At 47.5% G+C, this 57,671-nt stretch carries 53 protein-coding genes, 1 riboswitch and 3 other annotated features (1 of these 57 running past the window's edge); of the genes, 44 read left to right on the plus strand and 9 right to left on the minus strand.

All coding sequences use genetic code 11. The features are described 5' to 3' along the window. The first annotated feature begins 370 nt into the window (after window positions 1-370). From citZ to rplT, 17 genes are all read left to right on the plus strand, one after another. Window positions 371-1,486: a citrate synthase gene (gene citZ, locus NFR98_RS03260; RefSeq protein WP_014097751.1), complete on the plus strand. Its 1,116-nt coding sequence runs from the start codon at window positions 371-373 to the stop codon at window positions 1,484-1,486. 197 nt (window positions 1,487-1,683) lie between these two features. Next, entirely contained in the window at window positions 1,684-2,958 is a 1,275-nt protein-coding gene (gene icd / locus NFR98_RS03265) for an NADP-dependent isocitrate dehydrogenase (RefSeq protein ID WP_014097752.1), read from the plus strand. Between the two features lie 71 nt (window positions 2,959-3,029). Next, window positions 3,030-3,965, plus strand: a complete 936-nt coding sequence (gene mdh / locus NFR98_RS03270) for a malate dehydrogenase (protein ID WP_014097753.1) — start codon at window positions 3,030-3,032, stop codon at window positions 3,963-3,965. A 181-nt stretch (window positions 3,966-4,146) separates the two neighbouring features. After that, a complete protein-coding gene (gene polA, locus NFR98_RS03275; RefSeq protein ID WP_052123268.1) occupies window positions 4,147-6,813 on the plus strand; it encodes a DNA polymerase I in 2,667 nt (888 codons plus the stop codon). A 35-nt stretch (window positions 6,814-6,848) separates the two neighbouring features. Then, window positions 6,849-7,682, plus strand: a complete 834-nt coding sequence (mutM, locus tag NFR98_RS03280) for a DNA-formamidopyrimidine glycosylase (protein WP_014097755.1) — start codon at window positions 6,849-6,851, stop codon at window positions 7,680-7,682. 64 nt (window positions 7,683-7,746) lie between these two features. Beyond that, window positions 7,747-8,385, plus strand: a complete 639-nt coding sequence (gene ytaF, locus NFR98_RS03285; RefSeq protein ID WP_014097756.1) for a sporulation membrane protein YtaF — start codon at window positions 7,747-7,749, stop codon at window positions 8,383-8,385. Window positions 8,386-8,401: 16 nt separating this feature from the next. Beyond that, window positions 8,402-9,004, plus strand: a complete 603-nt coding sequence (coaE, locus tag NFR98_RS03290; RefSeq protein WP_014097757.1) for a dephospho-CoA kinase — start codon at window positions 8,402-8,404, stop codon at window positions 9,002-9,004. Between the two features lie 131 nt (window positions 9,005-9,135). Further along, on the plus strand, window positions 9,136-10,170 hold the full coding sequence (locus NFR98_RS03295) for a glyceraldehyde-3-phosphate dehydrogenase (protein WP_035188398.1): 1,035 nt from the start codon (window positions 9,136-9,138) through the stop codon (window positions 10,168-10,170). Between the two features lie 284 nt (window positions 10,171-10,454). Further along, the gene (gene nrdR, locus NFR98_RS03300) at window positions 10,455-10,913 is read left to right on the plus strand and encodes a transcriptional regulator NrdR (RefSeq protein ID WP_013859905.1); all 459 of its coding nucleotides are present in this window, start codon (window positions 10,455-10,457) and stop codon (window positions 10,911-10,913) included. Between the two features lie 14 nt (window positions 10,914-10,927). Continuing rightward, window positions 10,928-12,325: a replication initiation and membrane attachment family protein gene (locus tag NFR98_RS03305; protein WP_251459687.1), complete on the plus strand. Its 1,398-nt coding sequence runs from the start codon at window positions 10,928-10,930 to the stop codon at window positions 12,323-12,325. A 5-nt stretch (window positions 12,326-12,330) separates the two neighbouring features. Further along, the gene (gene dnaI / locus NFR98_RS03310) at window positions 12,331-13,266 is read left to right on the plus strand and encodes a primosomal protein DnaI (RefSeq protein WP_035188395.1); all 936 of its coding nucleotides are present in this window, start codon (window positions 12,331-12,333) and stop codon (window positions 13,264-13,266) included. 125 nt (window positions 13,267-13,391) lie between these two features. After that, window positions 13,392-14,228: a putative sporulation protein YtxC gene (locus tag NFR98_RS03315; RefSeq protein WP_035188393.1), complete on the plus strand. Its 837-nt coding sequence runs from the start codon at window positions 13,392-13,394 to the stop codon at window positions 14,226-14,228. 115 nt (window positions 14,229-14,343) lie between these two features. Continuing rightward, window positions 14,344-14,566 (plus strand) — a binding site (T-box leader). 123 nt (window positions 14,567-14,689) lie between these two features. Beyond that, on the plus strand, window positions 14,690-16,612 hold the full coding sequence (gene thrS / locus NFR98_RS03320; RefSeq protein WP_046721129.1) for a threonine--tRNA ligase: 1,923 nt from the start codon (window positions 14,690-14,692) through the stop codon (window positions 16,610-16,612). A gap of 111 nt (window positions 16,613-16,723) precedes the next feature. Further along, window positions 16,724-17,977, plus strand: coding sequence for an MFS transporter (locus NFR98_RS03325; protein WP_251459689.1), 1,254 nt, complete (start codon window positions 16,724-16,726; stop codon window positions 17,975-17,977). Window positions 17,978-18,376: 399 nt separating this feature from the next. Continuing rightward, window positions 18,377-18,492 (plus strand) — a sequence feature (ribosomal protein L20 leader region). A gap of 71 nt (window positions 18,493-18,563) precedes the next feature. Then, entirely contained in the window at window positions 18,564-19,085 is a 522-nt protein-coding gene (infC, locus tag NFR98_RS03330) for a translation initiation factor IF-3 (protein ID WP_162096694.1), read from the plus strand. 23 nt (window positions 19,086-19,108) lie between these two features. Then, window positions 19,109-19,306, plus strand: a complete 198-nt coding sequence (rpmI, locus tag NFR98_RS03335) for a 50S ribosomal protein L35 (RefSeq protein ID WP_013859898.1) — start codon at window positions 19,109-19,111, stop codon at window positions 19,304-19,306. 33 nt (window positions 19,307-19,339) lie between these two features. Further along, window positions 19,340-19,693 carry a 50S ribosomal protein L20 gene (gene rplT, locus NFR98_RS03340; RefSeq protein WP_013859897.1) on the plus strand — a complete coding sequence of 118 codons (354 nt, stop codon included), beginning with the start codon at window positions 19,340-19,342 and terminating at the stop codon, window positions 19,691-19,693. A 53-nt stretch (window positions 19,694-19,746) separates the two neighbouring features. Here the strand turns inward: rplT and NFR98_RS03345 are convergent, their stop codons facing one another. Next, window positions 19,747-19,920, minus strand: coding sequence for a hypothetical protein (locus tag NFR98_RS03345; protein ID WP_168986088.1), 174 nt, complete (start codon window positions 19,918-19,920; stop codon window positions 19,747-19,749). 104 nt (window positions 19,921-20,024) lie between these two features. On the opposite strand from NFR98_RS03345, the gene dut reads away from it, so the two are divergent. The 4 genes from dut (at window position 20,025) to NFR98_RS03365 (ending at window position 23,900) form a co-directional block, all read left to right on the plus strand. After that, a complete protein-coding gene (gene dut, locus NFR98_RS03350) occupies window positions 20,025-20,477 on the plus strand; it encodes a dUTP diphosphatase (protein WP_035188387.1) in 453 nt (150 codons plus the stop codon). Window positions 20,478-20,568: 91 nt separating this feature from the next. Continuing rightward, window positions 20,569-21,981 carry an O-antigen ligase family protein gene (locus NFR98_RS03355; RefSeq protein ID WP_251459691.1) on the plus strand — a complete coding sequence of 471 codons (1,413 nt, stop codon included), beginning with the start codon at window positions 20,569-20,571 and terminating at the stop codon, window positions 21,979-21,981. A 426-nt stretch (window positions 21,982-22,407) separates the two neighbouring features. Beyond that, complete coding sequence (locus NFR98_RS03360) at window positions 22,408-22,899, plus strand: lactoylglutathione lyase family protein (RefSeq protein ID WP_014097780.1); 492 nt, start codon at window positions 22,408-22,410, stop codon at window positions 22,897-22,899. 14 nt (window positions 22,900-22,913) lie between these two features. Next, window positions 22,914-23,900 carry a zinc-binding dehydrogenase gene (locus tag NFR98_RS03365; protein ID WP_014097781.1) on the plus strand — a complete coding sequence of 329 codons (987 nt, stop codon included), beginning with the start codon at window positions 22,914-22,916 and terminating at the stop codon, window positions 23,898-23,900. A 150-nt stretch (window positions 23,901-24,050) separates the two neighbouring features. Here NFR98_RS03365 and NFR98_RS03370 read toward each other — a convergent pair whose 3' ends face one another. The 4 genes from NFR98_RS03370 to queC all read right to left on the minus strand — a co-directional run bounded on the left by NFR98_RS03370 (window position 24,051) and on the right by queC (window position 28,958). Then, on the minus strand, window positions 24,051-25,379 hold the full coding sequence (locus NFR98_RS03370) for a methyl-accepting chemotaxis protein (RefSeq protein ID WP_211062032.1): 1,329 nt from the start codon (window positions 25,377-25,379) through the stop codon (window positions 24,051-24,053). Between the two features lie 248 nt (window positions 25,380-25,627). Further along, window positions 25,628-26,182, minus strand: coding sequence for an NADPH-dependent FMN reductase (locus tag NFR98_RS03375; RefSeq protein ID WP_014097783.1), 555 nt, complete (start codon window positions 26,180-26,182; stop codon window positions 25,628-25,630). Between the two features lie 1,111 nt (window positions 26,183-27,293). Beyond that, a complete protein-coding gene (locus tag NFR98_RS03380) occupies window positions 27,294-28,226 on the minus strand; it encodes a ketopantoate reductase family protein (RefSeq protein WP_046721366.1) in 933 nt (310 codons plus the stop codon). A gap of 48 nt (window positions 28,227-28,274) precedes the next feature. Then, on the minus strand, window positions 28,275-28,958 hold the full coding sequence (gene queC, locus NFR98_RS03385; protein ID WP_225620899.1) for a 7-cyano-7-deazaguanine synthase QueC: 684 nt from the start codon (window positions 28,956-28,958) through the stop codon (window positions 28,275-28,277). A 267-nt stretch (window positions 28,959-29,225) separates the two neighbouring features. Here queC and NFR98_RS03390 point away from each other — a divergent pair, with 267 nt between their 5' ends. The 5 genes from NFR98_RS03390 to NFR98_RS03410 all read left to right on the plus strand — a co-directional run bounded on the left by NFR98_RS03390 (window position 29,226) and on the right by NFR98_RS03410 (window position 31,619). Further along, a complete protein-coding gene (locus NFR98_RS03390) occupies window positions 29,226-29,423 on the plus strand; it encodes a hypothetical protein (protein ID WP_013859890.1) in 198 nt (65 codons plus the stop codon). A 125-nt stretch (window positions 29,424-29,548) separates the two neighbouring features. Continuing rightward, window positions 29,549-29,884: a PadR family transcriptional regulator gene (locus NFR98_RS03395; protein ID WP_035184415.1), complete on the plus strand. Its 336-nt coding sequence runs from the start codon at window positions 29,549-29,551 to the stop codon at window positions 29,882-29,884. After that, the gene (locus NFR98_RS03400; RefSeq protein ID WP_046721367.1) at window positions 29,877-30,572 is read left to right on the plus strand and encodes a DUF1129 family protein; all 696 of its coding nucleotides are present in this window, start codon (window positions 29,877-29,879) and stop codon (window positions 30,570-30,572) included. Before NFR98_RS03395 ends, NFR98_RS03400 begins: the two co-directional genes overlap by 8 nt. Window positions 30,573-30,860: 288 nt before the next feature. Then, complete coding sequence (locus NFR98_RS03405; RefSeq protein ID WP_268808086.1) at window positions 30,861-31,172, plus strand: DUF5085 family protein; 312 nt, start codon at window positions 30,861-30,863, stop codon at window positions 31,170-31,172. A gap of 18 nt (window positions 31,173-31,190) precedes the next feature. Then, window positions 31,191-31,619 (plus strand): hypothetical protein, encoded by a 429-nt coding sequence (locus NFR98_RS03410; RefSeq protein WP_046721369.1) that lies wholly within the window; start codon window positions 31,191-31,193, stop codon window positions 31,617-31,619. Between the two features lie 26 nt (window positions 31,620-31,645). Here NFR98_RS03410 and sspI read toward each other — a convergent pair whose 3' ends face one another. Further along, a complete protein-coding gene (sspI, locus tag NFR98_RS03415) occupies window positions 31,646-31,858 on the minus strand; it encodes a small acid-soluble spore protein SspI (protein WP_014097794.1) in 213 nt (70 codons plus the stop codon). 104 nt (window positions 31,859-31,962) lie between these two features. Here sspI and NFR98_RS03420 point away from each other — a divergent pair, with 104 nt between their 5' ends. The 3 genes from NFR98_RS03420 to pheT all read left to right on the plus strand — a co-directional run bounded on the left by NFR98_RS03420 (window position 31,963) and on the right by pheT (window position 36,859). Further along, window positions 31,963-32,718 (plus strand): TrmH family RNA methyltransferase, encoded by a 756-nt coding sequence (locus NFR98_RS03420; RefSeq protein ID WP_046721370.1) that lies wholly within the window; start codon window positions 31,963-31,965, stop codon window positions 32,716-32,718. Between the two features lie 394 nt (window positions 32,719-33,112). Continuing rightward, window positions 33,113-33,346 (plus strand) — a binding site (T-box leader). Between the two features lie 48 nt (window positions 33,347-33,394). Beyond that, window positions 33,395-34,432, plus strand: coding sequence for a phenylalanine--tRNA ligase subunit alpha (gene pheS / locus NFR98_RS03425; RefSeq protein ID WP_251459693.1), 1,038 nt, complete (start codon window positions 33,395-33,397; stop codon window positions 34,430-34,432). Window positions 34,433-34,444: 12 nt separating this feature from the next. After that, window positions 34,445-36,859 (plus strand): phenylalanine--tRNA ligase subunit beta, encoded by a 2,415-nt coding sequence (pheT, locus tag NFR98_RS03430; protein WP_251459695.1) that lies wholly within the window; start codon window positions 34,445-34,447, stop codon window positions 36,857-36,859. 51 nt (window positions 36,860-36,910) lie between these two features. Here pheT and NFR98_RS03435 read toward each other — a convergent pair whose 3' ends face one another. Then, entirely contained in the window at window positions 36,911-38,248 is a 1,338-nt protein-coding gene (locus NFR98_RS03435) for an MATE family efflux transporter (RefSeq protein WP_251459697.1), read from the minus strand. 73 nt (window positions 38,249-38,321) lie between these two features. Here NFR98_RS03435 and NFR98_RS03440 point away from each other — a divergent pair, with 73 nt between their 5' ends. Continuing rightward, complete coding sequence (locus NFR98_RS03440) at window positions 38,322-39,071, plus strand: MerR family transcriptional regulator (RefSeq protein WP_179234500.1); 750 nt, start codon at window positions 38,322-38,324, stop codon at window positions 39,069-39,071. 59 nt (window positions 39,072-39,130) lie between these two features. Here NFR98_RS03440 and rnhC read toward each other — a convergent pair whose 3' ends face one another. Further along, a complete protein-coding gene (gene rnhC / locus NFR98_RS03445) occupies window positions 39,131-40,066 on the minus strand; it encodes a ribonuclease HIII (protein WP_251459699.1) in 936 nt (311 codons plus the stop codon). 100 nt (window positions 40,067-40,166) lie between these two features. On the opposite strand from rnhC, the gene zapA reads away from it, so the two are divergent. The 12 genes from zapA (at window position 40,167) to NFR98_RS03505 (ending at window position 54,753) form a co-directional block, all read left to right on the plus strand. Continuing rightward, on the plus strand, window positions 40,167-40,457 hold the full coding sequence (gene zapA, locus NFR98_RS03450; RefSeq protein WP_013859878.1) for a cell division protein ZapA: 291 nt from the start codon (window positions 40,167-40,169) through the stop codon (window positions 40,455-40,457). Next, window positions 40,444-40,980 (plus strand): CvpA family protein, encoded by a 537-nt coding sequence (locus tag NFR98_RS03455; protein ID WP_014097800.1) that lies wholly within the window; start codon window positions 40,444-40,446, stop codon window positions 40,978-40,980. The genes zapA and NFR98_RS03455 overlap by 14 nt, the downstream gene beginning before the upstream one ends. A 278-nt stretch (window positions 40,981-41,258) precedes the next feature. Further along, window positions 41,259-42,977 carry a DNA polymerase/3'-5' exonuclease PolX gene (gene polX / locus NFR98_RS03460; protein WP_251459701.1) on the plus strand — a complete coding sequence of 573 codons (1,719 nt, stop codon included), beginning with the start codon at window positions 41,259-41,261 and terminating at the stop codon, window positions 42,975-42,977. 75 nt (window positions 42,978-43,052) lie between these two features. Further along, window positions 43,053-45,407 (plus strand): endonuclease MutS2, encoded by a 2,355-nt coding sequence (locus NFR98_RS03465; protein WP_014097802.1) that lies wholly within the window; start codon window positions 43,053-43,055, stop codon window positions 45,405-45,407. Window positions 45,408-45,643: 236 nt separating this feature from the next. Beyond that, entirely contained in the window at window positions 45,644-47,341 is a 1,698-nt protein-coding gene (locus tag NFR98_RS03470; RefSeq protein ID WP_017551107.1) for an AMP-binding protein, read from the plus strand. A gap of 142 nt (window positions 47,342-47,483) precedes the next feature. Further along, window positions 47,484-48,077: a fatty acid metabolism transcriptional regulator FadR gene (gene fadR, locus NFR98_RS03475; RefSeq protein WP_014097804.1), complete on the plus strand. Its 594-nt coding sequence runs from the start codon at window positions 47,484-47,486 to the stop codon at window positions 48,075-48,077. A 33-nt stretch (window positions 48,078-48,110) separates the two neighbouring features. Next, window positions 48,111-48,884 (plus strand): enoyl-CoA hydratase, encoded by a 774-nt coding sequence (locus NFR98_RS03480; RefSeq protein WP_017551106.1) that lies wholly within the window; start codon window positions 48,111-48,113, stop codon window positions 48,882-48,884. A 62-nt stretch (window positions 48,885-48,946) separates the two neighbouring features. Then, window positions 48,947-49,720 (plus strand): electron transfer flavoprotein subunit beta/FixA family protein, encoded by a 774-nt coding sequence (locus NFR98_RS03485; RefSeq protein WP_061565141.1) that lies wholly within the window; start codon window positions 48,947-48,949, stop codon window positions 49,718-49,720. A 30-nt stretch (window positions 49,721-49,750) separates the two neighbouring features. Further along, on the plus strand, window positions 49,751-50,731 hold the full coding sequence (locus tag NFR98_RS03490) for an electron transfer flavoprotein subunit alpha/FixB family protein (RefSeq protein ID WP_035184453.1): 981 nt from the start codon (window positions 49,751-49,753) through the stop codon (window positions 50,729-50,731). Between the two features lie 185 nt (window positions 50,732-50,916). Continuing rightward, window positions 50,917-51,231 (plus strand): thioredoxin, encoded by a 315-nt coding sequence (trxA, locus tag NFR98_RS03495; RefSeq protein ID WP_014097808.1) that lies wholly within the window; start codon window positions 50,917-50,919, stop codon window positions 51,229-51,231. 105 nt (window positions 51,232-51,336) lie between these two features. Beyond that, window positions 51,337-53,109, plus strand: coding sequence for an excinuclease ABC subunit UvrC (gene uvrC / locus NFR98_RS03500; RefSeq protein WP_061565140.1), 1,773 nt, complete (start codon window positions 51,337-51,339; stop codon window positions 53,107-53,109). A 101-nt stretch (window positions 53,110-53,210) separates the two neighbouring features. Continuing rightward, window positions 53,211-53,388, plus strand: a riboswitch (Lysine riboswitch). A 135-nt stretch (window positions 53,389-53,523) separates the two neighbouring features. Further along, complete coding sequence (locus NFR98_RS03505; RefSeq protein WP_251459703.1) at window positions 53,524-54,753, plus strand: aspartate kinase; 1,230 nt, start codon at window positions 53,524-53,526, stop codon at window positions 54,751-54,753. A gap of 39 nt (window positions 54,754-54,792) precedes the next feature. Here the strand turns inward: NFR98_RS03505 and NFR98_RS03510 are convergent, their stop codons facing one another. Further along, window positions 54,793-55,251 carry a YslB family protein gene (locus tag NFR98_RS03510; protein ID WP_017553824.1) on the minus strand — a complete coding sequence of 153 codons (459 nt, stop codon included), beginning with the start codon at window positions 55,249-55,251 and terminating at the stop codon, window positions 54,793-54,795. Window positions 55,252-55,678: 427 nt separating this feature from the next. On the opposite strand from NFR98_RS03510, the gene NFR98_RS03515 reads away from it, so the two are divergent. Together NFR98_RS03515 and sdhA are read left to right on the plus strand one after the other, a co-directional pair. Then, a complete protein-coding gene (locus tag NFR98_RS03515; protein ID WP_017553822.1) occupies window positions 55,679-56,287 on the plus strand; it encodes a succinate dehydrogenase cytochrome b558 subunit in 609 nt (202 codons plus the stop codon). A gap of 71 nt (window positions 56,288-56,358) precedes the next feature. Continuing rightward, on the plus strand, window positions 56,359-57,671 hold the 5' portion of the coding sequence (sdhA, locus tag NFR98_RS03520) for a succinate dehydrogenase flavoprotein subunit (RefSeq protein ID WP_017553821.1). The gene runs 439 nt beyond the window's last position; only the first 1,313 of its 1,752 coding nucleotides appear in the window; it begins with the start codon at window positions 56,359-56,361; its stop codon lies off the right edge, out of view.

Below are 57,671 nucleotides of genomic sequence, written 5' to 3' on the forward strand. Positions count from 1 at the left end.
GGTAGCCGAAAGTGTACAAAAAGAGTGTCTTGGAATACCCGATATTTAAACCTTGTCGAGAAAAACTTGACACATACGCTAAAATCAAAATGATTGCCAGCACGGCTGCGAAAGCGCTATACTAAAAGAAGAAATTTGGCTTTTTTCTGTACCAATGTGTTTGAAAATTGTTTATAATGATTTATGTAAGCGGGCGCATGTACGTCAAAAAATAGACAAATATAATTATTATATTATAATAGAGTATGTGATCGCTTGCATATTGCCGGCCGGCAACCGTTATTTATTCCGCAGAAAAATATATACCCCGAAATCAACTTATCTACGTTTGAGATGGGGGAAACAACCTTAAGGAGAAGGAGAGATAAGCATGACAGCAACAAGAGGTCTAGAGGGGGTCGTTGCAAGTGAAACTTCAATCAGCTCGATCATCGATGACACGCTTACATATGTCGGCTACGGCATTGATGATTTAGCAGAAAAAGCCAGCTTTGAAGAAGTCGTCTACCTGCTGTGGCATTTAAAACTGCCGACAAAATCCGAACTGGAAACATTTAAGCAGGAACTGGCGGATCATATGGAATTGCCGAAAGAAATTTTGGATAGCTTTAAAACTTACCCGATCGGGAAAGTGCACCCGATGGCCGCGCTCCGTACCGCTGTTTCCGCACTCGCGCTTTACGATGATGAAGCAGATGCAATGGACCGGGAAGCAAACTTGCGCAAAGCCATCCGGCTGCAGGCAAAAATACCGGCAATTGTTGCCGCTTTCGCAAGGGTCAGGAAAGGCCTAGAACCTGTCGCACCGCGCAGAGATCTCGGTTTTGCCGCAAACTTCCTGTACATGTTAAAAGAAAAGGAACCGGAACCGATTGAAGTGGAAGCCTTTAACAAAGCGCTTGTACTGCATGCGGACCATGAACTGAACGCATCCACTTTTACTGCACGCGTTTGTGTTGCGACGCTTTCCGACATCTATTCCGGCGTTACCGCTGCAATCGGTGCATTAAAAGGCCCGCTCCACGGCGGCGCAAATGAGCAGGTCATGAAAATGCTCACGGAAATCGGTTCGGTCGATAAAGTGGAAGATTACCTGCATGAAAAATTCATCAACAAAGAAAAAATTATGGGTTTTGGCCACCGCGTTTACAGAAAAGGCGATCCGCGTGCAAAACACCTGAAAAAAATGTCGGAAAAATTGACAGAGCTGACCGGACAGCGTAAATATTATGATATGTCGGTAAAAATTGAGCAAATTGTCACGAGCGAAAAAGGCATTCCTGCCAATGTAGACTTTTATTCTGCATCTGTCTATCATTGCCTCGGCATTGATCATGACCTGTTTACGCCGATTTTTGCCGTCAGCCGCATTTCCGGATGGATCGCCCATATTTTGGAACAATACGCCAACAACCGGATTATCCGCCCACGCGCGGAATATATTGGCCCGGGCATGCGCCAGTACGTTCCGCTTGAAGACCGGTAACGGGACCTTGGCGGGGAACCATCCCGGCTGAATGTATCCGTTATTTTCTTAAAACGCCCGCCCGTGCCTGGAAGTATTTAGGGATGGGCAAGCGTGCATCAGGTGGGGAAGGACCGGCTCAGGACCTTGCACGGGGCCGGTTCATTCCGTGTACACAACAAGTATAAACTGATATTGGGACTGGAGGAGATTTTGAAATGGCACAAGGAGAAAAGATCACCGTAGAAAACGGCGTATTAAACACACCGAATCACCCGATTATTCCATTTATCGAAGGGGACGGCACCGGCCCTGATATTTGGGCGGCTGCACAGCGCGTATTGGATGCGGCTGTTGAGAAGGCCTATAAAGGCGAAAAGAAAATTGTCTGGAAAGAAGTCTATGCAGGCGAAAAAGCGTTTAATAAAACAGGGGAATGGCTGCCGCAGGAAACGCTTGACACGATCCGCGAATATTTCATTGCCATTAAAGGGCCATTAACCACTCCGGTCGGCGGCGGGATCCGTTCGCTGAATGTTGCGCTGCGCCAGGAACTCGACTTATTCGTCTGCCTGCGCCCTGTCCGTTATTTTGATGGTGTCCCTTCCCCGGTTAAACGCCCGCAGGATACCGATATGGTCATTTTCCGCGAAAATACGGAAGACATTTATGCCGGCATTGAATATCAAGAAGGTTCACCGGAAGTGAAAAAAGTCATTTCGTTTTTGCAAGATGAAATGGGCGTGAAAAAAATCCGCTTCCCGGAAACTTCCGGTATCGGCATCAAACCGGTATCGAAAGAAGGAACGGAACGGCTGGTGCGCGCTGCGATTAACTATGCGATCAAAGAAGGGCGCAAATCCGTTACGCTGGTACATAAAGGCAATATCATGAAATTTACGGAAGGCGCGTTTAAAAACTGGGGTTACGAACTGGCGGAAAGGGAATTCGGCGATAAAGTCTTCACATGGTCCGAATACGACCGCATTAAAGAAGAAAAAGGCGCGGATGCTGCCAACCAGGCGCAGAAAGAAGCAGAAGCAAACGGCAAGATCATTATCAAAGATGCGATTGCCGATATCTTCCTGCAACAAATTTTGACCCGTCCGCGCGAATTTGACGTCGTCGCAACGATGAACTTAAACGGCGACTACATTTCGGATGCGCTCGCTGCACAAGTCGGCGGCATCGGGATTGCCCCTGGCGCGAACATCAACTACGAAACCGGCCATGCCATTTTCGAAGCGACGCACGGAACGGCACCGAAATATGCCGGCTTGGATAAAGTGAACCCTTCATCCGTTATTTTGTCGGGTGTTTTGATGCTTGAACATTTGGGCTGGAATGAAGCGGCAAAATTGATTATCGGTTCGATGGAAAAAACGATCGCATCCAAAGTGGTCACATACGACTTTGCCCGCCTGATGGATGGCGCAAGAGAAGTCAAATGCTCTGAATTTGGCGATGAACTGATTAAAAACATGGGGAAATAACGGACAAATGATTTACGGCAAGCCGGCTGCCTTTTTACAGCCGGCTGACATTTAAACAAAGGGGGCTCGTCATGCTGAAAAGGAAAAAAATATCGGTCATTGGCGGCGGTTTTACAGGGGCGACAACGGCGTTTCTGATTGCCCAAAAAGAACTGGGGGATGTGGTGCTCGTTGACATCCCGCAAATGGAAAACCCGGTAAAAGGGAAAGCCTTGGACATGTTTGAAGCATCCCCGGTACAGGGGTTTGATGCAAAGATCACCGGCACGTCCGATTATGCAGACACAAAGGATTCCGATGTTGTCGTCATCACGGCGGGCGTTGCGCGCAAACCGGGGATGAGCCGGGACGACCTTGTGCAGACAAACCAAAAGATCATGGAAAACGTGACAAAGGAAATTGTGAAATACTCGCCAAACGCCGTGCTGATAGTACTGACGAACCCGGTTGATGCAATGACCTACACGGTTTATCAAACATCCGGTTTTCCGAAAAACCGCGTAATCGGCCAGTCGGGTGTGCTCGACACGGCAAGATTCCGCGCTTTCGTCGCAGAGGAACTGGACGTCTCCGTCAAAGACGTTACCGGTTTTGTGCTCGGCGGCCATGGCGATGAGATGGTGCCGCTCGTCCGTTACGCTTACGCAGGCGGCATTCCGCTCGAAACATTACTTCCCAAAGAGCGCCTCGATAAAATTGTGGAACGGACAAGAAAAGGCGGCGGGGAAATCGTGAACCTGCTTGGTAACGGCAGTGCTTATTATGCGCCCGCAGCAGCATTAACGGAAATGGTGGAAGCCATTGCCAAAGATCAGCGCCGCATCCTGCCTGCCGTTGCTTATCTCGAAGGCGAATACGGCTACAACGGCATTTATCTCGGCATTCCGGTCATTTTGGGCGGCAACGGCCTTGAAAAAATCATCGAACTCGATCTGACACCGGAAGAAAAAGCAGCGCTTGACAAATCCGCCGCCTCCGTCCGGAAAGTCATGGATGCCCTCGCATAAACAGAAAATCCTGCTCCAAATCCGCATGAAGGGTTTGGGGCTTTTTTTCGCGTCTGATCCTCTAAAAATTGCTGGAAAAGGTGATGATCGCGCCTTTTTTAGCGGCAATATTTCATTTATTTTTTTAAAAGCGCCGCGATTTTTCCTTTGCGCCGAATCATGGTAAAATGGGGAAAGGAATATGAACGGATATTCTCCATTTTTCCGGGAGGTTTTGGTTTTGAAAAAATTGATTTTAATTGATGGAAACAGCATTGCCTATAGGGCGTTTTTTGCTTTGCCGCTTTTGAACAATGACAAAGGCATACATACGAATGCGGTTTACGGCTTTACGATGATGCTTTCCAAAATATTGGAAGAGGAAAAGCCGACGCATATTTTGGTGGCGTTTGATGCCGGCAAAACGACCTTCCGCCACGAAACATACAGCGAATATAAAGGAACGCGCCAAAAAACCCCGCCGGAACTGTCCGAACAGTTCCCGCTGATTCGGGAACTGCTCGATGCCCACGGGATTGAACGGTACGAACTGGAAAATTACGAAGCGGATGACATCATCGGCACCCTGTCGAAAAAAGCGGAAGAAGAAGGGTTTATTGTGAAAGTCATCTCCGGCGACAAAGATATGACGCAGCTTGTTTCGCCGAAAACAACGGTAATGATTACGCGTAAAGGGATCACCGATATGGAAGCCTACACGCCGGCGCATGTCGAGGAAAAATACGGGTTAACGCCGCATCAGATCATCGACATGAAAGGGCTGATGGGCGATTCATCCGATAACATTCCCGGCGTGCCGGGCATCGGGGAAAAAACAGCCATTAAGCTGTTAAAACAGTTCCCGACGGTGGAAGAGCTGCTTGACCATATCGGGGAAGTATCCGGGAAAAAACTGCAGGAAAAATTGGAGGCGAACAAAGAACAGGCGCTGATGAGCAAAGAACTCGCCACCATTCACCGTGACATTCCGCTTTCCATTTCCATTGAACAGGCGGCATACAAGCACGCCGACCCGGAAAAATTACGGCATTTGTACCAGGAATTGGGCTTTAAATCAATGCTTGAAAAAATGGGCGGGGACACCCCGACGGAAGAAAAACCGGCACTGGAAGCCATTTCTTTTTCCATTGCCGAAGACATTACGGACAACTTGTTTGCCGATGTTTCTTCTTTTTATGTGGAGATTCTCGATGAAAATTACCATACTGGCGAGATCATCGGGTTCGGTTTAAAAAACGAAAAAGGGCTCTTTTTCCTCCGGGCGGAAGACGCACTTTCTTCCGAAGCGTTCAAAAAATGGGTGGAAGATGAAAGCAAAATCAAACACGTCTACGATGCAAAGCGTTCAATTGTCGCTTTGAGACGGTACGGCATAGACCTGCGTGGGACCGACTTTGACTTGCTGCTCGTTTCCTATCTCTTGAATCCTTCCGATACGGTCGAAGATTTTGCCTCGGTGGCAAAAACGCATGATTATGGGAACGTGGAAACGGATGAGGCTGTCTACGGAAAAGGCGCGAAACGGAAGCTGCCCGAGGAAAAACGGTACGCCGAGCATATTTCCCGGAAAGCGGAAGCGATAGATGCCCTTTGCGAACCTTGCACAAAAGCGCTCAAAAACAACGGCCAGCTTGAACTGTTTGAACAACTCGAGCTCCCACTTTCCCTTATTTTGGCGGATATGGAATACACCGGCGTGAAAGTCGATACCGACCGGTTAAAAGAAATGGGCGAAGAATTTAAACTCCGGCTTCATGAAATTGAGCAGCGGATTTACAGCATGGCCGGCACTGAATTCAACATCAATTCGCCGAAGCAGCTTGGCGTCATTCTTTTTGAAAAAATGGGGCTGCCTGTCATTAAAAAAACAAAAACGGGATACTCCACGTCTGCCGATGTGCTCGAAAAACTGGAGCCTGCCCACGAAATCGTCAGGGAAATCCTTCATTACCGGCAGCTTGGGAAACTCCAGTCCACCTATATTGAGGGGCTCTTAAAAGTGGTCCACCAAGATGGCAAAGTCCATACGCGTTTTAACCAAGCATTGACGCAGACCGGCCGCCTCAGCTCGACGGATCCGAATTTGCAAAATATCCCGATCCGCATGGAAGAAGGCCGGAAAATTCGTCAAGCGTTTGTCCCGTCGGAAGAAGGCTGGCTTATTTTTTCATCGGATTACTCGCAGGTGGAATTGCGGGTGCTCGCCCATATTTCCGGCGATGAAAAGCTGATTGAAGCGTTCCGCGAAGGCATGGATATCCATACGAAAACGGCGATGGAAGTTTTCCATGTGAAAGCGGAAGAAGTAACGTCTGAGATGCGGCGCCAGGCAAAAGCGGTCAACTTCGGGATCGTATATGGCATCAGCGACTACGGGCTTTCGCAAAATCTCGGCATTTCCCGCAAGGAAGCCGGCGAATTTATCAAACGGTATTTTGCGTCCTACCCGCGCGTCAAGGAATATATGGATGAAATTGTCAGGGAAGCCAAGCAAAAAGGCTATGTCTCCACCCTTTTAAAGCGGCGGCGTTACTTGCCGGAAATTACAAGCCGGAATTTCAACTTGCGCAGCTTTGCTGAAAGGACGGCCATGAATACACCGATCCAGGGAAGTGCAGCTGATATTATTAAAAAAGCGATGATCGATATGGCAAAAAGGCTGAAAAAAGAAAAACTGCGGGCGCGGCTGCTGCTGCAGGTCCATGACGAGCTGATTTTCGAAGCGCCGGAAGAAGAGATTGAAGTGTTAAAAGAAATTGTGCCGGAAGTGATGGAGCATGCCGTAGATCTCGCCGCTCCCCTGAAAGTGGATTCCGCATACGGGCCGACCTGGTTTGATGCAAAATAGCTGCAGGCAACAAAGAAAGGAAAGAGGAATCAAGCATGCCGGAATTACCGGAAGTGGAAACGATACGAAGAACGCTGGCACAGCTCGTTGCTGGCGAAACGATTGAAAGCGTAACGGTGCTTTTGCCAAAAATGGTCAAAAAGCCGCTTCACACAGAGGCGTTTGCCGATGCTCTGGCCGGTGAAACGATCCGTTCGCTCGGGCGGCGCGGCAAATTTCTCATTTTTTACACGGACCATTACGCGCTTGTCTCCCATTTGCGCATGGAAGGGCGATACCGGGTTTATGACCAAAATGAACCGGTTGAAAAGCATACGCATATGATTTTTCATTTTCAATCCGGAAAGGAACTAAGGTACAAAGATGTCCGCAAATTTGGGACAATGCATTTGTTTTTAAAGGGGGAGGAATTGTCCTCTCTCCCGCTTTCAAAACTCGGCCCTGAGCCGCTATCCGATACGTTTACGGAAAAATATTTATACGGCCAACTAAAGAAAACGGAACGCAATGTCAAATCCTGTTTGCTCGATCAGACGGTCATTTCCGGGCTCGGGAACATTTATGTGGACGAATCCTTGTTCCGTGCTCACATCTATCCGGAGCGAAAAGCAAAGTCACTGACAAAAAAAGACGTGCATCTTTTACACAGCGAGATCATTCAAACGTTGCAGGAAGCCGTTGAAAAAGGCGGCAGCACGGTCCGTTCCTATGTAAATTCGCAAGGACAGATGGGCATGTTCCAGCTCGAGCTGTATGTTTACGGCCGGAAAGGGGAGCCGTGCCGGAAATGCGGCACCCCGATTGAAAAGATGGTTACAGCAGGCCGCGGCACCCATTACTGCCCGAATTGCCAAAAGAAACGCAGATAACAGGTTGAACATTGGCCATGCCCCCTCCATACACTAATAGCAGCGATGCAAAACGGAAGGGGCGATGGCCGTGGGTTTCCGGCTTTCGATTTTGCTATTGGCATTGGCGGTCAGCATGGATAATTTCAGCACAGGTTTTACATACGGGCTGCGGAAGATGAAGATTCCGCTTAAGTCCCTCCTCATCATCGCCGTTTGTTCGGGGGCGTCTTTATTTCTTTCCGTGCTGTTCGGGAAGAGCCTACTCCATTGGATTCGCCCGGAAACGGCAAACCGGATTGGCGGCGTGATTTTAATTTTGATCGGGGCATGGGTGATGGTCCAGTTTTTCCGGTCAAACGACGAAAAAGAAGAACCCGGGGAAAAGGTCGTGCTCAACTTTGAAATCCGCTCATTGGGCGTCGTCATCCATATTTTGAAAAAACCGACGAGCGCGGATTTTGACCGTTCCGGGGCCATTACGGGAATCGAAGCGGTCATGCTTGGGATTGCGCTCTCGCTCGATGCATTCGGTGCCGGGATCGGTGCGGGCATCATGGGCTACTCCCCGTTTCTGCTCAGTTTCCTTGTTGCCGGCATGAGCTTTTTGCTTGTCTCTTCCGGCATCCGGCTCGGCATGCTGTTTTCCCGGCTGCAATGGATCCGGAAAATTTCCTTTATACCAGGTGTTCTCCTCATTTTGATCGGTATATGCAAGTTTTAACAAGGCAGGTGGGAGTATGGCAAAGATTATCGGCTTAACAGGCGGGATTGCAAGCGGCAAAAGCACGGTGTCCAATATGCTGAAAACAAAAGGGTTTACGATTGTCGATGCGGATATTGCCGCAAGAAAAGTGGTCGAACCCGGCGAACTTGCGTATGAACAAATCATTGAAGCGTTCGGCGAAGGGATTTTGCTGCAAGATCTCACGCTTGACCGGAAAAAACTCGGGGCACTCATTTTTGCGGATGAAGCACTCCGGATGAAACTAAACAGCATTGTCCACCCTGCAGTCCGGGCCTGGATGACGCGGGAAAAGGACCGGGCAATTGAAAATGGGAAAAAAACTGTCTTTCTGGATATCCCGCTTCTTTTTGAAAGCCGGCTTACCTATATGGTTGAACGCACCATCCTCGTTTACGTGGATGAAGAGACGCAGTTAAAGAGATTAATGACCCGAAACGGCCTTTCAGAAAAAGAAGCGCAGATGCGGATCCGGGCGCAAATGCCGCTGAGCGAAAAAAAGGCACTGGCGGATGCGGTGCTCGACAACAATGGCAGCCTGGAGGAAACAAAACAGCAGCTTGAAAAAATCGTGTCAGATTGGCAGCTCGTTCCATGATGGGTACATCATGGTTTTTTTTATGCAAAAATAGGGGAATAACGCTACATAACTTTTAAAATATGATATACTAATTGATGAATAATGGATTAAAAGTATGTCATTTATTATTCGAAGGAGTTGTCTGCACTGTGGAAACAAAAATTGCGATTAATGGTTTCGGCCGCATCGGCAGAATGGTTTTCAGAAAAGCCATGATGGATAACGCTTTAAATATTGTGGCGGTGAATGCCTGCTATCCGGCGGAAACACTGGCACATTTGATTAAATATGACTCCATCCACGGCGTATTTCCCGGAGAAGTGGAAGTGGAAGAAGAGGAAGCACTCATTGTGAACGGCAAACGCATCCGGCTTTTGGCGGAACGCAATCCGGCCCAACTGCCGTGGGGAAAAATGGATATTGATGTGGTAATTGAAGCAACCGGAAAATTCAATGCAAGGGAAAAAGCCGCGCTCCATCTTCAGGCAGGCGCGAAAAAAGTACTGTTGACAGCGCCCGGGAAGAATGAAGATGTCACGATTGTTTTAGGGGTAAATGAAAACGTTTTAGATATCGAGCGGCATCATATTATCTCGAACGCTTCCTGCACCACAAACTGCCTGGCACCGGTCGCGAAAGTACTTGATGAACAATTCGGGATTGTAAACGGCCTGATGACAACAGTCCATTCTTATACGAATGACCAGAACAATATCGACAATCCGCATAAAGATTTAAGGCGTGCCCGGGCCTGTGGCAAATCGATCATTCCGACGACAACCGGGGCGGCAAAAGCGTTAGGCCTTGTCCTCCCGCAACTGAAAGGGAAACTGCACGGCATGGCGCTGCGTGTTCCGACCCCGGATGTATCGCTAGTGGACCTTGTCGTCGATTTGAAAAAAGAAGTGACGGCAGAAGAAGTGAATGATGCATTTAAGGCGGCGGCGAAAGGCTCGCTGCAAGGCATTTTGGACTATACAGAAGTGCCGCTCGTTTCTTCGGATTATACGACAAATCCGTACTCGGCCATTGTCGACGGCTTATCCACGATGGTCATGGATGGAAGCAAAGTCAAGGTGTTGGCCTGGTACGATAATGAATGGGGCTATTCTTGCCGCGTCGTACAACTGGCACAGCTCGTCGCGGAAAAAATGGAAGAAACCGGGAAAATCAATATTGCCTAAGCCGAACGGAGCAGCACCAGCCTGCTCCGTTTTCGTTACCAGTTTTCAGAGCCGCGCCGGAGGATGACTTGTGCGGGACGCTGACGAAATAGAAGTGTAAACCTTTCTATTCTATTGATGGATAGATGAAAAGTGAGGACTTTTCCGGATATACAAACAGAAGATACATCCAATATGTTCTGCATGTATAAATTTCTTTCGGGAATAGGATAAACCTTTCTGTTGTCTATTCGCCTTCTTTTATATATGATGGTAGTAAGAATGTATCAGAACGGGGGGTTCATATGAAATGTCCGTCTTGCCATAGCAACAATACGCGTGTGATCGATTCAAGGCCGGTGGACGAAGGCCGTTCCATCCGCAGAAGGCGTGAATGCGAAGACTGCTCGTACCGCTTCACCACGTTTGAAAAAGTGGAAGAAACCCCGCTCATTGTCGTGAAAAAAGACGGCAACCGCGAAGAATTTAACCGTGAGAAAATTTTGCGCGGGCTGATTAAAGCGTGTGAAAAACGGCCTGTGTCGCTGGACCAGCTTGAAAAAATCTCCATGGAGATCGAAAAAGAAATCCGCAGGCAAGGATATACAGAAGTCAGTTCCACCCTGATCGGGGAAATGGTGATGGACAGGCTGTCGAAAGTGGATGAAGTGGCCTATGTCCGCTTTGCTTCCGTTTACCGCCAATTTAAAGACTTGAATGTTTTTCTCGATGAACTGAAAGAATTGCTCAACAAGAATGCTTAAACGGAGTGCCTTTTATGAAACCGATTTGGAATGAAATACAGCCAGCTGACCGTTATCGTGCATCGTCAAACGGCCTGCTTCAGGACTACGATCAAAAGGTCATTTCGCTCCTGTACCAGCCGTTAATCGGGCCGCAATGTTACAGCCTGTATATGACATTATGGAATGAAGTGGAAGTCGGCCGGCTCTGGTCCGAAGACTGGAACCATTACCATCTGATGAGCTTTTTATCCATGAATTTGTCTGAAATTTACGAAGCCCGGCTGAAGCTTGAAGGCATTGGGCTTTTGAAAACATATATGAAACAAACGGACGACATCCGCATGTTTATATACGAACTGCAGCCGCCCCTGTCCCCGGAACAGTTTTTCAACGACGGTTTGTTAAATGTTTTCCTGTACCGGCAGCTCGGCAGAACACATTTCCAGCGGTTGAAACACTTCTTCTCCGACCGCGCCGTAGAACCGGGTGAGTACCGGGACATCACCCGCTCATTCCAGGATGTGTATGCCGCAAAAATCGGCCCCGAAGTGCTGAATGAGGCGGAAGCGCAGCAAATCAGCCGACTGGAAGAAAACCGCCGCTATATCGAAAAAACCGCCGCCCCGGTCATAAAAATCGAAAACACCCATTTTAATTTTGACCTTTTATATGCAAACTTACGTGATGAACTGATTCCGCTGCGTGCCATTACGCCGGAAGTCAGAGAAGCGATTGTGAAGCTTTCATTTTTATACGGTTTAAATGAGCTGGACATAAAGAAAATTTTGCTCCAGGCATTGACGGCAGACTTGGAAATCCGGGTGGAGGATTTGCGGAAAATCGCGCGCAGCTGGTACCAGATTGAACATCATGACGAACTGCCACGCCTTGTTGACCGCTTCCAGCCAGAAGCGGATGCGAAAGAACAAAAAGAGCCGGAAAACGATGAGGAGAAATTCCTCCGCTACCTGGAAACGACTTCTCCGAGACAAATGCTGATCGATTTTTCGGGCGGCAGCGAACCGGCGAAAGCAGATCTTGCCGCCATTGAAGAAGTCATGTTTGCCCAGCAGCTTCCCCTTGGGGTTGTAAATGTACTAATCCAATATGTTTTATTTAAAACCGATATGAAGCTGTCGAAAAATTATTTAGAAAAAGTGGCTTCCCATTGGGCGCGCAAAAAACTGAAAACCGCCAAGGAAGCGATGGCGTTTGCCAAAAAAGAAGACCGCCAGTACAAACAATGGCTGAACAATAAAGAGAAGAACGGCACCGGACGGAGAAAGCCGGTCCGGGTTGAAAAGCTGCCGGACTGGTTTAAAAAAGAAGACCAAAAAACCACTGCGACCGCGGTCCAAGCCGATGGCGAGTCAATGGAAGAAAAAAGAAAAAGGCTTGAAAAAATACGTGAACAATACAAGAAAGGGTGAAGGCGGTGGAAAACATAAATGAGACACTCAAAAGGCTTTCATCCAATCCTAGTTTCCGCAAGCGTTATGAAGAAATGAAGCAGGAAATCATCACGCATCCCGACATCCGCGCTTTTTTGGATGCACACCACGGTGAAGTCACAAAATCGATGATTGAAAAAAGCTGGATGAAACTGTACGAATTCATTTCACAGGAAAAAAATTGCAGCCGGTGCAAAAGCCTTGGCGAATGCGTGAATATGATGAAAGGGTATGTGCCGGAACTCGTTATTGAACATGGCAATATTGAGATCCACTATAAAAGGTGCCAGAAGAAAATATTGGAGGATGAGCGCAATAAAACGCGCAGGCTGATCCAAAGCATGCACATGCCGAAAAAAATATTGGAGGCGTCCTTTGGTGATTTTTTCCTTGAACAAATGGGGCGTCTTGATGCATACGATTTTGCGCATCGCTTTGTCCGTGAATACGAGCCGGGCAAAAAAATGAAGGGACTATATTTATACGGCAATTTCGGCGTCGGCAAATCGTATTTGCTTGGTGCAATTGCGAACGAGCTGGCGGACCGGAAACAGGTCTCTTCTTTAATCGTGTATGTGCCTGAGTTTTTCCGCGAAATGAAGGACTCGATCGGCGACCACTCCACCGGGGAAAAGCTGGATACGGTGAAGCAAGTGCCCGTATTGATGTTGGATGATATCGGTGCGGAAACGAACTCGAGCTGGACGCGGGATGAAGTGCTCGGCCCGATTCTCCAATACAGGATGCAGGAAGACCTTCCCACTTTTTTTACATCCAATTTCAGCTATGAGGATTTAGAGTACCATTTCACTTATACCCAGCGCGGGGAAAAGGAAGAATTGAAAGCAGCGCGCATTCTCGAGCGCATCAAATATTTAAGCGCCCCTGTCCGGATGGAGGGGCCGAACCAGCGGGCCTGACCCTTGCATGAGGGGGCCCGCCTTTTTCATTTCGTAACGCTTTCCCGTCTTCTATTTGCTGATGCCGCTTCATATACATAAGGTAAAGCAAACGAGAATGTTTTACCGTACAGGGGGGGCTTGGATTGGAATTCCTGATCAGGGACAAGGATGATGCATTATGGATAAAAGCATATTTTGCAAAGGAAAAACGGCGCACTGTGAAAATCCGGGAAGCAGTGCTGCATGGGAAAATACATTATGTTGTGGAAGCGGCCGGCAATAAACAGGAACTGCAGGCAGCCGTTGCAAATTTCATCATGAAGAAAAAAAGAAACGAGTGGATTTGTAACCAACTGAAACAAGCCTATTTTTTTCAGGCGGAAGAAGAGCAAAACCGGATACTCGAAATCGTAGACGGCATGCTGAAAGGAGAGCGGCCGGAGCTGACGGATCTGGCGGGTGAGATCGACGAACGCGCCGCTATTGAAGGAGCGGTCGCACCGCTGGTTGGCGAATCGTGCACATTGCCGCTCGCTTCCGTGCTGACGTTCCGCTTAAAAGGCTATTTTGACTGTCTTGACCGATACATCGGCATTGCGATTGACGAATACAAAATGGAACAGGAATACCAGATTTTTGTGCAAAGCCTTAGGGATTACTTAAAGCAAAAAGAACCAAAAAGGGAAAAAATAAAGCTTTGCCTCGGGGAACAGGTGAAATTTTACAACGGCCAATTCCGGGAAATGACGAGGGAAGAACTGAACGGATTGATTGACCGCAGGCTTCTGTCCAACCACCCTGTCTATATTGACTCAGTCACAATTGCACCGCTTTTATCGATTGCGCCCAGCCGGATTGAAATTTATACGGATACGCCGGACCAGGCTTTGATTCGTACGATATGCAATATTTTTGAAGAACGGGTGGCCGTGAAAAGCCGGATGCATTTTATGCACGATCAATTCGCCGCCAGTGAATAAAAAGGGGGCTTGAACCGGGGGCAAATGCAGCACGGCAATAAAATCAATCGCCATCCCTTGATTTTTTCATTGCAAACTTCTATAATTACTTACATAATCAATTGGAAATGAAAAAGTCAATGTGATGACGAGGACAACAGGATTCTGTTACCGCCTTTCAGAGAGGAAAGCCTCAGGCTGCAAGCTTTCCGGCACGGACAGGATGCTTACCGCCTCCGAACTTCAGTCGTGAACAAAATCAGTAGCGGCTGACGGATATTTCCGTTATCATACTCAAGCCGCGCGTAAAGACGTGCGGAAATGAGGGTGGAACCGCGTGTACAAAACTCGTCCCTTGCCGGGGGCGGGTTTTTTATTTTTTGGCTGTGTTTTCGTGCGGACGTGCTCGTACGGATGCCTGCAAAAAGCAGCCTCGTGCAGGCCGCCCGCGTGACAGCTTAATTTTTAAAGGAGTGGGACATATGGCAGAGATCGTAAAAATCACTTTTCCAGATGGTGCTTTAAAGGAATTTCCATTTGGAACAACAACGGAAGAGATTGCCCAATCGATCAGCCCGGGCCTCAGGAAAAAGGCGCTCGCCGGCAAACTGAACGGCAAACTGCTCGATTTGCGCACACCGATTGAAGAAGACGGCGCAATTGAAATCGTCACCCCTGAGCATGAAGATGCGCTCGGAATCTTGCGCCACAGCACGGCACATTTGATGGCACAGGCTGTCCGCCGCCTGTACGGCAATGTCAAGTTTGGTGTCGGCCCTGCAATTGAAAACGGATTTTACTACGACATGGATCTTGAAGTGTCACTCACGCCGGAAGACTTGCCGAAAATTGAAAAGGAAATGAAAAAAATTGTTGCGGAAAATCTTGAAATTGTCCGCAAAGTCGTATCCCGTGACGAAGCCAGAAAAATATTTGCACATGATGAATACAAGCTTGAACTGATTGATGCGATTCCGGACGAAACGGTCACGGTTTATGAACAGGGCGAATTTGTTGACCTGTGCCGCGGCGTCCATGTGCCATCAACCGGAAAAATTAAGGAATTCAAGTTATTAAACATTGCCGGTGCATACTGGCGCGGCGACAGCAACAACAAAATGATGCAGCGCATATACGGGACGGCTTTCTTCAAGAAAGAAGATCTCGAAGCCCATTTGAAATTCCTGGAAGAAGCAAAAGAACGCGACCACAGGAAAATCGGGAAAGAACTCGAACTTTTCACGAACTCGCAAAAAGTCGGACAAGGCCTGCCGCTCTGGCTGCCAAAAGGCGCAACGATCCGCCGCACCATTGAACGGTATATTGTCGACAAGGAAGTCAAACTCGGCTATGACCACGTCTATACGCCGGTGCTTGGCAGCGTGGACCTGTATAAAACGAGCGGCCACTGGGACCATTACCAGGAAGATATGTTCCCGGTCATGAAAATGGACAATGAAGAACTCGTGTTGCGTCCGATGAACTGCCCGCACCATATGATGGTGTATAAAAATACGATCCACAGCTACCGCGAATTGCCGATCCGGATTGCCGAACTCGGGCTCATGCACCGTTATGAAATGTCAGGTGCGCTCTCCGGCCTGCAACGGGTGCGCGGCATGACATTGAATGATGCCCATATTTTCGTGCGTCCGGACCAGATTAAAGAAGAATTCAAGCGCGTGGTCGAACTGATTCTTGAGGTATATAAAGATTTCAACATTACCGACTACTCGTTCCGCCTGTCGTACCGTGACCCGGAAAATACGGACAAGTATTATGATGATGATGAAATGTGGAACAAGGCACAGGCGATGCTGAAAGAAACGATGGATGATTTTGGTTTTGACTATTACGAAGCGGAAGGCGAAGCCGCATTTTACGGCCCGAAGCTCGACGTCCAGGTCCGCACGGCGCTTGGCAAAGACGAAACATTGTCAACCGTGCAGCTTGACTTCCTGCTCCCGGAACGGTTTGACCTGACGTATGTCGGGGAAGACGGTAAGCCGCACCGCCCGGTTGTCATCCATCGCGGCGTTGTCTCGACAATGGAACGGTTTGTCGCTTATTTAATCGAGGAATACAAAGGGGCGTTTCCGACATGGCTTGCGCCGATTCAAGTACAAGTGATCCCGGTATCACCGGATGCCCATTATGACTATGCGCGGAAAGTCCAAGAAGCGCTCAAGGCGGAAGGGGTCCGCGCTGAACTTGATGCCCGCGATGAAAAATTGGGCTACCGGATCCGTGAAGCCCAAGTGCAAAAAATCCCGTACGCGCTCGTTGTCGGCGACCAGGAAGCCACAGACAATGCGGTCAATGTTCGCAAATACGGCGAGAAACAAACGGAAACGGTGCCGGTGGACACATTCCTCAGCAAGATAAAAGAAGAAATAAAACGGTAAAACAGACAAGAAATCACGCACCCTAAAGGACCACAAAAAGGTTTGCAGGGTGCTTTTTATTATATAATAGAGGAAAAAATGGGTTGGCACAGGGGAAGGGGACGGAGCCCAATGCACTTATTTCGGAATCGTCATTTTAATGCGTTGTTTTTTGGCAGGCTGTTCACCAATATTGGGGATAGTGTTTATTATATTGCCATGATGTGGATGGTTTTAAAATTAGGGGGGAACTCGACGGTCTATACCGGATTTGCCGGATTCTTATTTTCGCTGACAGAGGTGCTGAGCTTATTTTACGGCCCGGTTCTTGACAAAATAAATGCAAAAAAATTGCTGGTTACAGCAAGCGTTTTACAAGCCGGCTTACTGCTTCTTCTTGTTGTTTTAAGCAAGTATGGAATCATGAATGTCTGGCTGCTGTTGCTTTCCATCCCGGTTCTTTCGTTTTTATCGGAACTGACTTACCCGTTAGAAAGCGTATTATTGCCGAAAGCCGTGGAAAAGAAAGATCTCGTCAAGGCCAATTCACTCATGTCCATTGCATATAAGGGTTCGGATTTTTTCTTTAATGGGATTGCCGGGTTTATCCTCGCCGCTTTCTCGATGTCGATGGTGCTCGGGATGAATTCGCTTCTTTTTATACTCTCATCCATTCTGTTTTTGTTTTTAAAAGTACAGGTAAAAAGAAGCAAGCAAACCGGGAGCGTACGGGAAGAATGGCAGGCGTACAAACGGGATTTTAAAGAAGGCCTATCGTTTGTCAAACAGCCTTTCATCTTGCAATTATTAATCCCCTTGCTGTTTTTAAACTTTTTTTTCGCAATTGTAATGGTCGTATTACCTTCTTTCGCCAATACTACGGGCGAAGGCGCTTCATCCTACGGCATCATGACAGCGGCTTTGGGCTTAGGGGCTTTGGCAGGAGCGGCAGGCGCGGATAAAATCAGCCGGATATTTCCGTTTGGCAAAATATTGGCTGCAGGCTTTTTGCTCTCCGGGTTGTCCTGGCTTTTCATGATTTTATTGAGCAATGTTTCGATATGGTATGTTTATACGCTTATGTTTATTTCCGAGTTATCTATTGGTGCCATCAATGTTTTGTTTTCTGCCATATTTCAGCAATTGCCTGATGAACAAATGTTAGGGCGGGTCAATACCATCAACGTGAGTTTGCTATCGCTTGCGATGCCGGCAGGATCATTGATCGGCGGCGTGATGGCCAAGATCACTTCCGTCCAGCTTACCATGAGCTTTTTTGGAATAGGGCTGTTTGTCCTGGCACTGTTTTATATGGGAAGCGGAAGAATGAGAAAACTGCCAAAAGTTGTGGAGATTGACCATACGTATGTGAAATTAAGTAGATAAAAAAGGAGATAAATGGAAGGTACAACCATCATTCAGAAAAATGGATTGAAACCGGTGGCATGGTTAGGAGGGGAAAATGAAAAATTGATTTACATTTGATCCAATTTCCGTTCATTTTATATAAAATGCCGCTCTCTTGCCTACCGAAAAAAGCATGTAAATAGATGCTCAGGCTTGATGTAAAAGCTTTATTTTTAGAAGCTTTTGTTTCAACAAAGACAAGCATTTTCATTAAGCACTTCAGAGAGGAGACCAAAAAAACACTTGCGATTTCTCTGCCGTTTTGATAAAATAACGCATGTTGAGCCAAAAAAAGTTAAACAGATTTTCCGGGATTCTTGCAAATTGACATGGATACGGTAAAGTGATACAATAATTGAGTGAATTTGAATATAAGTTTGTGAAAAGAAGGAGCAGCCCGCTTCTCACCTGTTGACGCAATGGTGCAGTTGTCAGGTATCTATCAATGATCGTGATCATAAGCGCGGGTGTGTTCCCTGCGCTTTTTTTCGTGTGCAGTACGTTCAGGGCTTTTTCGCAAGCGAAATATTCACACGTTTGTTTGAAATTATCTTGGAGGTGGCTCATTATTAGCAAAGATATGATGGTGAACGAAGGCATTCGTGCCCGCGAAGTCCGTTTAATCGGCCAAAACGGCGAACAGATGGGGGTTAAATCCCGGAACGAAGCATTGGAGATTGCGGCACGTGCCAACCTTGACCTTGTACTTGTTGCGCCAAACGCAAAACCGCCTGTTGCCCGCATCATGGATTACGGAAAATACCGTTTCGAGATGCAGAAAAAAGACAGGGAAGCACGAAAAAAACAAAAAATCATTAACGTAAAAGAGGTTCGTTTGAGCCCGACCATCGAAGAACATGACTTTAATACAAAACTCCGCAATGCCATTAAGTTTTTGGAAAAAGGCGATAAGGTAAAAGCCTCGATCCGCTTTAAAGGCCGCGCCATTACCCATAAAGAAATCGGGCAGCGTGTCCTCGACCGGTTTGCAGAAGCATGTGCCGAAGTCGCCACGGTCGAATCCAAACCGAAAATGGACGGACGGAGCATGTTCTTAGTGCTCACACCAAAAACAGAGAAGAAGTAACGCCAACTTAAGGAGGACTAATCATGCCAAAAATGAAAACTCACCGCGGCTCTGCCAAGCGTTTTAAGAAAACCGGCTCCGGCAGCCTGAAACGTTCCCACGCTTACAGAAGCCATTTGTTCGCAAATAAAGTGACAAAACAAAAACGCCAGCTGCGTAAATCAACGCTTGTATCCGCAAGCGACATGAAACGCATCCGCCAAATGCTCGACAATCTGTAAGAAAACAAAGCTTTCAATTAGGAGGAAAAGATTATGCCACGTGTAAAAGGCGGTACAGTTACCCGCAGACGACGCAAAAAAGTTCTGAAATTAGCCAAAGGTTATTATGGTTCAAAACATACATTATTTAAAGTTGCCAATCAGCAAGTAATGAAATCCTACATGTATGCGTATCGCGACCGTCGCCAGAAAAAACGCGATTTCCGCAAACTGTGGATTACCCGTATTAACGCTGCGGCAAGAATCAACGGCCTTTCCTACAGCCGTTTGATGCACGGTTTGAAACAGGCCGGCATTGAAGTGAACCGCAAAATGCTTGCCGACCTCGCTGTGAACGATGCACAAGCATTTGCCGAACTGGCAAACAAAGCAAAAGCAGCATTATAATCAAAAAAACAGAGCTTCCGGCATGCCGGGGGCTCTGTTTTTTAAAAAAAGCATTATAAATTTTCCGTCTGCTGTCTGATTTCTTCCTGGTTCAAAGTTTCGTTTGTAGCTTCCAAATTGGCATGTTCGTCCACTGACTCGCCCGGCTGAAATTCTTTTTGGTCGGATGCGATTGTCATTTCAGGCTCTGCCGGAATTTTTGGCATCTTTTTCGTCATTTTAACCAAGAATAGTCCCCCTTCTGGTAAAAAATTTCCGGATTCCCGGAAAAAAGTAAAAACCTGTTTTAGTTTGATATAATCATGGAAGAACTATACGAGGAGCGATTTCAATGGATGATGTTTTAAAGGTAAAATTATTGCATCCTGATGCACAACTGCCGCAAAGGGCCAATCCTGGAGATGCAGGGTTGGATTTATATTCCATCGAAGAAAAAAACATTGCACCGGGGGAAGCGGAACTGATCCGTACCGGCATTGCCATCGAGCTGCCGCGCAGAACAGAGGCGCAGGTCAGGCCGAGAAGCGGGCTCGCTTTAAAACACAGGGTCACCGTTTTAAACAGCCCGGGTACGATTGATGAGGGGTACAGAGGAGAAATTAAAGTCATTTTAATCAACTTTGGAAAGACGCCATTCAAAGTTGAAAAAGGGATGCGAATCGCCCAAATGATTATCGCACCCGTCATGTCTGTCACCGTAAGTGTTACGGAACAGTTAGCAGAATCCGAAAGAGGGGAAGGCGGGTTCGGATCCACTGGGATTGCCAAAATAAATGAAAAATAAAATTTCTTTTCATGAGATTTTTTCAACGAAATTTAATCTGTGCATGGTATAGTGGTTCCTGAGCAATTAGATCCGAATAACGAGGAATCCTATGAACAGTTTAATACACTTTATAAAAGAGCATGCATTTGAACTGGCTGCAGTATTGTGTTTTGCGCTCCCGCCTGTTGGTCTGTTTATCATGCTTGTATTCAGCCTTTCGGAACTGTACAGGCATATCAAAAATAAACGGTTGTTTTCATCTTCCCCTGTCTCCTTTTTCTTTCTCTGTCTTTTGGCAGCAACCACCGGAGCGGCTGTGCAAATGGGAGAACCGCTCCTTCTTGCTGAAAGCTTAAGGATTTTGTTTTACTGGGGAATTTTCCTTAAAATTATGGACAGCGGAACAAGGGGCAGATTCAAGCATTTCCGCTGGATTGTGATCGGCTGTGGCCTTTATGGTATTTTCATTGGCTGGCTTCCAAAAATGTTGTCGGATGACCCAGTGCTGGCATTTCTGACCGGCACGGAGCTGTTCGGTTTTAAACATTACAACAGATTAATCGGCAGTACTTACAATCCGAATTTCACGATGTTTCTGCTACTGATCGGGATTTCATTTCTGTTTGCGGAGATGCTGAAAGACGCGGGCAAGAAAGACTGGAAAAACTTGATTTGGAAATGTATCCCGCTTTTTTTCCTTAGTAAAGGCGTCTTTGATACTGGATCACGGGCCGGTTTTATTTCGATGATATGCATTTATTTTATTTTCTTTTTCAGATGGAATAAATGGATTTTTGGAGGCGGGCTTCTGTTTCTGGCGCTCGGAGCAGGCAAGCTTGCGGCGGTCATCCCGAGAGTTCATTCCATTGAAGGTTCTCTAACGGGCAGGGAAAAGATCTGGTATCATTCCTATAAAATTTTTGAAACCCACTTTTTGTTTGGCACAACACCACTTGGTTTCGGGAAAGTATATGCCAGCCTGTTCCATAAAAATATTTACCACGCCCATGATATTTTTATCGGTTTTTTTGTCGAATACGGGGCAATTGGCGGTATTGCTTTTCTTGCTGTATTAGTCATGGGGATGTTCAAATTGGGCAGATTATTTTTCATAAAAAGAAATTATCGTTACTTGAACATTTTTCTGCTCAGCCTGCCGGTAATCGTCCTGACCGGCTTTCTCGATGAACCAGTTTTCTCGCCCCAAATCGGGATGCTGGCAGTAGTGCTTTTATCCTACTGGGAGTGGTATTCAAAGCGAATGTTTCAGCCGCATGTCGCGTTTTTAAACAGGCTAAACGTCAAACGCAACATATTAAAACGGCAGCTTCCCAAACCGGAACTGCAGTCTATCAGCCGGGCCATCACGGGAGAAATAAAAGCGATTGAATCCGTGGTCCATGAAACGGCAGAGCCATTTGAAATCTGCAAAAAAGAAGTCAGGAACAATCGGGGCAAACCGGACGAAAAAACGCCGGACAAAGAGCTGAGTGATAAAACACCGGATAAAGAAAACGAATAGAGGGACAAGCATATCTGTCGTGTGAAGTGGCACTGCATGATCAAACTTGCTTTCCAACAGGCAAAAAACGTCCCTACAGATGTTTTCAGGAGCGTTTGCAGATTTGCCGGCTAGCTGTTCAAGATAGGTTGAGGATGAGAAATCCGTTCAAAGTGGAAAAAAGGTTACGAATTGCCCAAATGACGATCGCGCCCTGGAAACGGTTAGCTGAATCCAAAAGAGGGAAAGGCGAATTCGGGTCCACAGAATAGGCTGCGGGAGAGGACATGGACCGAGCCATTTCTAAACGGATTGGAACCGGTAAAAGAATGAAAATGGGCCTGCGTAAATGTTCAAGAACAGGATCAAGAAAAAATGCGTCTCATTTTTAAAATGGATTGTCGCATACTATACTAGTATAGTAACCAAAAAAAGAGTGATAAAAAAATGACGTATCCACGATCTTTTTCACATATCGGCCTTTCCGTTCCTGATTTGGACAAAGCCGTTCAATTTTATACCGAGGTGATGGGCTGGTACGTGATCATGGAACCATCTGAAATTAAAGAAGACGACAGCGCCATTGGCATCATGTGCAAAGATGTTTTCGGCTCTGGCTGGGGGTCGTTCCGCATCGCACACTTGGCAATGGGCGACGGAACAGGTGTTGAAATGTTTGAGTTCAAAAACAATGAAACACCTGACAATAACTTCGAGTACTGGAAAACGGGCATTTTCCATTATGCCGTCCAGGATCCGGATGTAGAAGGCCTCGTGGAAAAAATAAAAGCGCACGGGGGTAAACAACGGATGCCGATCCGTGAATATTATCCGGGGAAAAAGCCTTACCGGATGGTTTACTGCGAAGATCCGTTCGGCAACTTAGTGGAAATTTACAGCCACAGTTATGAATTGACATATTCAGAAGGCGCTTATTAAGGAGGAACCGGAAATTGAAAGGATGGCTTATCGGGAAACCTGCAAGCATTGACGACCTCACATGGGGAGAAGTGCCGGATCCTCGTGCAGGTGAAGGACAGCTTGTTGTGAAAGTGATGAGCACCGCTTTAAACCCGGTTGACTACCAATTGATTGAATCCGGCAATCCAAACTGGGTGTATCCGCATATAACCGGTGTCGATCTTGCGGGGGAAGTTGTTGAAGTTGGCCCGGATCCGTCTGGTTTTAAAACAGGTGACCGGATAGCATGCCACACCGATTTGAACCGGAAAGGGGCATTTGCACAATTTGCGGCCATTGATGCAAATGCAGCCGCAAAAATCCCTGATGGCGTTTCTTATGACGAAGCGGTAGCTGTGCTTTGTGCCGGGATGACCGCATATCAGGCAGTGGTGCAAAAATTAAACCATACTGACAAGCAAACGATTTTGATCCATGCCGGCGCCGGCGGAGTTGGCGGATTTGCCATTCAGCTCGCGAAAGAACTCGGGTTAAAAGTATTCACCACCGCTTCCGCCGCCAATCACGAATGGGTCAAATCGCTCGGTGCAGATACAGCGATAGACTATCATACAGAAGATGTCACAAAAAGAATCATGGAAGAGACGGACGGGGAAGGGGTGGACCTGATATTGAACACTGTCAGTTTCGCCGAAGCGACCGAAGATTTGAAGCGGCTCGCTTTTTCCGGCCAGCTCGCATATATTGCAGGCGCCCCGGACTTATCCGGCATAAAGCCGTTCACGCTTGCGCCATCGATTCATGAAGTCGCCCTCGGTGCAGCCCATGCGAGCGGCTCCGTCCGGGCAAAGCAAAACCTGGCTTTTATGGCGGATGAATTGATGCAGCGTGTGAAAAAAGGGACGCTGAATCCGATGGTCAACCAAGTGCTCCCGCGTGAGGAACTGCCGGCCGGTTTGAAAACCTTAAAAGGCCGCCACGTACGAGGAAAAATCATTGTCAGAATGCATGAAGCATGATTCTAAAAGCGCCCGCTGCCGGACTTGCGGGTACCCCAAGCGGGAACATTCCTGATTTTTGCCGGATTTGATCCATTCCCATTCAAATATGAACATCAAAACAGGCAGTGTGGTCACATCTTGCATGTTGATCACACTGCCTGTTTATCGTCAGCTGACTTTAAATTTATTCATTTCGGTATCCAGCTTGCCAGCCAGCTCTTGCAATTCTTTCGCTGATTGTGAAATAATCTCTGTAAAGGCCCGCTGTTCCTGGCCGGAAGCAGACATCTCTTCGGAACTTGCCGCAAAATTTTCAACTGTAGAAGTTATCTCCTGAATCCGCTTCGAAATTTGTTTTGATTTTTCGTTGATCGTTTCAATCCCTTCTGCGGTATGCTGAAAACTGCCAACAATGTTGCTGTAAGTATGTTGAATCTGATGAAAAGCAGCTTCCGTTTTGTGGAACGCATCTTTTTGTTCATGTATAAAGGCGTTTGCTTTGCTAATATTTTCAACAGCTGCATTCGACTTTTTCGTTGTCGTGGCGATCAGGTCTTTAATTTCCCGGGCTGCTTTTGATGATCCTTCCGCCAGTTTGCGAATTTCGCCGGCAACAACCGCAAAACCTCTTCCGGCATCCCCGGCCCGGCTCGCCTCAATGGAAGCATTCAATGCAAGCAGGTTCGTCTGTTCTGCAATGGAAGTGATGACATTGACAAATGCCTGGACCTGGTCGATCATCCCGCTCAGTTCTGTAATAGACTCGTTTGCCGTCGCTGTGATTTCAATATTTTGATCTATTTTTTTGAACTGATGGTCAATCGTATTCTGCCCTTCTTTTACGGCGTCAAGCGAAGCAGCTGCATGTTCTGCCCCGTTGGCAGCTTCCTGCGTAATGGTTTCAATGAGATTGATCACCTCGTTTAAAGTTTTATTGATGTCATGGACGGTTTCCGACAGCTGGCTGTTCCCTTGCGCAAATTCATCAATTGAAGAGGCTACTTGATTGATAGATTGAAAACTTTCTTCCGTTCTTTTTGAGAGGGTATCCGTATGGGTAGCGACCTTTGATGAAAATTCCTTCAACCGTTTGGCCACTTCTCTTAAAGAGATTCTCGTTTGCCTGAGCGCCCTGGCAAGCTTGCCCGTTTCATCCTGAAAAGACTGAATTTTATCGAAAGACCCATTTTCTTCCCGTAAATCAAGTGCCGCTGTCTGTTCTGCCAGTTCGGCCGTTTGCAGGATCGGTTTTGAGATTACCCTACCCAGTATGTATGAAAGAATGATACCGATGATAAGGGAAATGAAAAGACCGATTAAAACATTTGTCGGTATGATTGCGATTCCGGCCGGGGGCACGTGGTTTCCGGTGCCGCTGTTTCCCTTGCCGATATTTCCGTAAACCGATGCCCCAATATTAATGGCAATCACAATCACAGAGTTGAGCACTGAGAGCATAATGATCTTGAATGAAATCTTTTTAACATTCTTTAACATAACGTTCCTCCACCATTTAAATCTGTATGTAGTATAGAAAAAAAGACTTAAAAAAGATTTAATCTTTTTGTTGCTTGCGGAATCCCTAATAAATTGATCGGCAAAAGGAGAAAAATTTTAATGGGGAAAATAAAATAAAGTAAAATTTCCCCCTGCTTTTAAACAATCAAGGAAAGGCCCAATGACGAAAAACAGCGGGAACCCTTTGGAAAAGGGATCCCGCTGTTTTTCAGCTTCCGATGGGTACATCAGCCTTTGTATTTTTTAATTAAATCAACAAATGCATCTGTAAATGATTGCAGGAACCGGACTGTGCCTTCATTCACAATTTTTCCGTTTTCATCAAACAGTGCAGTAACATTGCCGATATAAGCTTCAGGCTGCTGGAGGATTGGCATGTTCAGACAAACAAGCGACTGGCGCAGATGATGGTTGGCACCAAACCCGCTTAAGTTTCCAGGGGATTGGCTGATAATCGCCGCCGGTTTCCCATCCCATATACTTTGGCCGTACGGGCGCGAACCAACATCGATTGCATTTTTTAACACAGCCGGGATGGAGCGGTTGTATTCCGGTGTTACAAACAGCACCGCATCGAGCCCTTTTACTGTATTCCGAAATGTCGTATACTCGGCCGGAACCTGGTTATGGTCATCAAAATCCTGATTATATAAAGGGAGGTTCCCAATCTCGACAAATTCCGTTTCATATCCTTCAGGAAAAAGGTTTGCCACATTTTCCGCAAGTTTTCTTGAAAAAGATGCTTTCCGCAAAGAGCCAAGCAAAATTCCAACTTTCGTCATTTTATCGACCTGCTTCCATTTATATTTTATGCTAGATAATGATAAGAAAACCGCACCGGAAAGTCAAAATTCCTGCTTGCTATGTTGCTATGTACCATTCAAGCCGGCTGGCGGTTTCCGGATGTTCTTGGTGACAACCACAAGCAATCGAAGGTCAATGGTTGTTCCCGGTTTTTTGTTCCCCGATTAAAGTATTGACCAGTCTTCCTTATGGTAATCAAAAATAAAGGACCGATTTTGCCCAAACATTTTCGGTTTTAACGGGATGGCCCACGAGGCAAATACAAAACGCCTTGCCCTTTAGGTTTCACGCATTCAATCAGCAGACGAAAGTAGTCACGCTTCATTCTTCTTGCGTACCGCGTTCTTTGCAGCAAGGACGACGAATGAAGGAAGACGGCAATTATCTATGGAACCTTCATGTAGCCGTGCGTGATTCTGGCAAGTCGCGTTGCCTTCTGCTAACGCCATGTTCTTTGCGGCATGGGCGTCTACGTAAAGGAAGCGGGGGAAATTGAGGGTCTTTCTTCACATAGAGTGCGTCTACGTTAAGGAAGCGTGGAAAAAAGGCAGCCTTCCTTCACATAGGGCGCGTCTATGTTAAGGAAGCGAAGGAAATTGAGGTTGTTCCTTAACATAGAGCATGTCTACGTTAAGGAAGCGCGGAAAAAAGTCGGTCTATCTTCACATAGAGTGCGTCTACGTTAAGGAAGCGAAGGAAATTGAAGTTGTTCCTTAACATAGAGCGTGTCTATGTTAAGGAAGCGCGGAAAAAAGTCGGTCTATCTTCACATAGAGTGCGTCTACGTTAAGGAAGCGAAGGAAATTGAGGTTGTTCCTTAACATAGAGCGTGTCTATGTTAAGGAAGCGCGGAAAAAAGACGGTCTATCTTCACGTAGAGCGCGTCTACGTTAAGGAAGCAAGCAAAAACGAGGCTCTTCCTTCACATAGAGGACCTCTAAGTTAAGGAAACGCAGAAAAAAGTTTCCTTTCTTCATATAGGGCGCTTCTATGACTGCCTTCCCTAGCCTCCATCTACAAACAGCAGGCAATTGTATGCCATACCAAAAAGGGAGCTTTCCTGAAAGCTCCCCTTTTTGGTGATCCGTGTCAATGTACTGCGGTATAAGTGCTTTCGATTTCCCGGATGCGCCGGTTCAGTTCCTCGTTAACCGGAACTTGAACGCCGTATTTTTTGCCGAGTTTGATGACGGTTCCGGAAAACAGGCCGACTTCGCTGTACCGTTTTGCCTCCACATCCTGCGCCATTGACGGCTTACCGGCAGGGCTCAGGTTTCCGACCACTTTCAGCCAGTAACGGAGATCTTCTTCCGTAAGCGGAAACCCTTCTTTTTCAGACAATGCCATCACTTCTCGCATAGCGGCAATCATCATCTCGCGTGCAGGGCCGTCTTTTTGGATTTCGCCGTAATTGCTTTTGTAAACGGCGACGGTCTGGTTGACGCCGACATTGAGCATGAATTTGCCCCAAAGCCTTTTCATCATTTGGGTATCGGCTTCGTATGGCAAATCCGTTTGCTCAAAGAAACGGGCCACTTTTTTCATTTTTTTCGAAAAAATGCCTGGCTCTTTTTCGCCGAAGCAAAGCATGCCCATATGCGCATATGTCAGCTGGTTTCCGATTTTGACGGCATCCATCCCCTGGGCGACACAGTATAACATTTTGTCCATTCCATATGTACGGCCAATGATTTCTTCGCTTGAGATCCCATTTAAGGCAGACAAAATCACCGTATCCGGCCCGACATGTTGTTTGACTGCTTCAACTGCCTCGTCCAGTCCGTTGTATTTGACCGTAAATAGCACCAAATCCGCCGGCTCCACTGTTTCTTCCGGTGTGACATAATGAAAGTGGCATTTTTCGCCGTTGCAATAAACGCCTTCCCGCTCATATCGTTCAATACGCTGTTGGTCAGCGATGATCCGCAAGTTTTCCACCGGCATTTTTTTCGATAAATGATGCCCGAATAAAATGCCGAGCGCGCCTAACCCAATGATCGATACTGTTTTGATTTCAGCCATTCCCCCGCCTCCTTTTTTCATTATTTTACCACAATTCCAACGAAATCGTCATTCAGACTGCCCGTTCCGGATGGCCAGGTATTGCTCCAGCCCTCTTTTGCGCAATTTGCACGCCGGGCATTCCCCGCAGCCGTCAGCGATGATGCCATTATAGCAGGTCAGCGTCTTTTCACGGACAAAATCAAATGCCCCGAGTTCATCCGCGAGCGCCCATGTTTCTGCTTTGTTACGCCACATGAGCGGGGTATGAATGACAAACTGCTGGTCCATTGAAAGGTTCAAGGTGACGTTTAAAGATTTGATGAAAATATCGCGACAGTCCGGGTAACCGCTGAAGTCCGTTTCGCACACACCGGTTACGATATGCCTTGCGCCGATTTGGCTGGCAAGCACCCCGGCAAAAGAAAGAAACAGCAAATTCCGCCCGGGCACAAACGTATTCGGAAGCTCCCCGTCTGCCCCTGCTTTCACGGTAATGCTTTCCCTCGTCAGCGCGTTCGGGGCGAGTTGGTTCAACAGCTGCATATCCAGAATATGCTGCTTTACCCCGAGCTCTTCCGCTATATTCTTTGCACATTCTATTTCAAGACGGTGGCGCTGCCCGTAATCGAACGTAACGGCTTCCACTTCCTGAAACTTTTTCTTTGCCCAGAAAAGGCAGGTGGTGCTGTCCTGGCCGCCGCTGAAAACAACGACTGCTTTTTCTTTTTTCATTGATAATCGTCCTTTCACACAAAACAGCACCGAAAAGGGATGCTGTTTTCTTAGTTTTTTAGAGAGGGTTTTCTAAAAAACTCTTCCATAAATGAAGGATTCTTCCCAATTGATTATACCATGGAACAGGCGCCATCTTTTAAAGCATCCGTTCTTTTTCGGAGTACGGCATTTTTCACATAAATGCCATAAACAACCGGCTTTGCTATGATCCAGATCACAGTCATCGGCCGGACCGTTTTTTAAGATAATCATAGTGATTATCTTTATTTGGGAGGGACGGCTATGAAACGCTATGTGCAATTATTTTTCATGTTTGCGGTGACGGTGCTTATTGTAATGGGCATCCAGAAAGGGCTGAGCACACTGAATGTGTTGAACCTTGAAAATTTTTGGGCCAATTATGTCGTATTTTTGATTTTAGCCTATATGATTCTGTCCTTTTTCCTTCATTATTTTTCCAAGCGAAAAAAGCAATCATAAAATTTTTCCAGCGGTTAGCCTGCCGCTGGATTTTATTATTGTTTTTTACTATTTTGCATTGCAAAGTAGTTCATTTTTTGATAAACTAACTTGCATAACAAAGTAGTTGAAATGGGGGTGGAGGGATGTCCATTCGAAGCCAGTTACTGAAAGGCATTTTAGACGGCTGTGTGCTGGCTGTGATTGAAAAAGAACCGGTTTATGGCTACATTCTTTCAAAAAAACTTCAGCAATTAGGCCTCCAGGAAATTAGCGAGGGGACGCTCTATCCGGTTCTGTTACGCCTGCAAAAGAACGGCTGGATCCATGGAGAGATGCAGCCATCCGATTCTGGGCCGAGCCGCAAATATTATGAATTGACGGAAAAAGGAAAATCCGCGCTAGATGAGATTACAACAGAGTGGCAGCAAATCGCAGCCCCTGTAAATCTTTTATTGAAAGGAAGAAGTGAGGATGCTTAGTGTAAAACAGTTGATTGAGGAAAACAACCGTAAACGGCAGGAACTGGCACCTGAGAACAAAAAATTTTACAACGATATGCTTGACTACCTTCGCCTGCAAACCGTTTTGTCCGAGCAGCAAACAGAAGAAGTGCTGATGGAACTGCTTGACCATCTGCTCGAAGGCCAAAAAGAAAACAAGACAGCTGCGCAAATGTTCGGCGGTGACCCGAAAGCATTTGCCGACGAAATCATCAGGCAGCTGCCGAAAGAAAACAAACGCAATATGGTTTCTTTTACAATCAGGATAATGATCTTGCTTTTGGGGATTGATTTGGTCATTAATGGCATTACTGCTTTTGTTGTTGAACGGTTCTTTTCCAGACCTTTGCCGCCGTTTTATCCTGTACCCGCGGCCCTGAACTTTTTCATTGCCGGGCTATACGTGATCTTTGCCATTTGGTATATCTTTCGTATCTTGAAAAAGAGTTTGTTTAAGGAAAAGACAAAAAAGGTGCAAATCCTAACTTTTTTGAAAATAGATGCCGTAATCTGTGTTTTTCTGGGTGGCGTTATTTTGCTGGATAAGTTCATGCCGAAAATCGGCCCGTCCTTTTCTTACCCGTGGTGGCTGCCGCTCGTTTTAGGTGTGGTGAGTTTAGGGGTTTACTATAGCTGGGGGAAAGCAGCAAAGTCTTGGGGGATATAGTTCTAACGTGCAATAAATCTGTTGTTCAAAAGCCCGTGTGCGGTTTCGCCACGGGTTTTGCATGCGCCAACTATGCTGCGCGCAATATGCGTAAAGAGGGTAAAACCTTATTTTTTATAGTGCTGGCAAATGCTTGTAAAGGTTATAAGAGTGACCATCTGTTAACTCAAGGTTTCTAAACGATGCTATTATTATTTCCTCTAAGTTTAACAAAAAGTTCTCTAGTTAAGTCCGTATAATTGTGTAAAAAGGGTTATCTGAATATGAGAAAATATTGAGTATAGGGGGCTGTTTTATGCTTTATATAATATTCCCTTTGATGAGAGAATGCTGATTGACCTTTATATGCCGGTTGAACAATCAAGTAGGCCGAAAAATCCGGCACTTACGATGCAAAGTTATTTTTATATTGATGGAATGCTTAAGACATGGGTGAAGGGGCAGTTTCAGACGGAAGTGGAAAAGGCATATGACGAACTGTTCCGGTATGTGATGGAGCATGATTACAAAATTTCTTCGCCGATTTTTCACATTTTGCGCGGAGATGAAGAAATGCAGTGGGTGGAGATCAAAATTAAAGTTTTTAAGGATGAGGAGTAAAAAAAGGAGGAATTTTTCATGTTGAAAGAAAAGGATTTTGTTGCTTTTTTATCAGAGGCTGGCAGATATGATAAAACAGCGGAGAAGTGTACGGTTTGCGGGATCATTTTGCCATCGTTTTCGGATTATTTGCTGAGAGGGCCGGCGGGAGCACTGGGGACAAAGTATAATGTGCTCAGCTATAGTGAACAAGGGCTGACCGTCATTCCAATCAATAATATTACAGGCAATATGTTACCGGACGAATCGGCATTTATTCCGGGAGAAAAGATCACAAGCATGAAAACTGTTTCGAAGCTGACTTACCACAGATTGTATGTTGGGACTTCGGATGGTACGGCTGTTTTCCGATTAAACAAAGTGCTGATCGGTTACGGGTGGCATAAAAGAAATTTGCCGTCATTCATTGCAACTGTAAACGGATTGGAAGAGCCGGTGCACATATAGAAGGAGCGGCTCTTTCCGCTCCCTTGTTACGCCTGGCTCAGCCCCTGCTCGAGCGTTTCCAGCATCATTTTTTGTTCCTGTGTATCCGCATGGTTCCAAATGACTTCAAAGAGGACGCCGAGCCCCGGGAGCATTTTTTCTTCGCCCCTTTGAATGGCATCGACAATCGTATCTTTTAACTGATCCTGCGTGTCCTCTTTTACATTGTGAATGACTGCTTTTCGCAAGTCCAAATCCATTTCGGTTCAGCTCCTTTGATCGCTTTCACTGCTAGCATTTCACATGGCCACAATTTTTATGTATACTATTCCAAGGAAAACTTAACGAAAAGGGAGCAAACACGTTGAAATACATACAATCCTTGCAAAATCCGCAAGTAAAGCATTGGAAAAAACTCGCCGCGAAAAAAGAACGCGAAAAGACATTTACTTATTTGTTGGAAGGGTTCCATCTTGTCGAAGAAGCGCTGAAAGAAGAAGTGGTGACAGAAATCATCGTTGAAGAAGGCGTGGACCTGCCAAACCGCTGGAATACGGAAGGGGTGCCGGTAACCACTGTCACGCATGAAATCAGCAAAACGCTTGCCGATACGGAAACGACGCAAGGCATTTTTGCCGTGTGCCGGATGAAAAAACAGCCGTCCAAAATCATCGGCAGGCGTTATCTTTTAATTGATGCCGTGCAGGATCCCGGCAATACAGGAACGATGATCCGGACGGCGGACGCAGCCGGGTTTGATGCCGTTATTTTCGGCAAGGGCACGGCGGATCCGTACAGCCCGAAAGTGTTGCGTGCGGCACAAGGAAGCCATCTCCACGTCGGGCTTTTAAAAGGCGATTTAAACATGTGGATTGAAAAACTGAACGAAGCGGCAGTGCCGATTTACGGAACAGCGCTTGAAAACGGCGTAACGTTTCGCGATGTAAATCCGGGTGATGCCTTTGCGATCCTTGTCGGCAATGAAGGAAACGGCGTACACCCTGACTTGCTTGCGCAAACGGAACAAAATCTGTCCATCCCGATTTTCGGCAAAAGTGAGTCGCTAAATGTTGCGGTGGCGGCCGGCATTTTAATGTATGACTTTGCGATGCGGTCGTAATTTCGGTGGAAAAAGTGAATGTATCCATGTTTGAGACAAAAAAGCAGACCTGTCATATGCATGCGGTGAATGCGGCGCCAGCAGAATGATGAAAAACAGCTGGCACAATTTTTCAGAAGAGGCGCCAATAAGGCACGGGCGGAGGGCGTTTTCGTGAGTGCGGCTGCGTAATAAACAGGTGACCCTCAAAACGTTCATTTATTGCGGAAAAACGGGAAATAATCCGCGCCAAAATGGCCGGGCCCGTGCCTATTTCACGTATGTGTAAGGGGCAGATAGGTGGAAAAAATGGGAAGGCACTCTGTCATCAAATTTGAGATAAACATCTAGAGAGGTCACTTTCCGTTTGAAATTGCGGGCATTTCCCGCTATAATAAAAAATAACTGAAAAATGATAAAAACCATGACAGGGAAAAGTAGCTTGATCTTCGCCATGCAGGGAGAAAATGCCGCAGACTGGAAGCATTTTTATGGGGAAATGAAGCGAAGTTCACCCCTCGAGTTGCCGCTTGGACCATTGCTTGCAATGTAAAGGCGGGACGGTTAAAAGCCGTTATTGAAATGAAGCGAACATAATTTAGTTATGTTAACTAGGGTGGTACCGCGAACCATTAGCCTCGTCCCTTTTCCAGGGCGGGGCTTTTTTAACGCCCAAAACCTAAAGGAGGTACAAAAAATGGAAGAAACGTTGAAAGCACTGCAAACTGAAGCGCTTGCCAAAATTGGTGCGGCTGCTGATTTAAAAACGCTGAACGGGATCCGTGTCGCCTATCTCGGCAAAAAAGGCCCGATTACGGAAGTTTTGCGCGGCATGGGGAAGCTGCCAGCGGAAGAACGGCCGAAAATGGGCGCGCTCGCCAATGAAGTGCGTGCCGCCATTCAAGCAGGTATTGAAAAGAAACAGGCGACATTGGAAGCAGAAGCCGTCGAGAGGCAACTGGCATCCGAAAAAATTGATGTCACGCTGCCGGGCCGCCCGGTAAAAGCAGGCAGCCACCATCCGCTTACAAAAGTCATTGAGGAAATCGAAGACTTGTTTATCGGGATGGGCTATACCATTGCCGAGGGGCCGGAAGTGGAAACCGATTACTACAATTTTGAAGCGCTGAACCTGCCGAAAGGGCACCCGGCACGCGATATGCAGGATACCTTTTACATAACCGATGAAATGCTGCTTAGGACCCATACTTCACCGAACCAGGCGCGGACAATGGAAAAGCATCACGGCAAAGGGCCGGTCAAAATCATCTGCCCGGGGAAAGTGTACCGCCGCGACAATGATGATGCGACACATTCCCACCAGTTTATGCAAATTGAAGGGCTGGTTGTTGACGAAAACATCACGATGGCCGATTTAAAAGGGACGTTGGAAGTATTTGCGAAAAAATTATTCGGCGAAGACCGCGAAATCCGGCTGCGCCCGAGCTTTTTCCCGTTCACCGAACCGAGTGTTGAAATGGATATTTCATGCAAGATGTGCGGCGGGCACGGTTGCCATGTATGCAAAGGCACCGGCTGGATTGAAATTTTGGGCGCCGGCATGGTCCACCCGCGCGTATTACGGATGTCCGGCTTTGATCCGGAAAAATATACCGGTTTTGCATTTGGCATGGGGCCGGAGCGGATTGCGATGCTGAAATACGGCGTTGATGACATCCGCCACTTTTACACAAATGACATTCGTTTTTTACGGCAGTTTTCCGTACAAGAATAAGGAGGGTCAAACATGTTTGTTTCATATAAATGGCTGCAGGAATATGTAGATTTGGACGGCATTTCGCCGGAAGAACTGGCTGAAAAAATTACGCGGACCGGGATTGAAGTCGAAAGCGTGGCATTTAAGGGGGAAGGCATTAAAAATGTCGTTGTCGGGCATGTTTTGGAAAAAGAAAAGCATCCGAACGCCGATAAATTAAACAAATGCCTGGTTGATATCGGGGAAGGTGAGCCTGTCCAAATTATTTGCGGCGCGCCAAACGTCGATAAAGGGCAGAAAGTTGCCGTTGCCAAACCGGGCGCCTGGCTGCCGGGGCATGTAAAAATCAAACGCTCGAAACTGCGCGGCGAGGAGTCGAACGGGATGATCTGCTCGCTGCAGGAACTCGGTGTTGAAAGCAAGCTCGTCCAAAAAGAGTACGCAAACGGCATTTATGTGTTCCCGGATGATGTGGAAGCGGGGCAGGATGTGCTGCCGCTTTTAGGATTGGATGACACCATTATCGAACTGGGCCTCACCCCGAACCGGGCGGACTGCATGAGCATGCTCGGCGTTGCCTACGAAGTGGCGGCGATACTCGGGAAAGATGTGAAATTGCCGGAAACAAAAGTGCAGGAAGCAGCCGATAAAGCTGCTGATGCCATTTCGGTCCGCGTCGAAGCAAAAGAAGCGGCGCCGCTTTACACATTAAAAGTCATCCGCAATGTGAAAATCGGCCCGTCCCCGCTCTGGATGCAGGCACGGCTCATGGCAGAAGGAATCCGCCCGCACAACAATGTGGTCGACATTACGAACTATATTTTGCTCGAATACGGCCAGCCGCTGCATGCGTTTGACTATGACAAGCTCGGTTCCAAAGAAATTGTCGTCCGCATGGCGCATGAAGGGGAAAACATGGTGACGCTCGATGGCCAGGAGCGCACGTTAAAAGACGTCCATCTTGTCATTACGAGCGGCACTGAACCTGTCGCAATGGCCGGTGTCATGGGCGGCGCCAATTCAGAAGTAACCGAAACGACGGCAAACGTGCTTTTGGAATCCGCCTATTTTGATGCCGGAACGATCCGCGCGGCTTCAAAAGACCACAGCCTGCGCAGCGAGGCAAGCAGCCGCTATGAAAGAGGGGTTGATCCGAACCGCGTCCTGCCTGCATCAGAACGGGCCGCCATGCTGATCAGCAAATATGCGGGCGGGGAAGTGCTCGCCGGGACGGTTGCCGAAAACCATTTGCATATTGAGCCGGCTGTTGTCACCATTACGCTGGAAAAAATCAACCGTGTGCTTGGAACGCAAATTTCAGCGGAAGAAGTGCTCCGTATTTTCAAACGCCTCCGGTTTGAAGCATCATGGGAAGACGGCCGTTTTACAGTGATTGTGCCGACCCGCCGCGGCGATATTACGATTGAGGAAGATCTGATTGAAGAAGTGGCGCGCCTGTACGGCTATGACCTGCTGCCAAAGACATTACCGGCGGGCAGGGGAACGCGGGGCGGCTTGAACGCCATCCAGCAAAAACGCCGCGCCACGAAACGTTTCCTTGAAGGAGCGGGGCTGTACCAGGCAACCACGTATTCTTTAACAAGCGAAGAAAAAGCACACCAGTATGCGCTTGAAAAACGCGAACCAGTCCGCGTTGCTATGCCCATGAGCGAAGAACGCAGTGTGCTGCGCTTAAGCCTTTTGCCGCATCTTTTGGAATCCGTCGCGTATAATGTCGCACGTAAAAACGAGTCGGTTGCCCTGTATGAAGTTGGCAATGTCTTTTTGAAAAAGGCAGACGGAGCGCAGCCGGAAGAACAGGAACACCTCGCCGGCGCCATCACCGGGCTTTGGGTTTCCAACTTGTGGCAAGGAGAAAAGAAAGCAGTAGATTTCTTTGTGGCAAAAGGGATTTTGGAAGGCCTGTTTGAAAAACTCGGAGTTTCCGGCGCTATTTCCTACCACGCGGCAACATTTGAAGGGCTGCATCCGGGAAGGACAGCGGAAATTTTACTTGACGGGGAAGCGATCGGTTTTGTCGGCCAGGTGCATCCGAACGTGCAAAAAGAACTCGATATCAAAGAAACATACGTGTTCGAACTGAAACTGGACCCGGTATACCATTATCCGGCTGAACCGGTCCAATACCGGCCGATCCCACGCTTCCCGGCCATCACCCGCGATATTGCGCTTGTTGTCGACCGTGATGTGGAAGCAGCCCGGCTGCAGGCAATCATTCAGGAGGCCGGCGGAACCCTTTTGAAATCTGTTTCGATTTTTGATTTATACGAAGGCGAGCATATGGAACCCGGCAAAAAATCAATTGCCTTCTCGCTTACTTATTTCGATCCGGAACGCACATTAACAGATGAAGAAGTCGTCGCCCGGCATGAAAAAGTGCTGGATGCGGTAAAAGAAAAAGCAGGCGCGGTGTTGAGAGGATAAGGGAATGCAAAAAGGGGGAATCGCGGGATTCCTCCTTTTTCCATTTAACCGTCATTGTTTTTTTATACGGAAAATCAATTGATGATCATGAATGAAGCAGGATGAAAGCAAAAATGCAATGCAAGTGCTGATTGCCGACGCCGCCCAAAAACTGTTTAACCCGAGGACAGGCAGAAAGAGGGCAGTGAGTGCGGTTTTGAAAAAAAGATCCGAAAAATTGGAGAGCAAAAACAGCTTCATTTTCGCGTACCCTCTTAGAATGCTTTCATTCACGTTTTTTAGCGCGGAAAATAAAATCATGATGCAGCTGTATTTTAGATAGGAGGTGCCAAAGCCGGCAGCATCAGGATATTTTTTTGCATCCAAAAAGATGGATAAGATTTGCTTATCAAACACGAAATCCGCGAGTGTCAGAAAAAGAACGTAAACCGTGGCAAACCGGATGCAAAACCGGTATCCTTCCAAAATCCTGCCAAACTGTTTCGCGCCGCTGTTGGCCGCTGTAAAAATGGTCAGTGTCTGGCAAAAACCGATCATGATGAGCATAAAAAAAGTGAGGATTTTATTCACCGCAATATACCCGCTGATGATTTCGCTGCCATAGGGATTAACGAATATTTGCAATAATAGTGCAGATAAAGTGACCGCCCCCTGCTGCAGCATGAGCGGATAAGAAACGGACAATAGTTCCGAAAGCTGTGCCTTTGGAAAAACAAACTTTCCTTTTTCCAAGGGAAATGTTTTGATGCGCTTCAACATGGCCCATACCGTGGCCGCCATCCCGGCTATTTGCGAAAGGACAGCGGCAAAAGCAGCGCCGGCAACCCCGGAATGAAATCCGCAAATGAACAAAACGGTAAAGCCAATATTCAGGCAGGATGCAAAAAGAACGAGAAAAAGTGGCGTTTTCGCATCTCCCATCGAAATCAGCACAGCCCGCAAAATATCAAATATAAAAATAAAAACGAGCCCAAAACAATAAATCGCCATGTAACTTCCGGTAAACGCCCAAAGTGATGCAGGCAGGTGGATCAGCCTGAATAACCACTGCTGCAGGAGAACCGGAAGGAAGCCCATCACAATGCCGGCTAAACCGGCAAACAGGATGATGCCTTTTATCGTTGATACAATTGTTTGGTACTTTTGTTCCCCCATATATTTTGCGATGACGATTTCGCAGCCCATTTCAAGCCCGCCGGAAATCACGAGGAAGACGCCGATCATGCTTCCTGCATTCCCTACAGCTGCAAGTTCCTGTGCGCCTAAATATTTTCCGACGACGATTGTGTTGATGATCAAATAAAGCTGCTGTGACAATAAATTTAAAATATTGGGAATGGAAAAGAGGATAAATCCCTTTTTTACGGGAAACGCTGTAAAGTTTAACATCTTGCATACTCCTGTCTGTTTGATTATAGTTTTAACATAAAGTATCCCGTAACTGGATAGTCAAGGTGGTTGTATGATAAAAAAATTTAAAACAGGAGAATTTGCCCGGCTGTGCAGAGTGAATAAGAAAACTTTATATTATTACGATGAAACCGGCTTATTAAAACCGGCAGTCCAGGATGGGAATGGTTACCGGTATTATACGGAAGAACAAATCGATCAGCTGAGCAAAATCAAAGCCTTGCAGTCTGTCGGTCTGTCATTGGCTGAAATAAAAAAGCAGTTCCATCAGGAAGATGTAGCGGAAAGCATCCGGACGCTCGCTAACCAGAAAAATGCGATCACAAACAAAATTCATGATTTGGAACAGTTAGCGCAAACATTGGGCCGGAAGCTGGATGAACTTGAACGTTTTCAAAAGATGGGGAGCCTGAAGGTCTTTATCGAAACCTGTTTGGAAGAATACTTGATTATTCGTGAACAGTCCGGGCCGTTTGTTGTCAATTACATGCTGGAAGGATACCATGCAGGTGTCATCATCAGCGGGATGAAACAACCTGCATCGGAAAAGAAAACGTGGAAATACCGGAAGACGGATGACCGGAAAGATGCCAACTTTTTGAAAAAAGCAGGAAAGTTTGCCGGGCTTTATTTTCTTGCGGAAGATCAAAAAATCAATGAGGCTGCAGAAAAAGCTTACGGCTTGATCTGCAAAGAAACGGAAACGGCGGGCAACGAGATTTACCTTGAAGATGTTGCCAATGATTTTCTTTCGTTTCCGGACGGGAAAATATTATTTAAAATAAGTGCCATGGCAAAGTGAGCTCTGGCTTTTTTCCCAAAAAAGGAGCCGGTTTTGGCCGGCTCCGGCCGGAACGGGCTTCAGCTGATTCCCGCAATCCTTTTCGCTTTTTCCGTATTGGCAAAATGCAGTTTGACAAAATGTGGCAGCGCGGCCATGCCTTTTTCCTTGATGAGCCGTGCGGCAGCCCGGTCCACCTGTGCACCGGCGCCCTTTGGCAAAACAAATCCGGCTTCTTTGCTCAATTTTTCAAACTCCCGGACAAAAGCATAGCGTGCGAGAATTGAAGCGGCCGCAACCGCAAGATGGACGCTTTCCCCTTTTGTGCTAAAATAGACGCCGTCACGCATGACGATTTTTTCGTTCTGCAAATACCGATAATAAGTGGACGCTTCTGCGAACTGATCAATTAAAATTGCATCCGGTTTTGCCGGCGCAATTTTTTGGGCGGTATTGTACAAAGCCCGGTTATGGAGCAATGCTTTGATTTTTCCTTGCGACATGCCCGATTGCTGGAGCCGGTTGTATTTTTCGTTCGGCAAAATGAGCAGGCTGTACGGAACAAAGGTGAGCAGTTCTTTCGCTAATCCGGCAATCTGACTGTCTGTTAATCCTTTTGAATCTTTTACGCCCAGTTCTTTTAAAAGCGGGAGCTGTTTCTTTTCAACGTAACAGCTGACGACCGTCATCGGCCCGAAAAAGTCGCCTGTTCCGACTTCATCCGATCCAATGACGGAAAGCTCTCCGATATCAGGAGGCAGCGGGTTGCCGGAAGATTTTGCGCTCCGGGCGGCATCCGGCTTCTTTTCCAGCGGCTGTCCCCATTTTGACGCTTCCGTTTCTGCGGCCGGCCCTTGAAATAAAACTTTTCCGGACTTATAGCCGGTAATGGAGCAGCCTGGTATTTTTGCGGCAAAAACGGCGCCGGACGGAACTTTTCCTGACAGGCTGTTTTGATAAGATTGTTTCATTTTTTGCATGGTTGAAGCTGAAACGAGAATGACAGTATTTGACATTTTGATTCCTCCGGCAGTTTCAGGATCTCCTTGAATTTGTTCGACATTGTTAGACAAAGGCTTTTCCGTCATGCTATGATAGAGAATAGGATTCTTACAAATGGGGAGGCAGGCAACATTGGAAAAAACCCGAATTACTGTTGGCATATACGGACAGCAATATACCATAATCGGAACGGATCCGGCAAGCCATATTCGCCTGGTTGCCTCGATGGTTGATGAAAGAATGCGGGAAATCAGCGCGAAGAATCCTTCATTAGATACTGGCAAAGTGGCTGTGCTGACAGCCGTAAATGCTGTCCATGATTATATAAAACTGAAAGAGCAGTATGAGCTGCTTGAACAGCACTATTTACAATTGTTGAAAAAGGATGAAGATGAAAATGGTTAATTTGATCATCATCATTTTGCTTGTGCTTGGATTCCTGAACGGGAAGCGGAAAGGATTTATATTGCAGGCTGTCCACCTCACAGGGTTTGTAATTGCCTCCGCAGTTGCGTACATATTGTATGATGACCTGGCGGAAAAATTGAAGCTAATGATTCCGTATCCTTCTTTTAACAGCGACAGCTCATTTGCCCTTCTGATGCACGAGGGCAATATGGAAACGGCATTTTACCGGATCATTGCGTTTGCCATTCTTTTCTTTGCCGTCAGGATACTTCTAAATATTGTCGGGTCATCCCTTACCTTTTTGGCCCAGCTCCCGGTCCTCAAACAAGTCAATGGATGGGCGGGCGGCATCCTCGGGTTTGCCGAGCTGTACTTGATCATTTTTATCGTTTTATATATTGGATCCTTGCTGCCGGTGGATGAGATCCAATCCGCGCTCAAGGCATCCGCAGTCGCAGAAGGCATGATTAAAAATACACCTTATATTTCAGCTCTTGTGGCGTCATGGTGGGTGAAATAGAAACCCGGGCGGCACGTTTACCATTTGCAAACGGGTTGAAAATGGGTTTTTCAAAACAGCACTTCTCGCGACGGGGGAGTGTTTCTTTATGGAGGGGATCGCCCGTGTACATGCTGGTTTTTTCCGGACGGGGCTTGAATGCCGGGCACGGATTCAAATACTTCCCATGCTGCTGGAAAAAATGTGCGGCCATTGGAAGGGCGCTTTCCCAATCATCGTAGCGGGAAAACGGTAAAAACCCGATCCTTCACTTAATAAGTTAAAAAGGGGGCAGGCGAATGCGGACAAATAAACGCAGTGTCATCCGGCTGCTGGAACAAATTGCGGTTTACTTGGAATTGAAAGGCGAAAACCATTTTAAAATCGCGGCTTACCGCAGGGCTGCATCTGCCTTGGAAGCGGATGGGCGTGACTTGTCAGAAATCAGCCGTTTTACGGATATTCCTCATATTGGAAAAACAACCGCTTCCGTCATCGAAGAGTTCGTGGAAACTGGGCGGTCCACCCTGCTTGAACAACTAAAAGACGAAGTTCCAAAAGGGCTGGTTCCGCTCATGCAGATACAGGGTCTTGGTGCCAGGAAAATATCAAGGCTTTACAGGGAACTTGGCATTACAGATGCGGATTCTTTAAGGAAAGCTTGTGAAGAAGGAAAAGTTGAAACGTTAAAAGGGTTTGGAAAAACGACGCAGTCCAATCTTTTGCACGCGCTTGACCAGCTTTCGGGGAAACCGGCTTATACCATCGGCCGGCTGCTGCCGGTACTTTTGCTGATCGAAGAAACGCTGTCCGGAAACAGGAAAATAGAAACCTATTCGCGTGCCGGCAGTATCCGGCGGTTTGAAGAAAGAATAGAAGAACTCGATTATGTCATCTCTACATTCGATCCAAAATCGGTTGCGGAGGACATTCTTCAAATGAACGAAGTCGTGGAAGCTGTTTCTATCCGGAGTATAAAAATAACGGCTAAATTAAAAGGGGAACCTGGCTTACGGATCAATTTCCGGATCGCGTTGCCTGACCTGTATGCGATGACGCTTTTTCTTTCAACAGGGCCGGAACCGCATCTGGAAAAAATGCAGCAGATTGCCGGTCTTCATGGCGAGCGGCTGACGCAATCCGGCGTCAAAATTCTGAAGACAGGCGAATTGCTCCGTTTTCCGAGTGAAGCTTCGTTTTATCATCATTACGGCCTGCCTTACATCCCTCCGGAAATCCGCGCTGACGGCAGCGAGGTGGAAACCTATAAGGGGACGCCTTTTGTCCAGATCGATGATGTAAAGGGCGACCTGCACATGCACACCGTCTGGTCGGACGGGAAAGATTCGCTTGAAGACATGGTCAATGCATGCAGAAGAAGAGGGTACGAATATATCGCAATCACGGACCACTCTAAATATTTAAAAGTCGCCGGCGGGCTTTCACGTGAACGTTTGATCAGGCAAATGAATGAAATCCGCCGGTTAAATGAAAAATATCCGGATATCTTGATTTTGTCCGGTATTGAGATGGACATTTTGCCGGACGGGACTTTGGATTTTGATGATGATGTGCTGTCAGGCCTTGATTTCGTCATTGCTTCCATCCATTCGGGGTTCGGGAATAGCCGCGCGCAGATCATGAAACGGCTGCGCAACGCTTTATTCAACCCGCATGTGGACATGATTGCCCATCCGACCGGAAGATTAATCGAAAAAAGGCAGGGGTACGATGTCGATTTTGATTTGCTTTTCCAATGGGCAAAGGAAACCGGCACGATCCTTGAATTAAGCGGCGACCCCGCCAGATTGGACCTTTCAGCGGCCCGTGCAAGAGAAGCGCAGGCAGCCGGTGTGAAAATCGCGATTATCACCGATGCACACGCAACTGCGGAACTGGGCAATATCGCTTTCGGTGTCGGCACCGCGAGAAAAGGCTGGATTGAAAGGAAAAATGTGGTCAATACGTATACGAAAGAACAACTCCTTGAGTTTTTAAAACAGAAACATCAGCACTGATCCATTCCCTTTCTGCAATGAATAGAGGGCAGTTTTCCGGAACGCTGGAATCCGGAATGCATGGAGGACGAATAGATGCAACATAAAATCATCAAAACACTCGAGTTTGATAAAATTAAAAATCTGCTGCTTGAGCACGCTTCTTCTCCGCTTGGGGCCGAAAAAATTGAAGCCCTTTTTCCCTCCTCTTCCTATGAAGAAGTGGTCCGGATGCAGGAGGAGACGGATGAAGCGGCGCAAGTGCTGCGTTTAAAAGGGCATGTGCCGCTTTTCGGCATTTATGACATCCGCCGTCATCTGAAAAGAGCGGCGATCGGCGGCAGGCTGAACCCGCAGGAACTGGTGCAGATTGCCAGCACCATCCATGTCAGCCGAACGATGAAACGGTTTATTGAAGGAATCACGGAAGAAGAAACAGAACTGCCGATCTTAACAAGCATGGTGGACAGGATTGCGGTCCTTACGCCGCTCGAACATGAAATCCGGAATGCGGTGGATGAAAACGGGGAAATTCTGGACTCGGCAAGCGAAACGCTGCGCCAAATCCGGCACGGGCTGCGCGGTACGGAACGGCGCATTCGTGAAAAACTGGAAGGCTATATCCGCGGCAAAAATGCGGCGAAAATGCTGTCGGATGCGATTATTACGATCCGGAATGACCGCTATTGTATCCCGGTAAAACAGGAATACCGGGCAAATTACGGGGGAATCGTCCATGACCAGTCTTCTTCCGGACAGACTTTGTTCATTGAGCCGCAATCGGTGGTGGACTTGAATAACCAGCTGCGTGAATGGCATTTAAAAGAGCAGCAGGAGGTTGAAAGGATTTTAAGCGAATTGTCCGCCGCAGTGGCAGCAGCCGGCGGGGAGCTTGAAACCATCGTTGAAATTCTCGCTGATTTTGACTTTATGTTTGCCAAAGCTTTATACGGCCGGTCCATTAAAGGTTCGAAACCGGTGATCAACAATCATGGCGCCATCCGTATGTTCAAAGCGCGTCATCCGTTGCTTCCAGCCGATAAAGTGGTGCCAAATGATATTACGATCGGGCAGGAATATACGACCATTGTGATAACCGGGCCGAATACAGGCGGAAAAACGATTACGCTGAAAACAATCGGGCTGTGCACGCTCATGGCGCAGGCCGGGCTGCAAATTCCCGCTTTGGACGGTTCGGAAATGGCTGTTTTTAAAGAAGTATTTGCCGATATCGGTGATGAACAGTCGATTGAGCAAAGCCTTAGCACCTTCTCCTCCCATATGACAAATATCGTTGAAATCCTGAAACGGGTCGACGATCAGTCGCTCGTCCTGTTTGATGAGCTCGGCGCCGGTACCGACCCGCAGGAAGGGGCTGCCCTTGCGATTTCAATTTTGGACGAAGTGTACAAAAGGGAGGCCCGCGTTGTCGCCACCACCCACTACCCGGAACTGAAGGCATACGCTTATAACCGTGAAGGGGTCGTCAATGCAAGCGTCGAGTTTGATGTGGAAACATTAAGCCCAACATACCGGCTTTTAATCGGCGTTCCCGGCCGGAGTAATGCGTTTGAAATCTCAAGGCGCCTCGGGCTCTCCCCGTCCATTATTGAACACGCCCAATCACTAATCGGCGCGGACACAAACGAGGTCGAAAATATGATTGCCGCGCTCGAATCGGCTAGGCGCGAGGCGGAAAAAGAACGGCAGGAAGCGCAGGAACTGTTGAAGGATGCCGAGGAACTGCACCGTGATTTGCAAAAACAAATGGCGGCGTTTTATGCCCGCCGCGATGAGCTGTACGGAAAAGCGGAGAAAAAAGCGGCAAAAGTGGTGGAAGAGGCAAAGGAAAAAGCGGAAGAGATCATCCGCGACTTGCGGAAAATGCAGCTTGAATCCAAAGCCAATGTGAAAGAACATGAACTGATTGATGCAAGAAAACAGCTGGAGGAACTGGCGCCGAAACTGGACCGCAAACCGGCGGCAAAAGCAAAAAAACAGCATATCTACCAGCCGGGCGACGAAGTCAAAGTGCTCAGCTTCAACCAGAAAGGCACGCTACTTGAACAAACGGCAGGCGGCGAGTGGCTCGTGCAAATGGGTATTTTGAAAATGAAAGTAAAAGAATCCGACATGGAATATATCCGGCCGCCGCAACAAAAACAGCCGGAGAAGCACCTGGCAACGGTCAGGGGGCGCGATTCCCATGTCAGCCTGGAACTCGATTTGCGCGGGGAGCGTTATGAAGATGCGCTCTTAAAAGTTGAAAAATATATTGACGATGCGCTTTTAGCCGGGTATCCGCGCGTTTCGATCATCCACGGGAAAGGAACAGGTGCGCTCCGGAACGGGGTGCAGGAATTTTTAAAACATCACCGCGCCGTAAAACGAATCCGTCTCGGGGAACCAGGCGAAGGTGGCAGCGGCGTTACGATTGTAGAATTCAAGTAATTTTCAAGGGCAAGGGGGAGGGCCTTTTGTTTCTCGAAAAGCTGGCAAAAATTTTGTTTGTTTGCTGTGCCGTTTTTGCATTGCTTGGCGTCATTTATTTGATTGTTGCAGATTAGCCCGTGACAAGGAGAAGGAGCGCATCCTTCTCCTGTTTCGGCTGCAAATAATTGTCAACGCTTTCAATTTTCGTTATAATAAAATAAGTCAATAAAAGATGCAAAATGGAGTTGATGCAAATGACAGACAGGCCATGGCTGTCCCAGTATCCGCCGGAAATACCCGTTTCCCTTACGTATCCGCGAAAACCGGTTTGTGCATTTTTAACCGAAGCAGCTGAACAGTATCCTGACAAAAAAGCGCTCCATTTTATGGGGAAAGAAATGACATACCGTGAAGTGTATGAAGCGGCGCTCAAATTTGCCGGGTATTTAAAAAAACTCGGAGTGGAAAAAGGCGATAGGGTTGCCGTGCTGCTCCCGAATTCCCCGCAGGCCGTCATCGGTTTTTACGGCATCCTTTACACGGGCGGGATAGCCGTCATGACGAATCCGCTATATACGGAAAGGGAACTGGAATATCAGCTGAAAGACTCCGGCGCGAAGGCCATCCTGACAGTTGATTTCCTGTACCCGACAGTGGCAAAAGTATTTGAGAAAACCGATCTCGAACATATTATTGTAACCGCCATCAGCGAGTATTTGCCTTTTCCCAAAAACGTCATCTACCCGTTTCTGCAGAAAAAGCAAACGGGCGTTACTGTCCGGGTCCAGCACGGTGGGCACCATCACTTGCTAAAGAACATCATGAAGGAAGAAGTTCCGGAACCGCTTGACACGCCATTCGATATCGAAGAGGACCTTGCGATTCTCCAGTACACCGGCGGCACAACCGGCGTGCCGAAAGGGGTCATGCTGACACATCTCAATTTGATTGCAAACGCGACAATGTGCGATGCCTGGATGTACAGGGCCAAAAAAGGGGAAGAAGTAGTGCTCGGCATGCTTCCGTTTTTCCACGTGTACGGCATGACGACCGTGCTGATTCTTTCTGTCATGCAGGGCTTTAAAATGATTTTAATTCCGCGCTTTGATGCGGAGTCACTGCTGAAGACGATTGAAAAACAGCGGCCAACTTTGTTTCCGGGTGCGCCAACCATTTATATCGGGCTTTTAAACCACCCGAAAATCAAGGAATATGATTTGTCATCGATTGAAGCATGCATCAGCGGTTCTGCCCCGCTGCCGGTAGAAGTCCAGCAGAAATTTGAAGGGGTGACCGGCGGCAAGCTTGTGGAAGGGTATGGTCTCAGTGAATCTTCTCCTGTCACCCATGCCAATTTTGTATGGGGAAATCGCGTCAAAGGCAGTATCGGCGTGCCATGGCCAGATACGGACTGCGAAATCCGCTCGCTCGAAGACGGCAGGCCGTTACCGCCCGGTGAAGTCGGCGAGCTGGCGGTAAAAGGGCCGCAAGTGATGAAAGGCTACTGGAACCGCCCGGAAGAAACGCAGGAAGTGCTGAAAGACGGGTGGCTATTTACGGGGGATTTGGCTTATATGGACGAGGAAGGTTATTTTTATATTGTCGACCGGAAAAAAGACATCATTATAGCAGGCGGCTATAATATTTATCCGCGTGAAGTCGAAGAAGTGCTGTATGAGCACCCTGCCGTCCAGGAAGCCGTAGTTGCCGGCGTACCGCACCCGTACCGCGGGGAAACCGTCAAAGCCTATATTGTGCTGAAAGACAATATGACAGTAACGGAAGAAGAACTGGACCGGTTTGCACGCCAATATCTGGCGGCATATAAAGTCCCGCGCATTTACGAATTCCGGGATGAACTGCCGAAAACGGCCGTTGGGAAAATTTTGCGGCGCTCATTGGTTGCAGAAGAAAAAGAAAAGATGGAAAATGGAGGAGAGAAGATCGGGTAAGGAAATTTTTTTATAAACAGGACTTGACAAATGCTGCATTCCTGTATAATATGAAAATATGAATGAATGGTCATTCATTTTCTGGCCGCCATTAAACCGGCCGGCCAAATTGACAGATCATGAGATTGAAAGGTGATAGCCCGTGAGGAAAAACAGGCCAAAGTACAAACAAATTATTGATGCAGCAGTGGTGGTTATCGCACAACACGGCTATCATCAGGCACAGGTTTCAAAAATTGCAAAACAGGCGGGCGTAGCGGACGGCACGATTTATTTGTATTTTAAAAACAAAGAAGACATCCTGATTTCTTTGTTTGAAGAAAAGATGCAGCTGTTTATCGAAAAGGTTTCCGAATATATTGCAGGGGACCTTTCCCCTTCCGAAAAGTTGCTCAAGATGATCGAAAACCACTTCAAAGTCCTTGCCGCCGATCACCATTTGGCGGTCGTGACCCAGCTGGAACTGCGGCAGACCAATTTAGATCTGCGGCTTAAAATCAACAGCGTGCTGAAAGAATATTTGACGCTCGTTGACCAAATCATCCGCGAAGGCATGGAAAAAGGTGAATTCGATTCCGGGCTTGACGTCCGGCTCGTCCGGCAGATGATTTTCGGGACAGTCGATGAAACGGTAACGACATGGGTGATGAATAAAGAAAAATACGACCTCGTTTCACTGGCTGCTCCCGTCCATCAATTGATCATTAACGGCTGCGGCAAAAAAACGGCGGTTTAATGCCGCAGCTTTCACAAGGGGGTTTGAGACGGGATGGAATTTATTACGATCAAACGGGAAAATGCGGTCGCCTGCATTGAAATGAACAGGCCGCCTGCCAACGCGCTTGCGCAGGCCCTTTTACAAGAACTTGCGCAAGCGTTTGGCCAGCTTGAAAACGATCCTGAAACCCGGGTCGTGCTCCTTTACGGGAAAGGAAGATTTTTCTCGGCAGGAGCGGATATTAAAGAATTTGTCCAATTAAGGGACTCCGGCGGCTCCGATGCGCTGGCGGTTTCTGGTCAGGAATTGTTCGAAAAAGTGGAAGCGTTCCCGAAACCGGTCATCGCCGCGATCCACGGCGCGGCACTTGGCGGCGGGCTCGAACTTGCGATGGCATGCCATATCCGTCTTGTCACAGAAAATGCAAAACTCGGCCTCCCGGAACTGAGCCTCGGACTCGTGCCGGGTTTTGCCGGAACGCAGCGGCTGCCAAGGTATGTCGGACGCGGCAAAGCGTTTGAAATGCTGTGGACAAGCGAACCGCTGACCGGAACGGAGGCCGTGCAGCAGGGGCTTGCAAACCATGCTTATAAGGAAGAGGAATTGCTCCCGAAAGCAAAGGCGCTGGCTGAAAAAATTGCAAAGAAAAGCCCGCTGGCCCTGAAAGCCTCTATTGAACTCGTCAATTATTCAAAAACAAACGATTACGAAAAAGGCTTGGAGCAGGAATCCGCACGTTTTCTTGAGCTGTTCGGCTCAAAAGATGCAGAGGAAGGCATCAAAGCTTTTATTGAAAAAAGGGAACCGCGTTTTACAGGGGCCTAACATTTTTTGATTTGTATGCGCTTAAAAGATTTTATTTTTTAACGATTTAGGGAGGGAACGGCATGAATATCTTCGTATTATTAAAACGGACTTTTGACACAGAAGAAAAGATTGCGATTGCAAACGGCCGCATACAGGATGACGGGGCAGAATATATCATCAACCCGTACGATGAATACGCCGTTGAAGAGGCCATCCAGGTGCGCGATGCCCAGGGCGGCGAAGTCACGGTTGTCACAGTCGGCAATGAAGATGCGGAAAAGCAATTGCGGACGGCCCTTGCGATGGGTGCGGATAAAGCAGTCCTCATTAATATTGAAGACGATGTGGAAGCAAGCGACCAGGTCACAACGGCAAAAGTGCTCGCCGCTTATTTAAAAGAGCAGGAACCGGATCTCATTATCGGCGGGAATGTCGCCATTGACAACGCTTCCGGACAGGTCGGCCCGCGGGTGGCGGAGTTGCTCGGCATCCCGTATGTAACGACGATTACCAATCTGGAAATTGACGGCGACAAAGCGACGGTCACAAGAGATGTCGAAGGAGATTCCGAAATCATTGAAACGACCCTTCCGCTGCTCGTTACAGCGCAGCAAGGCTTAAATGAGCCGCGGTATCCTTCGCTCCCGGGGATCATGAAAGCGAAGAAAAAACCGCTTGAAGAGCTGGAACTGGATGACCTTGACCTTGAAGAAGAAGACGTGGAGCCAAAAACCAAAACGATTGAGGTTTACCTGCCGCCGAAAAAAGAAGCAGGAAAAGTGCTTGAAGGCGAAATTGCCGACCAGGTAAAAGAACTTGTCCAATTATTGCATAATGAAGCAAAAGTGATTTAAGCAAAGAAACCGGAAATGGAGGGGATCAGCATGAGTCGAAAAGTATTAGTAGTGGGGGAAGTCCGTGACGGATCGCTCCGCAATGTATCATATGAAACCATTGCCGCCGGAAAAACGGTAGCGGAAGGCGGGGAAGTGGTCGGCGTTTTGATCGGGGACGCTGTGAAAGATTTGGGGAAAGACATGATTCAATACGGCGCTGACCGTGTTGCCGTGGTGGAAGACGAGAAGCTGAAAAGCTATTCTTCAGACGGTTTTTCCCAAGCATTGCTTGCGGTGATCGAATCTGAAAAGCCGGATGGCATCTTAATCGGCCATACGGCGCTTGGCAAAGACCTGGCCCCGAAAGTAGCGGCTAAATTGGATGCCGGTCTGATTTCGGACGCAACCGCAGTGGAATCAGCCGGGGAACATGTCGTCTTTACCCGCCCGATATACTCCGGCAAAGCGTTTGAGAAAAAGATCATAACAGACGGGATCATCTTTGCAACCATCCGGCCGAACAACATCAGCCCACTTGAAAAAGATGAATCACGCACAGGGGATATCGAAACCGTTGACGCGGGAATTAAAGATTTACGCGCGATCATCAAAGAAGTGGTTCGGAAAGTAAGTGAAGGGGTTGACCTTTCGGAAGCGAAAGTCATCGTTTCAGGCGGCCGCGGCGTGAAAAGCGCGGATGGCTTCAAACCGCTGAAAGAACTTGCCGATGTGCTCGGCGGCGCGGTTGGGGCTTCGCGCGGCGCATGTGACGCTGGCTATTGCGATTATTCTCTGCAAATCGGGCAGACGGGCAAAGTGGTTACACCGGATTTGTATATCGCATGCGGTATTTCCGGTGCCATCCAGCATTTGGCCGGCATGTCCAACTCGAAAGTGATTGTGGCCATTAACAAAGACCCGGAAGCGAACATCTTCAACGTGGCGGATTACGGCATTGTCGGCGACCTGTTCGAAGTGGTCCCGCTTCTCACAGAGGAAATCAAAAAACTGAAAGTCACATCGGCGTAATCCCGGGCCCGGACGAAAAAATTCGTTCCGGGCCTGTTTTCTGTTGGATATTCGTGAAAAAAGGGTATAAAATAATAAAATCATTACTGCTTTTTCCGGACCGGACAAATTGTTCGCAACATATGATAAAGGATGATATACTTATCCCAAGCAGTAATAGTTTGATTTAGGAGGGTTCTTTCAATATGGCAATTACACATGCTACCGACGCGACTTTCGAGCAGGAAGTCAGCCAAGGTTTGGTATTAACGGATTTTTGGGCAACATGGTGTGGTCCGTGCAAAATGATTGCACCGGTACTTGAAGAAATCGATGCTGAAATGGGCGACAAGGTGAAAATCGTCAAAGTAGACGTGGATGAGAATCAGGAAACGACCAGCAAATTCGGCGTCATGAGCATTCCGACCCTTGTTCTCATGAAAGATGGCAAACCGGTCGACAAAGTGATCGGTTACCAGCCGAAAGAAGCTTTGCAAGAATTAGTGAACAAACATTTATAATACAATAAACGCTCGGCTTCAAGCCGTGCGCAAATGCATTTTAAAATCCGGGCCGGCTGTGGTCCGGGTTTTTTACAGAACGCAGGATTTTGAGGTGAAGAGAAATTGAACGAGACGATCCGCAATAAACTTGCCCTCCTGCCCGCCCAACCCGGCTGCTATTTAATGAAAGACAGACAGGGGACCATCATTTATGTCGGGAAGGCCAAAATTTTAAAAAACCGTGTCCGCTCTTACTTTTCCGGTTCGCATGACGCAAAAACGCAGCGGCTTGTCAGCGAGATCGAAGACTTTGAGTATATTGTCACTTCTTCCAATATTGAAGCCCTTATTCTTGAAATTAATTTAATCAAAAAGCATGACCCGAAATACAACATCATGCTGAAAGATGATAAAACATACCCGTATATTAAGCTGACCCATGAACGCCACCCGCGTCTGATCACCACCCGGAAAGTGAAAAAAGATAAAGGCAAATATTTCGGCCCGTATCCGAACGTGCAGGCGGCTAATGAAACAAAAAAGCTGCTGGACCGGTTGTATCCTTTGCGGAAATGCACCAATATGCCGGACCGCGTCTGCCTTTATTACCATTTGGGCCAGTGTCTTGCGCCGTGTGTCAATGAGGTGAAAGAAGAAACATACAAAGAGATCACCGATCAAATTACCCGCTTTTTGAACGGGGGTTACACGGAAATCAAAAAAGAACTGGAAGAAAAAATGCATGAGGCTGCAGAAAAGCTTGAATTTGAGCGGGCAAAAGAATACCGCGACCAGATCGCCAATATTGAAATGACGATGGAAAAACAGAAAATTACAATGACGGATTTTACGGATCGCGACATTTTCGGCTACGCAGTGGATAAAGGCTGGATGTGTGTCCAGGTCTTTTTCATGCGCCAAGGAAAGCTGATCGAACGAGATGTCTCGCTTTTTCCGTCTTACGATGAGCCGGATGAGGAATTTTTGAGCTATTTGGGGCAGTTTTACGCCAAACCGGAGCATATTAAGCCGAAAGAAGTGCTGATTACGGAAAAAGCAGACCGGGAACTGGCGGAACAACTGCTCGAAATCAAAGTGCTCCAGCCGAAAAAGGGCCAGAAACGAGAGCTCGTGTTAATGGCCGAGAAAAACGCAAAGATTGCATTGAAGGAAAAGTTTGCGTTGATTGAACGGGACGAGGAACGAACGATCAAAGCCGTTGAAAATCTTGGCGAAAAGCTTGGCATCTACACGCCACACCGGATTGAAGCGTTCGATAATTCGAATATCCAGGGGACAAACCCGGTTTCGGCGATGGTCGTGTTTGTGGACGGTAAGCCGGCAAAAAAAGAATACCGCAAATATAAAATCAAAACAGTGGAAGGGCCGGATGATTATGAATCGATGCGCGAAGTGATCCGCCGTCGTTACATCCGTGCCCTGAGGGAAAACTTACCGCTTCCGGATCTCATCATCATTGACGGCGGAAAAGGGCAAATTGACGCGGCAAGGGATGTGCTTGAAAATGAGCTCGGGCTTGAGATCCCGATCGGCGGCCTGGCAAAGGATGAGAAACACAATACATCGCAGCTTTTGTTCGGCAACCCGCTGGAAGTTGTGCCGCTCGGGCGAAACAGTCAGGAATTTTACCTGCTTCAGCGCATCCAAGATGAAGTGCACCGGTTTGCGATTACCTTCCACAGGGAATTGCGCGGAAAATCCGCTTTTCAATCGGCGCTTGACGATATTCCGGGCATCGGGCCGAAACGGAAAAAACAACTGCTCCGCCATTTTGGCTCCTTGAAGAAAATGAAACAAGCAAAGCTGGAAGAATTTGTGGAAGCGGGCATTCCGCGTCCGGTATCCGAAACATTAATCAAAAAATTACAAGAATAACCTGGCAGGGTTTTTCCGTATATGGTATAATCATGATAATTTCATATGGCAGGCTTTGTTTCAGACTTTCGGGAGCGGTCATCCCGCGTCCGGCAAAGCCGTTACATGATAGAGGCGCAAAACTTAAGAGTAAGAAGCGGGAGAAGATTGGGCTTCCGGGATCGTTTCTGAAAGGAAGTTTTGCCGAAGTGAAAATGGTCTCAATGCCGTTTTTGCTGGTTCTGTACTGAAGAAGTCCGGAACTGTCAGGATGAAATGTCTTGGAGCGCTATCTCACAGGAATAACTGCGTACCCGCGTTTGCAAAAGCGATGAGATATCCGTTCTCATTGCTTTTTTAAATGGGCGCCAAGTTGCTTTGCTTTCACTCTGACAGCCTCATCTTACTTATAAACTGCAGAAGGTGGCGGAGTTATTGGGAATCATTGTTCAGAAATTCGGGGGAACTTCGGTTGGGAATGTAGAAAGGATCCGGAATACGGTCAACCGGATTATTGAAGAAAAGGAAAAGGGCCATGATGTTGTTGTCGTTGTTTCCGCGATGGGCAAAACAACGGACCAGCTTGTCGGGCTTGCAAATGAACTCTCTACGTATCCTGCAAAACGCGAGATGGATATGCTGCTTTCAACCGGCGAACAGGTAACGATTTCGCTTGTCGCCATGGCACTGATCGATCGCGGCTACGATGCCGTTTCTTATACCGGATGGCAGGCCGGCATTATAACGGAACCCGTACACGGAAACGCCCGGATCACGGAAATCCGGACTGAAAAAATCAAATCCCGTCTGGCAACCGGGCAAATTGTAATTGTCGCCGGGTTTCAGGGCATCACCCCGGAAGGCGAAATTGCGACACTCGGCAGGGGCGGCTCGGATACAACGGCAGTGGCGCTTGCAGCAGCGCTTCATGCGGACCGCTGCCTGATCTACACGGATGTCACCGGCGTGTTTACGTCTGACCCGCGCTATATTCCGAATGCCCGGAAGCTTAAGGCTGTATCCTACGATGAGATGCTTGAACTGGCGAGCCTCGGGGCGGGCGTCCTGCATGCAAGGGCGGTGGAGTTTGCCAAAAATGCGGCTGTGCCGCTGATCGTTTGTTCGAGCCTTGAAAGGGAGGAAGGCACGTTAATAGAGGAGGAAGTTTCGGTGGAAAAAAATTTAATTGTCCGCGGCGTTGCATTTGAAGACGGCATTACAAGGGTAACCATTTTCGGGCTGGAAAACGGCTTCCGGAATTTGCCGGATATATTCACGACACTGGCGGAACACCATATTGATGTCGATATCATCATCCAGAACCGGACGGCGGACCATAAAACATATTTATCATTTTCGATAAAAGATAAAGATCTGAAAGAAACGGCCGATCTTTTGGAAGCCGGGAAAGAAGCCCTCAGCATCGACCATTTTGAAACGGAAACCGGCCTCGCAAAAGTGTCCATCATCGGCTCGGGCATGGTTTCCAACCCAGGCGTTGCGGCAAAAATGTTCCAGGTTCTGGCCGACCACGGCATTGCGATTAAAATGATCAGCACGTCCGAGATCAAAGTATCCACCGTTGTCGATGCAAAAGAAATGGTCCGGGCCGCCCGGTGCCTGCATGAAGCATTTGAACTGGATGCAGTGGAACAAAATATATGAAAATATGAAAAAGCAGGGGAGCCCCCTGCTTTTTCATATTTATTCCCCGGCCGGGTCTTTCGCATCCCACTGCACGGTGATCCGGATTTTTTTTGCCTTTTTCGCAACTTCTTCCACAGCTTCCGTGATCAGTTTTTTCTGCATCTGGTACTGCTCGGCCAAAAACCCGGCTTCAAGCTTGAATGTCGGTTCTGCGCCTGCGCCCATATCCAGCTGCCGTTCAATCATCGGCCCGGATAACTCAAATTCAATATGATATTTCTCTTCTTTTTTGATTGACAACGTTCCCCAGCCGGCCTCTTTGAAAAAAGAAACCATTTCTTCATAGGTAAGCAGCTGGAATTTTCTTGCCAAATGTTTTCCCGCCCAGTACAGAATATCCGGCGTTTCCTTGCCGAGTATATCCGGAATTAATATATTGCGCAACAGCTCATATCCGAATGCGGGCACCATCAGCTGTTCCGCAACGGTTTGTTCATTTCCACCAGAAGATTTCACGCAATTCCCCTCTTTCTATATGCTATATTATATACAAAATAAAACCGGACTTAAAAGCATTTTTTAAGTATACACAAAAATAAAGGGAACTTTTTCCGCCGGTTTCCGCGTTATACGGGGAAGTGGTACCGGTTGCGGTAAAATCCGATGAAAAAAGACAAGCCTTGGATAAAAATTTCTTTTTTATGCAAAAGCATATGGCAAAAGAGCTATACTGAAAAAATTTTAAAAAATGGAAGAAAGACTGACAAATATGACAAATAAACGGCATTTTCGGCGCAAATTCATGAATGCGTTTCCTTGACGCGCCCATTTGTCGGGAGTACAATAAAACTGTCACATAATTGTTATAAAATATTTATGCGGGAGGAAGCTATGCAAAATTTGTCTTCTTTGCATAAATTCACACTACAAAGGGGGATACAATGTGGCTGGAAATCGAGAGTTTTATAACCGCAAACTGCATTCTTTGCTGGGTGTTGTACCCATCGGCTTATTTTTAGTCATCCACTTGACCGTAAACCACTATGCGGTAAACGGTGCTGCTGCCTTCAATAAAGCAGCCGGTTTTATGGAAAACCTGCCGTTCCTGCTTTTTGTGGAAGTAGTATTCATTTATCTGCCGCTTCTGTTCCATGCAATTTACGGCTTATACATTTCGTTTACGGCATCGAGCAATGTCGGCACGATGGGCTACTTCCGGAACTGGATGTACCTATTGCAAAGAATCAGCGGTGTGCTGGTCCTGATCTTTCTCGTATTTCACATCTATGAAACACGCATTCAAATGGCGCTTGGCAAGGAATTGAATTTTGATCTGATGGCAAATCTTTTAGCAAATCGTTGGATGCTCGCCTGGTACATAATTGGGACAGTGGCTGCCATTTTCCACTTTGCCAACGGTCTCTGGTCGTTCCTGGTCAGCTGGGGCATTACACAGTCACGCCGGTCACAGCAAATTTCCACATATGTGATGATCGTGGTCTTTGTGCTGCTTTCCGTTGTCGGCGTCAGGGCTTTATTAGCATTTGCATAATGAAAAGATTCGAAAAATAGCAGTTTACTGGTTTGTAAGAGGCATCAAGTATGAAAAGGGAGTGAATCAAGTTGGCTAATGGCAAAATCATTGTTGTCGGCGGAGGGCTTGCCGGTTTGATGGCGACTGTAAAAATTGCAGAAGCAGGCCGGCAGGTTGATCTGTTTTCTTTAGTGCCGGTAAAAAGGTCGCACTCTGTTTGCGCACAGGGCGGCATTAACGGCGCTGTCAATACAAAAGGGGAAGGGGATTCGCCATGGATCCACTTTGACGATACGGTATACGGGGGCGACTTCCTTGCCAACCAGCCGCCGGTAAAAGCGATGTGCGAAGCGGCGCCGGGGATTATCCACTTGTTTGACCGGATGGGTGTCATGTTCAACCGCACGCCGGAAGGGCTTTTGGACTTCAGGCGTTTCGGCGGCACCCAGCACCACCGCACAGCATTTGCAGGCGCGACAACCGGCCAGCAGCTTTTATACGCATTGGATGAACAGGTAAGGCGCCATGAAGTGGACGGGCTTGTCACGAAATACGAAGGCTGGGAATTTCTCGGCATTATCAAAGACGATGAAGGCATCTGCCGCGGCATTGTTTCGCAAAACCTGACCACAATGGAAATCAAAGCTTTTCCTGCGGATGCTGTCATTATGGCATCAGGCGGCCTTGGCATTATTTTCGGGAAGTCGACCAACTCGATGATCAATACCGGCTCGGCGGCTTCTATTGTATACCAGCAGGGCGCAACGTATGCGAACGGCGAATTTATCCAGATCCACCCGACTGCCATCCCGGGTGATGACAAACTGCGGCTGATGAGTGAATCCGCACGCGGGGAAGGCGGGCGCATCTGGACGTACAAAGACGGCAAACCGTGGTATTTCCTGGAAGAAAAATATCCGGCATACGGGAACCTCGTGCCGCGCGATATTGCAACCCGTGAAATTTTCCATGTCTGCGTGGACTTGAAACTCGGCATTAACGGCGAGAACATGGTCTATCTCGATTTGTCGCACAAAGATCCGCATGAACTGGACGTTAAACTGGGCGGGATTATTGAAATCTATGAAAAATTTGTCGGCGATGACCCGCATAAAGTGCCGATGAAAGTATTCCCGGCCGTCCACTATTCCATGGGCGGATTATGGGTGGACTATAAGCAGCATACGAGCATTCCGGGGCTGTTCGCAGCAGGCGAATGCGACTACTCGATGCACGGCGCGAACCGCTTAGGGGCAAACTCCCTGCTTTCTGCCATCTATGGCGGGATGGTAGCCGGGCCTGAAGCTGTCAACTACATCGACGGGCTTGAAAAGAGCGCGGATGCACTGCCGTCAACCGTCTTTGAACGTGCTGTCCAAGAACAGGAGAAAAAATGGAACGA

Origin of the sequence: Weizmannia agrestimuris (assembly GCF_943193165.1) — a bacterium.
GTDB classification, from domain to species: Bacteria; Bacillota; Bacilli; order Bacillales; family Bacillaceae_C; genus Weizmannia; species Weizmannia faecalis.

Coding starts and splice junctions, on each gene's coding strand:
- NFR98_RS03400 (WP_046721367.1), top strand. CDS start 29,877: ATGCTTAGTGTAAAACAGTTGATTGAGGAAAACAACCGTAAACGGCAG.
- NFR98_RS03360 (WP_014097780.1), top strand. CDS start 22,408: ATGACGTATCCACGATCTTTTTCACATATCGGCCTTTCCGTTCCTGAT.
- NFR98_RS03370 (WP_211062032.1), bottom strand. CDS start 25,379: ATGTTAAAGAATGTTAAAAAGATTTCATTCAAGATCATTATGCTCTCA.
- mdh (WP_014097753.1), top strand. CDS start 3,030: ATGCTGAAAAGGAAAAAAATATCGGTCATTGGCGGCGGTTTTACAGGG.
- zapA (WP_013859878.1), top strand. CDS start 40,167: ATGGGGAGGCAGGCAACATTGGAAAAAACCCGAATTACTGTTGGCATA.
- NFR98_RS03410 (WP_046721369.1), top strand. CDS start 31,191: ATGTTGAAAGAAAAGGATTTTGTTGCTTTTTTATCAGAGGCTGGCAGA.
- citZ (WP_014097751.1), top strand. CDS start 371: ATGACAGCAACAAGAGGTCTAGAGGGGGTCGTTGCAAGTGAAACTTCA.
- NFR98_RS03380 (WP_046721366.1), bottom strand. CDS start 28,226: ATGGCTGAAATCAAAACAGTATCGATCATTGGGTTAGGCGCGCTCGGC.
- NFR98_RS03355 (WP_251459691.1), top strand. CDS start 20,569: ATGAACAGTTTAATACACTTTATAAAAGAGCATGCATTTGAACTGGCT.
- polA (WP_052123268.1), top strand. CDS start 4,147: ATGAACGGATATTCTCCATTTTTCCGGGAGGTTTTGGTTTTGAAAAAA.
- polX (WP_251459701.1), top strand. CDS start 41,259: ATGCGGACAAATAAACGCAGTGTCATCCGGCTGCTGGAACAAATTGCG.
- pheS (WP_251459693.1), top strand. CDS start 33,395: ATGGAAGAAACGTTGAAAGCACTGCAAACTGAAGCGCTTGCCAAAATT.
- sspI (WP_014097794.1), bottom strand. CDS start 31,858: ATGGATTTGGACTTGCGAAAAGCAGTCATTCACAATGTAAAAGAGGAC.
- NFR98_RS03480 (WP_017551106.1), top strand. CDS start 48,111: ATGGAATTTATTACGATCAAACGGGAAAATGCGGTCGCCTGCATTGAA.
- NFR98_RS03490 (WP_035184453.1), top strand. CDS start 49,751: ATGAGTCGAAAAGTATTAGTAGTGGGGGAAGTCCGTGACGGATCGCTC.
- rpmI (WP_013859898.1), top strand. CDS start 19,109: ATGCCAAAAATGAAAACTCACCGCGGCTCTGCCAAGCGTTTTAAGAAA.
- icd (WP_014097752.1), top strand. CDS start 1,684: ATGGCACAAGGAGAAAAGATCACCGTAGAAAACGGCGTATTAAACACA.
- NFR98_RS03455 (WP_014097800.1), top strand. CDS start 40,444: ATGAAAATGGTTAATTTGATCATCATCATTTTGCTTGTGCTTGGATTC.
- NFR98_RS03325 (WP_251459689.1), top strand. CDS start 16,724: ATGCACTTATTTCGGAATCGTCATTTTAATGCGTTGTTTTTTGGCAGG.
- rnhC (WP_251459699.1), bottom strand. CDS start 40,066: ATGTCAAATACTGTCATTCTCGTTTCAGCTTCAACCATGCAAAAAATG.
- pheT (WP_251459695.1), top strand. CDS start 34,445: ATGTTTGTTTCATATAAATGGCTGCAGGAATATGTAGATTTGGACGGC.
- rplT (WP_013859897.1), top strand. CDS start 19,340: ATGCCACGTGTAAAAGGCGGTACAGTTACCCGCAGACGACGCAAAAAA.
- NFR98_RS03375 (WP_014097783.1), bottom strand. CDS start 26,182: ATGACGAAAGTTGGAATTTTGCTTGGCTCTTTGCGGAAAGCATCTTTT.
- NFR98_RS03305 (WP_251459687.1), top strand. CDS start 10,928: ATGAAACCGATTTGGAATGAAATACAGCCAGCTGACCGTTATCGTGCA.
- NFR98_RS03465 (WP_014097802.1), top strand. CDS start 43,053: ATGCAACATAAAATCATCAAAACACTCGAGTTTGATAAAATTAAAAAT.
- NFR98_RS03390 (WP_013859890.1), top strand. CDS start 29,226: ATGAAACGCTATGTGCAATTATTTTTCATGTTTGCGGTGACGGTGCTT.
- ytaF (WP_014097756.1), top strand. CDS start 7,747: ATGGCCGTGGGTTTCCGGCTTTCGATTTTGCTATTGGCATTGGCGGTC.
- NFR98_RS03485 (WP_061565141.1), top strand. CDS start 48,947: ATGAATATCTTCGTATTATTAAAACGGACTTTTGACACAGAAGAAAAG.
- dut (WP_035188387.1), top strand. CDS start 20,025: ATGGATGATGTTTTAAAGGTAAAATTATTGCATCCTGATGCACAACTG.
- NFR98_RS03470 (WP_017551107.1), top strand. CDS start 45,644: ATGACAGACAGGCCATGGCTGTCCCAGTATCCGCCGGAAATACCCGTT.
- trxA (WP_014097808.1), top strand. CDS start 50,917: ATGGCAATTACACATGCTACCGACGCGACTTTCGAGCAGGAAGTCAGC.
- coaE (WP_014097757.1), top strand. CDS start 8,402: ATGGCAAAGATTATCGGCTTAACAGGCGGGATTGCAAGCGGCAAAAGC.
- nrdR (WP_013859905.1), top strand. CDS start 10,455: ATGAAATGTCCGTCTTGCCATAGCAACAATACGCGTGTGATCGATTCA.
- mutM (WP_014097755.1), top strand. CDS start 6,849: ATGCCGGAATTACCGGAAGTGGAAACGATACGAAGAACGCTGGCACAG.
- thrS (WP_046721129.1), top strand. CDS start 14,690: ATGGCAGAGATCGTAAAAATCACTTTTCCAGATGGTGCTTTAAAGGAA.
- NFR98_RS03435 (WP_251459697.1), bottom strand. CDS start 38,248: ATGTTAAACTTTACAGCGTTTCCCGTAAAAAAGGGATTTATCCTCTTT.
- NFR98_RS03395 (WP_035184415.1), top strand. CDS start 29,549: ATGTCCATTCGAAGCCAGTTACTGAAAGGCATTTTAGACGGCTGTGTG.
- NFR98_RS03440 (WP_179234500.1), top strand. CDS start 38,322: ATGATAAAAAAATTTAAAACAGGAGAATTTGCCCGGCTGTGCAGAGTG.